The 54,936-nt window shown below is 66.1% G+C and carries 53 protein-coding genes and 1 pseudogene (1 of these 54 only partly in view); 32 read left to right on the top strand and 22 right to left on the bottom strand.

Going from position 1 to position 54,936, the window contains the following annotated elements; genetic code table 11:
- Positions 1 to 115 precede the first annotated feature (115 nt).
- Positions 116 to 694, top strand: a pseudogene (locus C7455_RS11050) (FkbM family methyltransferase); the annotation flags it as partial.
- A 19-nt stretch (positions 695 to 713) separates the two neighbouring features.
- On the opposite strand, the gene C7455_RS11045 reads toward C7455_RS11050, so the two are convergent.
- Positions 714 to 1,358 carry an SDR family oxidoreductase gene (locus tag C7455_RS11045; RefSeq protein ID WP_109668141.1) on the bottom strand — a complete coding sequence of 215 codons (645 nt, stop codon included), beginning with the start codon at positions 1,356 to 1,358 and terminating at the stop codon, positions 714 to 716.
- 99 nt (positions 1,359 to 1,457) lie between these two features.
- Between C7455_RS11045 and C7455_RS11040 the strand changes: the two genes are divergently transcribed.
- Positions 1,458 to 2,429, top strand: coding sequence for a threonine dehydratase (locus C7455_RS11040; protein ID WP_109668222.1), 972 nt, complete (start codon positions 1,458 to 1,460; stop codon positions 2,427 to 2,429).
- 119 nt (positions 2,430 to 2,548) lie between these two features.
- On the opposite strand, the gene C7455_RS11035 is transcribed toward C7455_RS11040, so the two are convergent.
- The 4 genes from C7455_RS11035 to glmU are packed head-to-tail and all read right to left on the bottom strand — an operon-like array spanning position 2,549 to position 7,002.
- Complete coding sequence (locus C7455_RS11035; RefSeq protein ID WP_109668139.1) at positions 2,549 to 3,232, bottom strand: DNA alkylation repair protein; 684 nt, start codon at positions 3,230 to 3,232, stop codon at positions 2,549 to 2,551.
- Complete coding sequence (locus C7455_RS11030; protein WP_109668137.1) at positions 3,229 to 3,825, bottom strand: GNAT family N-acetyltransferase; 597 nt, start codon at positions 3,823 to 3,825, stop codon at positions 3,229 to 3,231. Before C7455_RS11030 ends, C7455_RS11035 begins: the two co-directional genes overlap by 4 nt.
- Positions 3,822 to 5,630, bottom strand: a complete 1,809-nt coding sequence (gene glmS / locus C7455_RS11025; RefSeq protein WP_109668136.1) for a glutamine--fructose-6-phosphate transaminase (isomerizing) — start codon at positions 5,628 to 5,630, stop codon at positions 3,822 to 3,824. Before glmS ends, C7455_RS11030 begins: the two co-directional genes overlap by 4 nt.
- Before the next feature lie 4 nt (positions 5,631 to 5,634).
- Entirely contained in the window at positions 5,635 to 7,002 is a 1,368-nt protein-coding gene (gene glmU / locus C7455_RS11020) for a bifunctional UDP-N-acetylglucosamine diphosphorylase/glucosamine-1-phosphate N-acetyltransferase GlmU (RefSeq protein ID WP_109668134.1), read from the bottom strand.
- Between the two features lie 138 nt (positions 7,003 to 7,140).
- Here glmU and C7455_RS11015 point away from each other — a divergent pair, with 138 nt between their 5' ends.
- From C7455_RS11015 to C7455_RS11005, 3 genes are all read left to right on the top strand, one after another.
- Positions 7,141 to 7,806 (top strand): HAD-IA family hydrolase, encoded by a 666-nt coding sequence (locus C7455_RS11015; protein ID WP_109668132.1) that lies wholly within the window; start codon positions 7,141 to 7,143, stop codon positions 7,804 to 7,806.
- A gap of 42 nt (positions 7,807 to 7,848) precedes the next feature.
- Entirely contained in the window at positions 7,849 to 9,042 is a 1,194-nt protein-coding gene (locus C7455_RS11010) for a DegT/DnrJ/EryC1/StrS family aminotransferase (protein ID WP_109668130.1), read from the top strand.
- Between the two features lie 84 nt (positions 9,043 to 9,126).
- On the top strand, positions 9,127 to 9,576 hold the full coding sequence (locus tag C7455_RS11005; protein ID WP_146199987.1) for a hypothetical protein: 450 nt from the start codon (positions 9,127 to 9,129) through the stop codon (positions 9,574 to 9,576).
- Between the two features lie 3 nt (positions 9,577 to 9,579).
- On the opposite strand, the gene C7455_RS11000 is transcribed toward C7455_RS11005, so the two are convergent.
- Positions 9,580 to 11,223: a CTP synthase gene (locus tag C7455_RS11000; protein ID WP_109668126.1), complete on the bottom strand. Its 1,644-nt coding sequence runs from the start codon at positions 11,221 to 11,223 to the stop codon at positions 9,580 to 9,582.
- A 179-nt stretch (positions 11,224 to 11,402) separates the two neighbouring features.
- A complete protein-coding gene (secG, locus tag C7455_RS10995; RefSeq protein ID WP_109668124.1) occupies positions 11,403 to 11,771 on the bottom strand; it encodes a preprotein translocase subunit SecG in 369 nt (122 codons plus the stop codon).
- Between the two features lie 316 nt (positions 11,772 to 12,087).
- Here secG and C7455_RS10990 point away from each other — a divergent pair, with 316 nt between their 5' ends.
- Together C7455_RS10990 and C7455_RS10985 are read left to right on the top strand one after the other, a co-directional pair.
- Positions 12,088 to 13,383, top strand: coding sequence for an adenylosuccinate synthase (locus C7455_RS10990; protein ID WP_109668122.1), 1,296 nt, complete (start codon positions 12,088 to 12,090; stop codon positions 13,381 to 13,383).
- A 27-nt stretch (positions 13,384 to 13,410) separates the two neighbouring features.
- On the top strand, positions 13,411 to 13,638 hold the full coding sequence (locus tag C7455_RS10985) for a DUF2842 domain-containing protein (RefSeq protein WP_109668120.1): 228 nt from the start codon (positions 13,411 to 13,413) through the stop codon (positions 13,636 to 13,638).
- A gap of 68 nt (positions 13,639 to 13,706) precedes the next feature.
- Here the strand turns inward: C7455_RS10985 and C7455_RS19920 are convergent, their stop codons facing one another.
- Entirely contained in the window at positions 13,707 to 16,037 is a 2,331-nt protein-coding gene (locus tag C7455_RS19920) for a hypothetical protein (protein ID WP_146199986.1), read from the bottom strand.
- A gap of 124 nt (positions 16,038 to 16,161) precedes the next feature.
- On the opposite strand from C7455_RS19920, the gene C7455_RS10975 reads away from it, so the two are divergent.
- The 7 genes from C7455_RS10975 (at position 16,162) to C7455_RS10945 (ending at position 23,375) form a co-directional block, all read left to right on the top strand.
- Positions 16,162 to 16,881: a thiamine diphosphokinase gene (locus tag C7455_RS10975; RefSeq protein WP_109668118.1), complete on the top strand. Its 720-nt coding sequence runs from the start codon at positions 16,162 to 16,164 to the stop codon at positions 16,879 to 16,881.
- Between the two features lie 39 nt (positions 16,882 to 16,920).
- Positions 16,921 to 17,709, top strand: a complete 789-nt coding sequence (gene rpiA / locus C7455_RS10970; RefSeq protein WP_109668116.1) for a ribose-5-phosphate isomerase RpiA — start codon at positions 16,921 to 16,923, stop codon at positions 17,707 to 17,709.
- 92 nt (positions 17,710 to 17,801) lie between these two features.
- Positions 17,802 to 19,238, top strand: a complete 1,437-nt coding sequence (locus C7455_RS10965; RefSeq protein ID WP_109668114.1) for an FAD-dependent oxidoreductase — start codon at positions 17,802 to 17,804, stop codon at positions 19,236 to 19,238.
- A gap of 96 nt (positions 19,239 to 19,334) precedes the next feature.
- Positions 19,335 to 20,501: an FtsH protease activity modulator HflK gene (hflK, locus tag C7455_RS10960; RefSeq protein ID WP_109668112.1), complete on the top strand. Its 1,167-nt coding sequence runs from the start codon at positions 19,335 to 19,337 to the stop codon at positions 20,499 to 20,501.
- On the top strand, positions 20,501 to 21,394 hold the full coding sequence (gene hflC / locus C7455_RS10955; protein WP_109668110.1) for a protease modulator HflC: 894 nt from the start codon (positions 20,501 to 20,503) through the stop codon (positions 21,392 to 21,394). The genes hflK and hflC overlap by 1 nt, the downstream gene beginning before the upstream one ends.
- A gap of 10 nt (positions 21,395 to 21,404) precedes the next feature.
- Positions 21,405 to 21,608, top strand: a complete 204-nt coding sequence (locus tag C7455_RS10950; protein ID WP_109668108.1) for a DUF2065 domain-containing protein — start codon at positions 21,405 to 21,407, stop codon at positions 21,606 to 21,608.
- Between the two features lie 363 nt (positions 21,609 to 21,971).
- Positions 21,972 to 23,375, top strand: coding sequence for a Do family serine endopeptidase (locus C7455_RS10945; protein WP_109668106.1), 1,404 nt, complete (start codon positions 21,972 to 21,974; stop codon positions 23,373 to 23,375).
- A 61-nt stretch (positions 23,376 to 23,436) separates the two neighbouring features.
- Here C7455_RS10945 and C7455_RS10940 read toward each other — a convergent pair whose 3' ends face one another.
- Together C7455_RS10940 and C7455_RS10935 are read right to left on the bottom strand one after the other, a co-directional pair.
- On the bottom strand, positions 23,437 to 23,997 hold the full coding sequence (locus tag C7455_RS10940; RefSeq protein ID WP_245904300.1) for a peptidoglycan-binding domain-containing protein: 561 nt from the start codon (positions 23,995 to 23,997) through the stop codon (positions 23,437 to 23,439).
- Between the two features lie 77 nt (positions 23,998 to 24,074).
- Complete coding sequence (locus C7455_RS10935) at positions 24,075 to 24,455, bottom strand: OB-fold nucleic acid binding domain-containing protein (protein WP_109668105.1); 381 nt, start codon at positions 24,453 to 24,455, stop codon at positions 24,075 to 24,077.
- A 119-nt stretch (positions 24,456 to 24,574) separates the two neighbouring features.
- Between C7455_RS10935 and C7455_RS10930 the strand changes: the two genes are divergently transcribed.
- From C7455_RS10930 to aspS, 3 genes are all read left to right on the top strand, one after another.
- On the top strand, positions 24,575 to 24,898 hold the full coding sequence (locus C7455_RS10930) for a 2Fe-2S iron-sulfur cluster-binding protein (RefSeq protein WP_109668103.1): 324 nt from the start codon (positions 24,575 to 24,577) through the stop codon (positions 24,896 to 24,898).
- A 6-nt stretch (positions 24,899 to 24,904) separates the two neighbouring features.
- A complete protein-coding gene (locus tag C7455_RS10925; RefSeq protein WP_109668101.1) occupies positions 24,905 to 25,678 on the top strand; it encodes an FG-GAP repeat domain-containing protein in 774 nt (257 codons plus the stop codon).
- Positions 25,679 to 25,806: 128 nt separating this feature from the next.
- Positions 25,807 to 27,594, top strand: a complete 1,788-nt coding sequence (aspS, locus tag C7455_RS10920; protein WP_109668218.1) for an aspartate--tRNA ligase — start codon at positions 25,807 to 25,809, stop codon at positions 27,592 to 27,594.
- A gap of 118 nt (positions 27,595 to 27,712) precedes the next feature.
- On the opposite strand, the gene C7455_RS10915 is transcribed toward aspS, so the two are convergent.
- On the bottom strand, positions 27,713 to 28,420 hold the full coding sequence (locus tag C7455_RS10915; protein ID WP_109668099.1) for a response regulator: 708 nt from the start codon (positions 28,418 to 28,420) through the stop codon (positions 27,713 to 27,715).
- Between the two features lie 178 nt (positions 28,421 to 28,598).
- Here C7455_RS10915 and mce point away from each other — a divergent pair, with 178 nt between their 5' ends.
- Both mce and C7455_RS10905 read left to right on the top strand, forming a co-directional pair.
- On the top strand, positions 28,599 to 29,003 hold the full coding sequence (gene mce / locus C7455_RS10910) for a methylmalonyl-CoA epimerase (RefSeq protein ID WP_109668098.1): 405 nt from the start codon (positions 28,599 to 28,601) through the stop codon (positions 29,001 to 29,003).
- Positions 29,003 to 29,284 (top strand): DUF1467 family protein, encoded by a 282-nt coding sequence (locus C7455_RS10905; protein ID WP_109668096.1) that lies wholly within the window; start codon positions 29,003 to 29,005, stop codon positions 29,282 to 29,284. Before mce ends, C7455_RS10905 begins: the two co-directional genes overlap by 1 nt.
- Here the strand turns inward: C7455_RS10905 and C7455_RS10900 are convergent.
- The 6 genes from C7455_RS10900 to tldD form a co-directional block, all read right to left on the bottom strand.
- Entirely contained in the window at positions 29,253 to 29,960 is a 708-nt protein-coding gene (locus tag C7455_RS10900) for an EI24 domain-containing protein (RefSeq protein ID WP_109668094.1), read from the bottom strand. The two genes, C7455_RS10905 and C7455_RS10900, sit on opposite strands and share 32 nt — an antisense overlap.
- On the bottom strand, positions 29,957 to 30,529 hold the full coding sequence (locus C7455_RS10895; RefSeq protein WP_109668217.1) for a nitroreductase family protein: 573 nt from the start codon (positions 30,527 to 30,529) through the stop codon (positions 29,957 to 29,959). Before C7455_RS10895 ends, C7455_RS10900 begins: the two co-directional genes overlap by 4 nt.
- A gap of 122 nt (positions 30,530 to 30,651) precedes the next feature.
- Positions 30,652 to 33,426 (bottom strand): type I DNA topoisomerase, encoded by a 2,775-nt coding sequence (gene topA / locus C7455_RS10890; protein WP_109668092.1) that lies wholly within the window; start codon positions 33,424 to 33,426, stop codon positions 30,652 to 30,654.
- Positions 33,427 to 33,587: 161 nt separating this feature from the next.
- On the bottom strand, positions 33,588 to 34,778 hold the full coding sequence (dprA, locus tag C7455_RS10885; protein WP_109668090.1) for a DNA-processing protein DprA: 1,191 nt from the start codon (positions 34,776 to 34,778) through the stop codon (positions 33,588 to 33,590).
- 90 nt (positions 34,779 to 34,868) lie between these two features.
- On the bottom strand, positions 34,869 to 35,354 hold the full coding sequence (locus C7455_RS10880; protein ID WP_109668088.1) for a hypothetical protein: 486 nt from the start codon (positions 35,352 to 35,354) through the stop codon (positions 34,869 to 34,871).
- Between the two features lie 15 nt (positions 35,355 to 35,369).
- Positions 35,370 to 36,794 (bottom strand): metalloprotease TldD, encoded by a 1,425-nt coding sequence (gene tldD, locus C7455_RS10875; protein WP_109668086.1) that lies wholly within the window; start codon positions 36,792 to 36,794, stop codon positions 35,370 to 35,372.
- 184 nt (positions 36,795 to 36,978) lie between these two features.
- Here tldD and coxB point away from each other — a divergent pair, with 184 nt between their 5' ends.
- The 10 genes from coxB to C7455_RS10825 all read left to right on the top strand — a co-directional run bounded on the left by coxB (position 36,979) and on the right by C7455_RS10825 (position 45,997).
- Positions 36,979 to 37,872, top strand: a complete 894-nt coding sequence (gene coxB / locus C7455_RS10870) for a cytochrome c oxidase subunit II (RefSeq protein ID WP_109668085.1) — start codon at positions 36,979 to 36,981, stop codon at positions 37,870 to 37,872.
- Positions 37,873 to 37,955: 83 nt separating this feature from the next.
- A complete protein-coding gene (gene cyoE, locus C7455_RS10865) occupies positions 37,956 to 38,894 on the top strand; it encodes a heme o synthase (RefSeq protein WP_109668083.1) in 939 nt (312 codons plus the stop codon).
- Complete coding sequence (locus tag C7455_RS10860; RefSeq protein ID WP_109668081.1) at positions 38,894 to 39,088, top strand: hypothetical protein; 195 nt, start codon at positions 38,894 to 38,896, stop codon at positions 39,086 to 39,088. Before cyoE ends, C7455_RS10860 begins: the two co-directional genes overlap by 1 nt.
- Entirely contained in the window at positions 39,085 to 39,666 is a 582-nt protein-coding gene (locus C7455_RS10855; RefSeq protein WP_245904298.1) for a cytochrome c oxidase assembly protein, read from the top strand. Before C7455_RS10860 ends, C7455_RS10855 begins: the two co-directional genes overlap by 4 nt.
- A 28-nt stretch (positions 39,667 to 39,694) precedes the next feature.
- Entirely contained in the window at positions 39,695 to 40,513 is an 819-nt protein-coding gene (locus C7455_RS10850) for a cytochrome c oxidase subunit 3 (protein WP_109668079.1), read from the top strand.
- 143 nt (positions 40,514 to 40,656) lie between these two features.
- Positions 40,657 to 41,331 carry an SURF1 family protein gene (locus C7455_RS10845; RefSeq protein WP_109668078.1) on the top strand — a complete coding sequence of 225 codons (675 nt, stop codon included), beginning with the start codon at positions 40,657 to 40,659 and terminating at the stop codon, positions 41,329 to 41,331.
- 15 nt (positions 41,332 to 41,346) lie between these two features.
- On the top strand, positions 41,347 to 42,732 hold the full coding sequence (thrC, locus tag C7455_RS10840) for a threonine synthase (RefSeq protein ID WP_109668076.1): 1,386 nt from the start codon (positions 41,347 to 41,349) through the stop codon (positions 42,730 to 42,732).
- Positions 42,729 to 43,991, top strand: coding sequence for a M16 family metallopeptidase (locus C7455_RS10835; RefSeq protein WP_109668074.1), 1,263 nt, complete (start codon positions 42,729 to 42,731; stop codon positions 43,989 to 43,991). Before thrC ends, C7455_RS10835 begins: the two co-directional genes overlap by 4 nt.
- The gene (locus C7455_RS10830; protein WP_109668072.1) at positions 43,991 to 44,575 is read left to right on the top strand and encodes a GNAT family N-acetyltransferase; all 585 of its coding nucleotides are present in this window, start codon (positions 43,991 to 43,993) and stop codon (positions 44,573 to 44,575) included. The genes C7455_RS10835 and C7455_RS10830 overlap by 1 nt, the downstream gene beginning before the upstream one ends.
- A gap of 24 nt (positions 44,576 to 44,599) precedes the next feature.
- Positions 44,600 to 45,997 (top strand): FAD-binding oxidoreductase, encoded by a 1,398-nt coding sequence (locus tag C7455_RS10825; protein ID WP_245904297.1) that lies wholly within the window; start codon positions 44,600 to 44,602, stop codon positions 45,995 to 45,997.
- A 368-nt stretch (positions 45,998 to 46,365) separates the two neighbouring features.
- Here C7455_RS10825 and metG read toward each other — a convergent pair whose 3' ends face one another.
- The 4 genes from metG to C7455_RS10805 all read right to left on the bottom strand — a co-directional run bounded on the left by metG (position 46,366) and on the right by C7455_RS10805 (position 50,916).
- On the bottom strand, positions 46,366 to 48,075 hold the full coding sequence (gene metG, locus C7455_RS10820; protein ID WP_109668068.1) for a methionine--tRNA ligase: 1,710 nt from the start codon (positions 48,073 to 48,075) through the stop codon (positions 46,366 to 46,368).
- Between the two features lie 67 nt (positions 48,076 to 48,142).
- A complete protein-coding gene (locus tag C7455_RS10815; protein WP_109668067.1) occupies positions 48,143 to 48,889 on the bottom strand; it encodes an SDR family NAD(P)-dependent oxidoreductase in 747 nt (248 codons plus the stop codon).
- 93 nt (positions 48,890 to 48,982) lie between these two features.
- Positions 48,983 to 50,203 (bottom strand): MFS transporter, encoded by a 1,221-nt coding sequence (locus C7455_RS10810; RefSeq protein ID WP_109668065.1) that lies wholly within the window; start codon positions 50,201 to 50,203, stop codon positions 48,983 to 48,985.
- Positions 50,204 to 50,295: 92 nt separating this feature from the next.
- Positions 50,296 to 50,916, bottom strand: coding sequence for an ImuA family protein (locus tag C7455_RS10805; RefSeq protein WP_109668063.1), 621 nt, complete (start codon positions 50,914 to 50,916; stop codon positions 50,296 to 50,298).
- Between the two features lie 102 nt (positions 50,917 to 51,018).
- On the opposite strand from C7455_RS10805, the gene C7455_RS10800 reads away from it, so the two are divergent.
- Both C7455_RS10800 and C7455_RS10795 read left to right on the top strand, forming a co-directional pair.
- The gene (locus C7455_RS10800; protein ID WP_109668061.1) at positions 51,019 to 52,065 is read left to right on the top strand and encodes an aldo/keto reductase; all 1,047 of its coding nucleotides are present in this window, start codon (positions 51,019 to 51,021) and stop codon (positions 52,063 to 52,065) included.
- A gap of 206 nt (positions 52,066 to 52,271) precedes the next feature.
- The gene (locus C7455_RS10795) at positions 52,272 to 53,381 is read left to right on the top strand and encodes a thioesterase family protein (protein WP_109668059.1); all 1,110 of its coding nucleotides are present in this window, start codon (positions 52,272 to 52,274) and stop codon (positions 53,379 to 53,381) included.
- Here the strand turns inward: C7455_RS10795 and C7455_RS10790 are convergent.
- Positions 53,378 to 54,241, bottom strand: coding sequence for a helix-turn-helix domain-containing protein (locus C7455_RS10790; RefSeq protein WP_109668057.1), 864 nt, complete (start codon positions 54,239 to 54,241; stop codon positions 53,378 to 53,380). The two genes, C7455_RS10795 and C7455_RS10790, sit on opposite strands and share 4 nt — an antisense overlap.
- Before the next feature lie 127 nt (positions 54,242 to 54,368).
- On the opposite strand from C7455_RS10790, the gene C7455_RS10785 reads away from it, so the two are divergent.
- Positions 54,369 to 54,936, top strand: partial view of a fatty acid desaturase gene (locus C7455_RS10785; RefSeq protein ID WP_109668056.1) — the 5' portion only. Its footprint extends 314 nt past the window's final position; the window shows 568 of its 882 coding nt (coding positions 1-568); it begins with the start codon at positions 54,369 to 54,371; its stop codon lies off the right edge, out of view.

Below are 54,936 nucleotides of genomic sequence, written 5' to 3'. Positions count from 1 at the left end.
CCTGCGTTTCGACATATTCTGATCTCCTCGTCTTGGGGATCAGCAGACCTCAGATCGTAGCTTCCGTCACTGTCCAATTTTCGGGGGGTAGCTCAAGGCGTCATTTTCCGCAGAGGTTAAAAGATCCCTACCCTCGACAGCAGTGCATGCTTTCGAAGCGCATCCAAAAGTGTTCGAACAACACGTCGCGCAAGCGCAAAAAGCGGGTGTGGTTTATGAGAATTACGCAATACTCGACCGCGATGGAAAAGCGACATTCAAGGTTCCGATCCGCGAAGATGGTCATGAAATTCGAGTGATGAGCAGCACGCGAGAGTTCGGGGCGCAGAAATTCGTTGAGTACGAGGTAAATGCACTCACATTGGACCAGAAATTCAACAACAACGCCGCTAGTAGTGCGGTGTGGATAGATGTTGAGGGTGCTGCCTTTGAGGTGATTGCTGGCGGGCAAACTTTCTTTAGGTCTTGCAAGATCGCATATCTTGAAGTCGAAGCGCAGCGTAGGTGGGCGGGCCAGCATATTTTCTCTGAACTTGTGCCTATTTTGGCCGAATTCGGCCTTCAACCAGTTATGCGTGACATACAGCGTTCAAAATGGCAGTTTAATGTGATTTTTCTTCACAAGGATCTTTTGACGGTTCCAGCCGTCGAAGACGCCATAGACCGTCATTTTGATCTTCTATTTTCGGCGTGACGACGGTTTAACAATGGGCTCAGAAGGCGTGCGCCCGTCCGTCCCAGGTCTCGAAGGCGCCCGTGCTGTTCGGATCGAGCACGGCGATGCGCGCGACCAGCCCCGACACCGACGCCTCCGTCCCGATCTCGGCTCCGTCGCCACCCATGTCTGTCCGCACCCAGCCGGGATGGTAGATGCCCACCGCGATGCCGCGCGGCTTCAGGTCGGTGGCGAGGTTGCGGCCCAGATTGATCGCGGCCGCCTTGGAGGCGCGGTAGATGTAGCTGCCGCCGGTATTGCGGGTCGAAGACCCCATCTGGCTGGCGATGATCGCGATTTTCGGAGCCTTGGCCCGCGCAAGGTTGGGCAGGAGCGCCTGCACCGTCAGAAACACACCGGTGACATTGACCGCGAAAGTGCTGGCCCAGAGCTCGGGCGCGAAGCCGTCGTCGAGGCTGTGCCCCTTGTCGAGATAGACGCCCGCGTTGCAGATCAGCAGATCGAGCGCCCGGTCACCCAGCTTGTCGGCCAGAACCCGCACCGACATCGGGTCGGTCACGTCGAGCCGCACCAGCCCCGGCGCGTCCCGTGCCGTCACGGTCACCTCCGCGCCCTCGGCCCGATACGCCTTGGCCAGCCCCGCGCCGATGCCCCGGTTCGCGCCAGTGATCAGAACATGCATCCGCTTATCCTCCTGTTGCTCGCCACAGGGGTAGCGGCCGACTGGGGGATTGCAAGCCGGACCGGCGCGCGCCACGCTGCCGCCCGACAGGAGGACCCCATGCGTTTTACCCTCGATGAGTTGCACGCCGCCCATGCGCTGGTCACCCGCCACATGGCGCCCACGCCCCAATACGCCTGGCCGCAACTGGCTGCCCGCACGGGGGCGGAAGTCTGGGTCAAGCACGAGAACCACACAGCGACGGGCGCCTTCAAGCTGCGCGGCGCAATCACCTTCATCGACTGGGTCAAGCGCACCTACCCGGACGCCCGCGGCATCTGCACCGCGACGCGCGGCAATCATGGGCAGGGGCAGGCGCGGCAGGCGGTGGCCGCCGGGCTGATCGCCAAGGTCTATGTGCCCTGCGGCAATTCGGTGGAAAAGAATGCCGCCATGCGGGCCTTTGGGGCCGAGGTGATCGAGCATGGCGATGATTTCGACGCCGCGCGCGAGGAAGCCTACCGCGTGGCCGAGGCCGAGGGGCTGGTGATCGTGCCGCCCTTCCACACGGAGTTGGTGCGCGGCGTGGCGACCTACGGGCTGGAGCTGTTCACCGCCGTGCCCGATCTCGACACGGTCTATGTGCCGATCGGCTGCGGCTCGGGCATCTGCGGCACGATCCTCGCTCGCGACGCGCTGGGGCTGAAGACCGAGGTGGTCGGCGTGGTGAGCGAGAACGCCCCCACCGCCAAGCTGTCGGCCGAGGCCGGGCGTCTGGTCGAGACCGACAGCGCCCGCACCTTTGCCGACGGTATGGCGGTGCGGGTGCCGGTTCAGGCGGCGCTCGACATCTACCGGACAGGTGCGGCGCGTATCGTGACGGTCAGCGACGCAGAAGTGGCCGAGGCGATCCGCATCTATTACCGCGACATCCACAACCTCGCTGAGGGTGCAGGGGCGGCGCCACTGGCCGCGCTGCTGCAGGAGCGGGACAAGATGATGGGAAGGAAAGTCGGCGTGATCTTGTGCGGCGGCAATATCGACACCGACTGGTTCTTGACCGTGATGTCGGGCGGCGTTCCGGCGGTTTAGCTCGGGGCTCTGCCCGAGGTTCTTGATCAGGGGGCTCCGCCCCCGTCGCCTGCGGCGCCCCCCCCCGGGATATTTTTGAAACAGAGAAGCAGGGCGTGCGCGTTACCCTTTACATGGGCTTAACGGTCGAGGTGTTTCGACGCTTCCTTGAGGGCGAAGGGTTTGAGCGTGGCGCCATGGGTGGCAAGCCAGCCCGTGACGCGGTCCGGGTCGCGTTTGGACAGCTCGCGCAGCCACCATGCGATCGCCTTCTGGATGAACCAGTCGCGGTCGGGCGCCAGGGTTTCGCACCAGCCTAGGACGCGGGTGCGCGCATCGGCCTCGGTCGCGCTGGGGTGGCGGGACTTGGTGAAGGGCAGGGTGAAGACCAGCGCGGCGCGGCGGGTCCACATGTGGGGTGCGGCGATCCAGCCTTCGACCTCGGTCAGGCGGGCGGGGTCTTGTTGCAGGCGCTTTTGCCCGCCCATGGCCACGGCATCGGCGATGGCCCAGCTGTCGAAATCGGGCACCAGCCCTGCGATGCAGGCCCAGGCGGCCGTATCCTCGGGGCGGAGGCGGGCCTGCACGAACAGCTTTCCGGCGCAGATCCGCGCCTCGAAGATGTCGCTGGCCCAGAGGCCTTTGGCAAGCAAGACGAGGCTCGGCTGGTCGAGGGATTTCCGCCAGATTTCCGCCAGTTCTCCGGTCAGGGCGTTGGACAGGCCCAGAACCTCGCGCGTCTGCTTGTGATAGGCGCGCATTTCGGCGGCGCGGGTCGGGTCGGCCTGGGCGCGGAGGGTGGCGATTGCGTCCTCGGCTCTCATCGCGGCCGCTCGATTTGCCAGTCGAGATGGGTGCGCACGGTGGGCCAATCGGTCGCGGTGATCGAATAGACCGCCGTGTCGCGGATCGAGCCGTTGGGCATGCGCAGATGGGCGCGCAAGATGCCGTCGAGTTGCGCGCCCAGCCGTTCGATGGCGCGGCGCGATTGCTGATTGAGGCGGTGGGTGCGGAATTCCACCGCAAGGCAGCCCCAGACCTCGAAGGCGTGGCCGAGCATCAGGCGCTTGGCCTCGGTGTTCAGAGGGCCGCGCTGGACCGAGGCGGCAAGCCATGTAGAGCCGATTTCGACACGGGGGGTTGCGTGGTCGATGTGCATGTAGGTTGTCATCCCGACTGGCTGGCTGTTGGCGTCCAGCACGGTGAAGGGGATCAACTCGCCCCGGTCACGCAGGCCAAGGCGGCGGTCGATTTCGGCCGCCATGCCCTCGGGCGGGGGCACGAACGTGTACCACAGCTCATGCAGGCGGCCCGCCGCCACATGTTCGGCCAGCGCGGCTCCATGGGCCTGTTCGAGGGGCAAAAGCCGCACATGGCGGCCCGCAAGCGTCAGGTCCGGTGGCCCTAGCCGGGTCACTCTACCGTCACCGATTTGGCGAGGTTGCGGGGCTGGTCCACATCCGTGCCCTTGGCGATGGCGGTGTGATAGGCCAGAAGCTGCGCGGGGATGGCATAGAGCATAGGCGCGGTCAGGCGGCTGGCCAGCGGCAGGACCAGCACGGCGCGCGTGCCTTCTGACGCAATGGCGGCCCCTGCGCTATCGGTGATCAGCGTGACCGGGCCGCCGCGCGCCATGACTTCTTGCATGTTCGACACGGTCTTGTCGAAGAGCCCGTCATGAGGCGCGATCACCAGCACCGGCAGGCTGCGGTCGATCAGCGCGATGGGGCCGTGTTTCAGCTCGCCCGAGGCATAGGCCTCGGCGTGGATGTAGCTGAGTTCCTTGAGCTTCAGCGCCGCCTCGAGGGCCGTCGCGTACATCACGCCGCGGCCCAGAAAGAGGGCGGATTTCGCTTCGGCCAGACCGCGGGCGATCCGCGCGATCTCGGGTTCCAGTGCCAGCACCTGCCGCATCTGGTCGGGGACATGGCGCAGCGCGTCCAGTTCGGCGGCGATCTGCGGGGCGGTCATTGCGCCGCGCTGGTGGCTCGCATGCAGCGCCAGCATCGCCAGAACGCCCAGCTGATTCACATAGGCCTTGGTCGAGGCGACCGAGACCTCGATCCCCGCAAGGATCGCCAGCGCCACATCGCTTTCGCGTGCGATCGACGAGGTGCCCACGTTCACAAGGCTCGCCACCAGATCGGCGCGGCCGCGCATGTAGCGCAGGGCCGCCAGTGTATCAGCGGTCTCGCCCGATTGGCTGACGAACAAGGCCAGCGTGCGCGGTGCCACCGGCGGTTCGCGGTAGCGGAATTCGGAGGCGACATCGACCTCGCAGGGCAGGCCCGCGACCTGTTCGAACCAGTATTTCGCCGTCAGGCAGGAATAATAGCCGGTGCCGCAGGCTACCAGCACGACCCGGTCGAAACGGGTGAAATCGAGCGCCTCGGGGAACACCGGCAGGTTGCCGGGCGCGTAGCGGGCCATCGCCTCGGCAAAGACCACGGGTTGTTCGTGGATTTCCTTGGCCATGAAATGCTTGTAGCCGGCCTTGTCGATCACGGCCGCGCCGCGTTCGATCCGGGCAAGCGGGCGGGTGACGGCTGTGCCATCGGCGGCGAAAACCTCGGCGCCTGCGCGGGTGACGAAGGCGTAATCGCCCTCGTCGAGATAGGTGATCTTTTCGGTCATGGGCGCAAGCGCGATGGCGTCAGAGCCCACGAACATCTCGCCCTCGCCATGGCCGATGGCCAAGGGCGATCCCTTGCGGGCCGCGATGATCAGATCCTCCTCGCCGTGAAACAAAAAACACAGCGCAAAGGCCCCTTCGAGCCGCGCGATGGTGGCCACGGCGGCCGCGCGCGGGTCCATGCCTTGCGCCATGAAGCGCGCGCAGAGATGGGCGACAGTTTCGGTGTCGGTCTCGCTTTCGAAATTCGAGCCTGACAGTTCCGCGCGCAGACCGCGGTAATTCTCGATGATGCCGTTATGGACCACCGCGACCGGGCCTGTCTGATGGGGATGGGCGTTGGCCTCGGTGGGCGCGCCATGTGTGGCCCAGCGGGTGTGGCCGATGCCGGCCTTGCCGGGCAGGGGCTCATGCACCAGCCGGTCGGACAGGTTGATCAGCTTGCCCACGGCGCGGCGGCGGTCGAGGTGGCCGTCTTGCAGTGTGGCGATGCCCGCACTGTCATAGCCGCGGTATTCCAGCCGTTTCAGCGCCTCGAGGATCAGGGGGGCGACCTCGTGGGTGCCTAGAATTCCGACGATCCCGCACATGGGCCTACCCTTTCCGTGATACTTTGATGGCGCGCAACCGCTCCATCAGCCGGACTGCCAGACCCGGCTTGTTGACCTGTTTCGCCCGGCCCAGCGCCAGCGCGCCGTCGGGGACGTTTTCGGTGATGACCGACCCGCTGGCCGTCATCGCGCGGTCGCCCACCGTGACGGGGGCCACCAGCATCGTGTCAGATCCGATGAAGGCGTGCCGACCGATTGTCGTGCGGTGCTTCATCACCCCGTCATAGTTGCAGGTGATCGTGCCCGCGCCGACATTGGTGCCCTCGCCGATCTCGGCATCGCCGATGTAGCTGAGGTGATTTACCTTGGCGCCTTCGCCGATCAGCGCTTCCTTGACCTCGACGAAATTGCCGATGCGGGCATCGTTCCCGATCTCGGCGCCAGGGCGCAGGCGGGCATAGGGCCCGATGACCGCGCCCGCGCTGACATGGCAGCCTTCGAGATGGGAAAAGGCGCGGATATGGGCACCTGATTCCACCGTGACGCCGGGGCCGAAAACGACATGAGGGTCCACCTCGGCATCGCGGCCGACCCAGGTGTCCAGCGCGAAGATGACCGTGTCGGGGGCCTGCATGGCAACGCCCGTCTCGATCATCTCGGCGCGGCGGGCGGATTGAAAGGCGGTCTCGGCGGCGGCGAGTTCGGCGCGGGAATTGATGCCCAGCGTTTCCCTCTCGGGGCAAAGGATCGCTGTGGCGCTCAGCCCCTCGGCCGTGGCAAGGCCGGGCAGGTCCGTCAGGTAATACTCGCCTGCGGCGTTGTCGTTGGTGACGCGGGCAAGCAGCCGCATCAACACCTGTGCATCGGCGGCCAGCAAGCCGGAATTGCAGGTGGTGACGGCCAGTTCCTCGGACGTGGCGTCCTTGGCTTCCACGATCCGCTCCAGACTGTCGCCGTTCAGGATCAGCCGCCCATAGCGGTCCGGATCGGCGGTGTCGAACCCAAGCACGACGATGTCATGGGTGGTGCGCGCCGCCTGCATCGCGGCAAGCGTTTCCGCCCGGACAAAGGGCGTATCGGCATACATCACAAGCACATCGCCCTCAAAGCCCGCCAGCGCACCCGCCGCCTGCAACACCGCATGTCCGGTGCCAAGCTGTGGGTCCTGCCGCACGCAAATGGCAAATGGCATCAAGTCGTCGACCGCCGCCTCGACCGCCGCCGCGCCGTGGCCGGTGATCACCACGATGCGCGCCGGCTCCAGCGCCGCGCCTGCAAACAGCGCATGGGCGATCAGCGGCATGCCGCCCAGCTTGTGCAGTGGCTTGGGCAGGTCTGAGTTCATCCGCGTGCCTTGCCCCGCGGCAAGCACGATAAGGGCGACGGGCCGGGGGCTGGCAGTTTCGGACATGGGAGCGCCTGCTTTCTTTTGGTTGAGCGTGTTTTACCGCAGGTGGGCCTTGGCGCAAGCGTGGGCTGCTTCACTTTGCCCGACACCCTGTTACAAGCGGGCGCGAAAACCCGCCGAAATCCCACCGAAAGGATGCCGATGCGCTGCGTGATCTTCGACCTTGACGGAACGCTGGCCGATACGGCGGGCGACCTGATCGCAGCTTGCAATGAAGCGTTGGGGGCGATGGGCCATCCGCCGCAACTGGTGATCGGGCAAGACGACGGCACGGCCTTGCGCGGGGGGCGGGCGATGTTGCGGCTGGCGGTCGACCGCTTGGGCGTGGGGCAGGGCGAGGCGCTGGTCGAAACCGGCTACCCGCTGCTGCTGGCCGCCTATGGCGAGGCGATCGACCATCACACCCGGCTCTATCCCGGCGCGATGGAGGCAGTGTTTCGCTTAAAAGACAATGGGGTAGCGGTCGGCATCTGCACCAACAAGCCCGAGGGTCTGGCCGAGACTCTGCTGACACGCCTTGGCATACGGGGCGAGTTTGCAGCGCTGGTGGGGGCCGATACGCTGCCGGTGCGCAAGCCAGACCCCGCGCCCCTGTTCGAGGCCGTGGCGCGGGCCGGCGGCGCGCGGGATCGGTCGATCCTGATCGGCGATACTTTGACCGACCGCGAGACGGCGCGTGCCGCCGGGCGGCCCTGTGCGCTCGTCACCTTCGGGCCGACGGGGCGGGCGGTGGCGGACCTGCAGCCAGAGGCCTTGATCGACCATTACGACGGGCTTGACGCGATCATCGACAGGCTGATTCCGTGAGGGGGCATTGACGAAGGCCGCGCGCCCGCCAATTCTGCGCTCATGGAAAAACCCGTCTTTACCGGCAAGTTCACCCAGCAAGAACCCATCCCCGAAGCCGCGATCGAGGCGGCGGTGGCCGTCCTGCGCTCGGGTCGGCTGCACCGCTACAACCTGATCGGCGACGAGGAGGGGGAGGTTTCCGCGCTGGAGCGGGAGTTTGCGGCCTATACCGGGGCGCGCTACGCGCTTGCTGTCGCATCGGGCGGCTACGCCATGGGCTGCGCGCTGCGCGCCTTGGGCGTGGGTCATGGCGACCGCGTGCTGTCGAACGGCTTCACGCTTGCCCCCGTGCCCGGCGCCATTGCCAGCGTGGGGGCCGAGCCGGTGTTCGTGGAAACGACCGAGGCGCTGACCATCGACATCGATGATCTGGCGCTCAAGGCGCAGACGTCGGGGGCCAAGGTCCTGCTGCTCAGCCACATGCGCGGGCATATCTGCGACATGGACCGGCTGATGGAGGTGGCGCGCGACCACGACCTGCAGGTGGTCGAGGATTGCGCCCATACCATGGGCGCCGCGTGGAAGGGCGTGCCTTCGGGGCGGCACGGGGTGATCGGCTGCTATTCCACCCAGACCTACAAGCACATGAATTCCGGTGAGGGCGGGCTGATCGTGTCGGATGATGCCGACGTCATGGCCCGCGCCATCATGTTGTCGGGTTCCTACATGCTTTTTGGCCGACACTCTGTGGGTCCTTCTGTGGATAGGTTCGAAAAGGTCAAGTACGAGACACCCAATGTCTCGGGCCGGATGGACCATCTTCGCGCCGCGATCCTGCGCCCGCAACTGGCAGACCTGCCCGCGCAGGTGGCGCGCTGGAACGCGCTTTACCGCACCATGGAAGACGGGCTGCGCAACCTGCCGGGCCTCAGGATCATTGAGCGGCCGCCGCAAGAGAGCATCGTCGGCTCGTCCTTTCAGGTCCTGTTGCCCGGCTGGGCGCCCGAGCGGGTGCGCGCGTTGGTCGCCGCCACGGCCCGCCGGGGGGTGGAGCTGAAATGGTTCGGCGCGCCCGAGCCTGTCGCCTTCACCTCGCGCTACGACAGCTGGCGCTACGCCCCGCCGCAGCGCCTGCCGAAAACCGACGCGATCCTTGCCGGGCTGCTCGACATGCGCCTGCCGCTGACCTTTTCGGAGGCTGACGCGCGCCTGATCGCCTCGATCATCCGAGACGAGGTTCTGGCCGCCGCCTGAGACCCGGGTGGGGAAACCCGCCATCGACCCTGGCGGAGGGTGCGCCTATCTCGGGACCACAATTGCCACATGAAGGCGCGCCCGATGACCCACCCCGCGATTCGTCCTGCCCTTGCCGCGACCCTCGCACTTGCGCTTGCAGGCCCTGTCAGCGCCGAATGGCGCAGTGCCGCCGGCCTTGGCGACGCGCCCTATGCCATCGGCGAGGGCAGCAACGATATCGCGCTGGTGTTGGATTGTGGCAACGGTGGCCTGCCCGCGATCTCGGTCGAGGGGCATGCCGCCACGATCCCGGAGGAGCTGTTCGTGATCTCGGTCACCGGCCAGCCCGAGGAATTATGGGGCGCCAGTTGCGACGGCTCAAGCTGCCTGCTCGACCTTGAATCGGTCGAGCGTGCCCGCCGCCTGATCGGCCAGCTGCGCGGGGGGGCGCGGGTCGAGATCGGGCTTTACCGGCGCGGCTTCATCTCGGAGATGTCGCTGCGCGGCTCTGCCCGCGCGATCGACCGCGTCACGCAGGCCTGCCCGATCTGAGGCTCAGACCAGCCGCGAATTTTCCTTGGCCGCGCGCACGAAGTCACGAAACAGCGGGTGCGGGGCGAAGGGCTTGGATTTCAGTTCGGGGTGGAACTGGACGCCAATGAACCACGGGTGATCCTCGACCTCGACGATCTCGGGCAGGCGGCCGTCGGGTGACATGCCCGAGAACTTCAGCCCCTGAGCCTCAAGCGCCTCGCGGTACTTGATATCGACCTCGTAGCGGTGGCGGTGGCGTTCCTCGATGGCAAGGCTGCCGTAAACCTCGGCCACCTTGGACCCGGCCTTGAGCACCGCGTCATAGGCGCCCAGCCGCATCGTGCCGCCCTTGGCATCGGTCAGCTTGCGGCTGACCTTGTGGTTGCCCTGCACCCATTCCTTGAGGTGGTAGACCACGGGTGTGAAACGCTTTTTCCCAGCCTCATGGTCAAACTCCTCGGAGCCTGCATCGCCCAGATCGGCCAGATTGCGCGCCGCCTCGATCACCGCCATCTGCATGCCCAGACAGATGCCCAGATAGGGCACCTTGCGGGTGCGCGCGAACTCGGCCGCCTTGATCTTGCCTTCGGTGCCGCGCTCGCCAAAGCCGCCGGGCACGAGGATCGCGTCAAACCCTTCCAGATAGGGCGCGGGGTCTTCACGCTCGAAAATCTCGGCGTCGATCCATTCGGCGCGCACCTTGACGCGGTTGGCCATGCCGCCATGGGTCAGCGCCTCGGCGATGGATTTGTAGGCGTCTTCCAGCTGCGTGTATTTGCCCACGACGGCCACGCGCACCTCGCCTTCGGGGTTGTGGATACGGTCGGCGACATCCTCCCAAATCGACAGGTCGGGACGCGGCGCGGGGCTTATCTGGAAGGCGTCAAGCACCGCCTGATCCATCCCCTCGCGGTGATAGGCCAAGGGCGCGTCGTAGATCGACGAAAGATCTTGCGCCGCGATCACCGCATCGGGGCGCACGTTGCAAAACAGCGCCAGCTTTTCGCGTTCCTTTTGCGGGATCGGCCCCTCGGACCGGCAGACAAGGATATCGGGCGCGATCCCGATGGAGCGCAATTCCTTGACCGAATGCTGCGTCGGCTTGGTCTTCAGCTCGCCCGAGGCGCGCATATAGGGCAACAGCGTCAGGTGCATGAAGATGCACTGGCCGCGCGGCTTGTCTTGGCTGAACTGTCGGATCGCCTCGAAGAAGGGCAGGCCCTCGATGTCGCCCACTGTGCCGCCGATCTCGCACAGCATGAAATCGACCTCATCCTCGCCGATGCGGATGAAATCCTTGATCTCGTTGGTGACGTGGGGAATCACCTGGATCGTCTTGCCGAGGTAGTCGCCGCGGCGCTCCTTCTCCAGCACGTTGGAATAGATGCGGCCCGAGGAAACGCTGTCGGTCATTCGCGCCGCCACGCCGGTAAAGCGCTCGTAATGGCCAAGGTCGAGGTCGGTTTCGGCCCCGTCGTCGGTGACGAAGACCTCACCATGCTCGAAAGGCGACATCGTGCCCGGATCGACGTTCAAGTAGGGGTCGAGTTTGCGCAGCCTTACGGTGAAGCCGCGCGCCTGAAGCAACGCGCCCAGAGCGGCCGAGGCCAGCCCCTTGCCAAGGGAGGAGACCACACCGCCGGTGATGAAGATAAAGCGCGCCATGTCAGACAGTCTCCCGTGTCGGGTGTATCGCGGTGCTTCCGCGAGCCAGTCCCATTCCCAGTACCACGGGATTTGATGGTAACAGGATTCGGCCAAGGCCCGCAAGCCGAACCGCTATATCCTGTTGAGCTCTGAGGCCAAGGCCCCAGATGTGCTTTGAATTTCTGGCTCGCTTCGACTCAGTCGGCGCGCGGCGGCAGGGCGGGCGCGTCACCCGTGACCGGCGGCAGCAGGTCGCCGGCGGACGGCAGCGCAGGTGCAGAGGCATCGGGCAGAAGTTCGGAGGCGGGCGCGTTGCCGATCCGGTCCAGCACCGAACCGCCTGAGGAATTCTGGGCCGCAAGGATTGTCAAGGTGATCGAGGTGGCCAGAAATGCGATGGCGAACGCCCATGTCAGCTTGCCCAGCGCGGTCGCGGCCTGTCGGCCGGTCATCACGCCGCCACCGCCGCCCATGCCCAGGCCGCCGCCCTCCGAGCGCTGCAACAGCACCACTCCGATCAAGCAGATCGCGAGGATCAGATGGACGACGAGGATCACATTTTCCATGGGCGGGGTCCCTTTGCGAGGCCGGGCTCGTAATTTCGCGTCTCTCTATGGGATGCGGCATGCCGCCGCAAGTCCCACACTGACAACCATAGCGCGAGTTACGGATCGTTGCGCAAGTGTTTTGTTTCATGTGAAGCGAAAGACAACTTCGTGTGCAAAAGTATACCGCGCGGGCCCTCTGACCGCGTTTTCCGACCAACTGCGGCAGCATGTCGCACCTCGGAGGGTGTGTGGGCGTCTTTGGGCGAGACTCCGCTTTCCACCCGGGCCGCGCCCCGGTATAGCCGCCCGGGGCCGCAGAACCGGAGGATCCGCCATGGCTAATGTCGTCGTCGTTGGTGCCCAGTGGGGCGATGAAGGCAAGGGCAAGATCGTTGACTGGCTGTCGGAGCGCGCCGACGTAATCGCGCGCTTCCAAGGCGGCCACAACGCCGGCCACACGCTGGTGATCGACGGCAAGGTCTACAAGCTGAACGCGCTGCCCTCGGGCGTGGTGCGGGGTGGCAAGCTCAGCGTGATCGGCAATGGCGTCGTGCTGGACCCCTGGCATCTGGTGGGCGAGATCGCGGCGATCCGCGGGCAGGGCGTCGAGATCACGCCCGAGACGCTGATGATCGCGGAAAACACGCCATTGATCCTGCCGATCCATGGCGAATTGGACCGCGCCCGCGAGGAAGCGGCAAGTGCGGGCACCAAGATCGGCACGACGGGGCGCGGCATAGGGCCCGCCTATGAGGACAAGGTTGGCCGCCGGTCGGTGCGCGTGGCCGATCTGGCCGATGACGCGACGCTGGTCGCCCGCGTCGACCGCGCGCTGCAGCACCACAACCCGCTGCGGCGCGGTCTTGGCATCAGTGAGGTCGACCGCGACGCATTGCTGGACCAATTGCGCGCCATCGCGCCCGAGATCTTGCCCTATGCCGCCCCTGTCTGGAAAGTGCTCAACGACAAGCGCAAGGCCGGCAAGCGCATCTTGTTCGAGGGCGCGCAAGGCGCGCTGCTGGATATCGATTTCGGCACCTATCCCTTCGTCACATCGTCCAACGTGATCGCGGGGCAGGCCGCCACCGGCGTCGGCGTAGGCCCGACCGCCATCGACTATGTGCTGGGCATCGTGAAGGCCTACACCACCCGCGTGGGCGGCGGCCCGTTCCCGACCGAACTGATGGACGCTGATGGTGATCGTCTGGGCGAGCGGGGCCGCGAATTCGGAACCGTGACCGGTCGCAAGCGGCGCTGCGGCTGGTTCGATGCCTGTCTCGTGCGCCAGACCTGCGCCACCTCGGGCGTCAAGGGTATCGCGCTGACCAAGCTCGACGTGCTGGACGGGTTCGAGACGCTGAAGATCTGTATCGGCTACGATCTGGATGGCCAGCGCCTCGACTATCTGCCCACTGCCGCCAATGCGCAGGCGCGCTGCACGCCCATCTACGAGGAAATGCCCGGCTGGTCCGCCTCGACCGAGGGGGCGCGCAGCTGGGCCGACCTGCCGGGCGAGGCGGTGAAATACGTCCGTCGCATCGAAGAGTTGATCGACTGCCCGGTGGCCCTACTCTCCACCTCTCCCGAACGTGACGACACGATCCTTGTGACCGACCCGTTCGTGGACTGACCTGACGACGAACCCGGAGGGAGCACCATGGCGCTCAGCTACAAGAGCCGGCGGCGCCTGTCGCTGCTCATTCTGTTCTTCGGCCTGCCGGCCTATATCGCGCTGGCATGGTGGATCGTGAGCCTGTTCGAGCGGCCCTCACTCTGGATCGAACTGGCAATCTACATTGGTCTGGGCGTGATCTGGGCGATCCCCCTCAAGGCGGTGTTCAAGGGCGTGGGGCAGGCCGATCCGGACGCACCGCGCGACGAATGACACCGCTGTAATGCAAAGCGCCCGCTGCAGGGTCCTGCGGCGGGCGCTTGCGCGTCTTGGCAAGGGGATCAACCGTCGTTGCGCGGCTCCACGAGGCGGAAGGCACCGCGCGCCACGCGTTCGACCCGGCCACGGCGCATCAGGCTGCCAAAGGCATGCAGCATGTCTTCGCGGCTGATCGAGTTGTCCGTCGCCTCCGAGATCATCCGGAACAGGTCGGGGCGGTCGAAGGTGCTGGTGCCAAATTCCTCATCAGCGTAGCAGGCGGCCAGTTCGACAACCTCGTCGATTTCGACCGCATCGCTGGCCTCGAGCCGGAGCGCAAAGCGCTCGCTGTGGGTCAGGGCGATTTCGGCGTAGTTGACGGTGTCCTCTTCGATCTGCGCGGCGGTCTCGGCCGTGTTAGCCGTGGCGGTGGCAGAGATCGGCGCGGGCGCAGGCTGCTCTGGCGCGATGGCCGGCGTCGGGCGCGGCTGCGGCGCGGGGGCGGCACGCAAGCTTGGCGCCGGCGCAATCTCGGCTTCGGCTTCGGTGTGGAAGGCTTCGGCGGCATTGCCGGCGCGGCCAAGGCTCATGATCATGCCGGCGCGCTGGGCCAGTTGGGCAAGGCTGTTGGCCATCTGGCGCGGCTTGGGCATGGCGGACTCGGGCGCGGTCTCGGCAAGACGCAGCGGGCTGGCCATCTCACCGGTGCTGACGCGGCGGGGGCGCACGGGCTCGCCGCGGGCCGCGCCAGGCTCTTCGGCATCGACACGAAGTTCCGACACCAGCACCAGCGGTGCCGGGCGGCTTGTCTCGCCACGGCGGCGAGTGACATCGACGCGCACCCGGCGGGGACGCATCGCATGGGCCAGATCCTCACGGTAGTCGCCAGTGCCGTCATCCTCGGTTTCCGGACCGTCGGGGGCAAGCTGCTGATCGGCGCTGCGCGCGGCAACGGCGGCCTTGAGATGCTCGATATTGGCACGGCGGCGCGTTGTGTCGGCATCCGACAGGCGGGCATCGGTTGCGTCGAACAGGCGATCGGCGTCGGGTTCGTCTGCCAGCATCCGCAGGTCATGTGCGGTGGCTTCGGCGTGCTCGGCCGAGATCTGCGGCGCGGTCACATCGGCCGATGTTGCCTCGTCGGCGCGCAGCGTGGCGCTGATGGCGGCGAGCGCCGCATCGTCGTCAAGAGCGGCACGAAGCGGTTCCGGATCGGTTTCTGGGGGGCGCACGGCCTCCCGGGCGGCCGGGATCGCGGCGGCGACCGTCGTTGTGGCCGTGGCCGTGGCTGCGGCGATGGCTGCGGCGATGGCGGCATCGTCGTCGGTGGGGGCGTTGTCATTCTCGAAGCCGGTGTCGGCGTCGTCATAGGCACCCAGATCACCGTCTTCCGCCGTCAGGCCCATATCATCGCCATGGCCTGCATAGATGTCGGCCGCGAGTTCCGCATCCTCGATCTCTGCCATGCTGGTCGCGGCGCGGCGGATGCTGGCAAGCCGTTCGGCGACCGACGCGCCGTCCAGCAGTGCGGCATCCGCGAAGAAGCCGTCATCCTCGAGGTCGGTGGCATTCTCGCCGTCGACCGCGCCGAACAGGTTGTCGTCCTCGGCCAGATCTTCGGCGGCGTCCTCGTCGTCCTCATCTTGGTCGAACATGTCGTCGGCCATGGCGGCGGCGACGGCTGCAAGCGTGTCGATGCCGACAGGGGCCTCGGGCATGCTCTGCAAGGCATCCTCCGCCTCGGCGGTCGCGTCCTCGGCAAGAGCCACAGGCAGGCTGTCATCGGCGAGGGCGCTTTCGTCGGCGTCATCGTCCTGCGCCTCGACGTCGAGTTCTGCGACAATCTCGGCGTCTTCATCCTCTTCGACGTCGTCTGGGATCTCTGCAGGCGCGGCCGGGATCTCTTGCGCAATCACGGCAAGGTCTTCGGCGGCCTCATGCGCCTCGATCACGGGCTGGGCCTGTGCGTCGGAGGTCTGATCCTCGGGGGCGATTTCATCCTCGTCCGCCTCTGCGACGGACGGTGCGTCGGTTGCGGCGGTTTCGGTCGTCTCGGGCTCGGCCTCGGCCTCGGACTTCGGCACCGGGGCGGCGGCGGCCATCACGGCTGCGGCTTGTGCCACGGGGGCGGGGGCGGGCGCCGGTGTTGCGGGGGCCTCGTCGTGCTGGCGCAGCAACAGACCGCTTTCCATCATCCGCGCCTCGACCCGGCGCTGGATTGCAGCCTCGGTGATGCGGTGCAGCATCTCCGTGTCCGGGGTGGGCGGCTCTGCGCCGAAATACCTGTCTTCGGCGGCAAGGTCGCGGAAGTATTCCGCAATCGCCTTCATCGCATGGAACGGTTCGTCGAACCCTTCCAGGGTGCAGGAGAAGGTGCCATAGGACACCGTGAGGATCTTGTTCGCGTCACTCATAGGTCTCAACCATTCTGCTCGACCGGACGAGGCCGGATTTTCTTACCTGTTGTTTCTTGGCTACCAAAGTGATTCCCCACAAAGGCGACAGGAATGGGGCCTTTCAAAGGAGATTATTCCGAATATGGGCAACAATGTGCCATCGGATGCGCCGCTGTTTTGGTCCGACACGGGTGTGACGCTGCTTGGCGGCGGGCATTTGGGGCCGGGGGATCTGGCCGCGGCACTGGCCCTTGCGCCGCGTCTGGTGGCGGCCGATGGCGGGGCCGCCGCGGCGCTGGACGAGGGGCGCATCCCCGAGGCCGTCTACGGCGACATGGACAGTCTGGCGCAAGAGGCGCGCGCCCGCCTGTCGCCGGGCACCGTTCACGCGATCCTTGAGCAAGACAGCACCGATTTCGACAAGGCGCTGCGCCATATCCGGGCACCCGTGGTGCTGGCCGCCGGGTTCACCGGCGACAGGGTCGATCATGAACTGGCTGTCTATCATGGGCTTGTGGCGCGACCCGAGGCGCGCTGCATCGTGATCGGCGCGCGCGATCTGGTGCTGCATGCGCCGCCCGAGTTGGTCCTCGACCTGCCGGAAGGCACGCGTCTGTCGCTTTTCCCGATGGCCCGGGTGACGGGCCGCGACAGCGGGCTCGAATGGCCCATCGCGAATGTCGTCTTCGATCCGGCCCGCCGTATCGGCACCTCGAACCGCATCAAGCGCGCGCCGCTGCAGCTTGTCTTCGACACGCCCGGCATGCTGGTGATCGTGCCGCGGGACCATCTGGGCGCCGTCACGGCCGCCGTAGCGGCCGCGTCAGTTTGGTCTCGCACCAAGGACGCAGGTTGGGTATGAAAGATGCGTGACAGACCCCGGCACAGGACCCGTCAGCCCATGACCGCAGCGCTTTCGCCCATAGACAAGGCCAAATACATCGCCGCCCGCCGCGCGGTGGAATTCGTGGAGGACGGGATGCGCGTGGGCCTTGGCACGGGCTCGACCGCCGCATGGATGGTGCGCTGTCTGGGCGAATTGATCCGCGACGAAGGGATGAAGATCACCGGCGTCGCCACCTCGGCCCGCACGGCGGAGCTGGCGCGCGAGGTCGGTGTGCCGGTCAAGACGCTGGACGAGGTGCGCTGGCTCGATCTGACGATCGACGGGGCGGATGAATACGACCCCAACCTCAACCTCATCAAGGGTGGCGGCGGCGCGCTGCTGCACGAGAAGATCGTGGCGACGGCGTCCGACCAGATGGTGGTGATCGCGGACCTGTCGAAACAGGTCGACACGCTGGGCGCCTTTCCCCTGCCGGTCGAGGTCATCCCCTTTGGCTGGCAGACAACCAAGGCGCTGATCGAGGAAATGCTGTCGAATGTCGATGTGCTGGGCCGCTCGGCCAGCCTGCGGCTGAACGGGGCCGAACCCTATTGCAGCGACCAGGGGAACTTCATCCTCGATCTGCATCTGCGCCGCATCGCCAACCCCGCGCAATTGTCGCTGGTGCTCAACCAGATCCCCGGTGTGGTGGAAAACGGGCTGTTCCTCGATATCTGCGACGTGCTTGTGATCGGCAATGCCGACGGCACGGTGGAGGTGCGCGACATCAACAACGGCACGGTTGAGCATGAGCGCATCGATATCACCGACACCGAGAACCTGTTCGTCGACAGCGCGGAATAGACGCGGTCGACAGCGACCCCGTCAGGCTGGCATCGGGCGCGCGTCCGTGAAATACCCTGACCGCGACGAATGGCAGGAACGGCAAGACCCTCATGACGGTATTTGACTATGACCTTTTCGTGATCGGCGGCGGTTCGGGCGGCGTCCGCGCGGCCCGTGTGGCGGCGGCGACCGGCGCGCGCGTGGCGCTGGCCGAAGACAGCCGCATGGGCGGCACCTGCGTGATCCGCGGTTGCGTGCCGAAAAAGCTGATGGTCTTTGCAAGCGAATACCGCGAGATCTTCGCCGACGCCCGCGCCTATGGCTGGGATGTGCAGGACGGCGAATTCGACTGGGCGCGGTTTTCCGGCCATCTGAATTCCGAACTGGACCGGCTCGAAGGCGTCTACCGCAAGCTGCTGGAAGGGTCGGGAGTGCAAATCTTCGACAGCCGTGCGCGCCTCGCGGATCCGCATACCGTCGCGCTGGCGGACGGCGGCACGAAGACCGCCAAGCATATCTTGATAGCGACCGGCGGCCGCCCGCAGCGCCCGGACATGCCCAATGCCCATCTTGGAATGGTCTCGGACGACCTGTTCCAGATGGAAAGCCTGCCCAAGTCCATCTTGATCGTCGGCGGCGGCTATATCGCCTGCGAGTTTGCCTGCATCCTCAACGGCCTCGGCGTCGAGGTCACGCAATTTTACCGCGGCGCCCAGATCCTGCGCGGCTTCGACGAGGAGGCGCGCGGCCTGATCGCCGACCAGATGCAGGCAAACGGAATCGCGCTGCATCTTGGTACCAATATCGTCGAGATGGCGCTGGCCGATGCCGAAGGCCCCAGCGACCCGCACGGCATGGGCGCGCCGATGGCCGAACCTGACCAGACGCCCAAGGGCGGCACGCGTGGAGAGGTCCGGGTCAAGGGATCCAACGGGCTGGAACGCCGCTACGACGCCGTCCTCTTCGCCACCGGCCGCACACCCAACACCGCCGAGATGGGGCTGGAGGAGGCGGGCGTGCAGATCGGCCGCCGCGGCGAGATCGTGGTGGACGACTTCAGCCAGACCGCCGTGCCCTCGGTCTACGCCATCGGCGATGTCACCAACCGGGTGAATCTGACGCCCGTTGCGATCCGCGAGGCCATGGCTTTCGTCGAAACGGTGTTCAAGGGCAACCCCACGCCGGTCGATCATGACCTGATCCCGTCGGCAGTCTTTACCCAGCCCGAGTTCGGCACCATCGGCCTGACCGAGGAGGAGGCGCGCGACATCGAGCCGGTCGAGATCTACTGCACGTCCTTCCGGCCGATGCGCACGGCCTTTGCCGGACGGCCCGATAGGGTGCTGATGAAGCTCGTGGTGTCCAAGGCGACGCGCAAGGTTCTGGGCTGTCATATCGTCGCGCCCAATGCGGGCGAGATGATCCAGCTGGCGGGCATCGCGGTCAAGATGGGTGCCACAAAAGAGGATTTCGACCGCACGGTTGCGGTTCATCCGACGATGGCCGAAGAATTGGTGACGATGAAAACGCCGGTGCGTACGGGTTGAATTGACCACAAAAACGCACAGCTTGCGGTGCAATCCGGGGCAGATGCCCCATATACACGACAATGACGGCGAGAGATGTGAGGGGAACGACGATCGATGGCTGGCAATAATGGCGGACCTTGGGGCGGCGGTGGCGGCTCCGGCGGCGGCGGCGGTGACCGCGGCAACAACGGCTCTGGCGGTCCGGGCGGTCGGCGTCCCGGTGGCTCCGAGCCGCAGATCCCGGAACTCGACGAGATCGTCCGCAAGGGTCAGGAACAGTTGCGCGTCCTGATGGGCGGGCGCGGAGGCCGGACCGGAGGCGGCGGCGGCGGTGGGGACAACCCGATCAGCCCGCGCACGATCTGGATCGCAGGGCTTGTTGCGGCGGTCGGGTTCTGGCTGTTCAACTCGGTCTACACGGTTCGCCCCGAAGAACAGTCGGTGGAACTTCTGTTCGGCGAATTCTATGCCGTCGGCGAGCCCGGCCTGAATTTCGCACCCTGGCCGGTCATCACCGCCGAGGTCGTCAACGTCACCTCCGAACGGACCGAATCCATCGGCGCCAGCCGTCAGGGATCGGGCGACGATGGATTGATGCTGACCACCGACGAGAACGTCGTCGACATCGACTTCCAGGTGGTCTGGAACATCACCGACCCGTCCCTGTTCCTGTTCAACCTGCGCGATCCGGAAATGACCATCCGCGCCGTCGGGGAGGCCGCGATGCGCGAAGTCATCGCCGCGTCGCAACTGGCGCCAATCCTGAACCGCGACCGTGGCATCATTGCCGACACTGTTCTGACCCTTATTCAACAGACGCTGGACAGCTACGACAGCGGCGTGAACATTGTCCGCCTCAACCTCGACCGCGCCGATCCGCCGGTCGAAGTGATCGACGCGTTCCGGGACGTGCAGGCCGCCGAACAGGATCGCGACCAGCTCGAGCGTCGTGCAGACGCCTATGCCAACCAGGTTCTGGCGGGCGCGCGCGGTGAAGCAGCCCAGATCCTCGAACAGGCCGAAGGCTACCGCGCCCAGGTCGTGAACGAGGCGCAAGGTGAAGCGTCGCGCTTTCTTGCGGTTCTGACCGAATATCGCCAAGCGCCCGAAGTGACGCGCCGCCGCCTCTATCTCGAAACGATGGAGCGGGTGCTGGGCGATGTTGATCTGGTCATTCTCGACCAGGCTGGCGACGGCGCCAACGGGGTCGTCCCGTACCTGCCGCTTGACCAGTTGCGCCGGAACCCTGGCACCACCACCACGACGGGGAGCTCGAACTGATGCGCCGTATAACCTATATCATTCCCGTCATCGTGCTGGCGGCCGTCGTCTTGCTGAGCTCGGTCTTCGTGGTCGATGAGCGCCAGCGCGCGCTTGTCCTGCAATTCGGCCAGATCCGTCAGGTGATCGAGGAGCCGGGCCTGAACTTCAAGATCCCGTTCATTCAGGAAGTGGTCTATTATGACGACCGCATCCTGTCGATCGACACCGCCACCATCGAGGTCACTCCGTCGGATGACCGGCGTCTGGTGGTCGACGCCTTCGCCCGGTTCCGCATCAATGACGTCGTGCAGTTCCGGCAAGCTGTCGGTGCCGGCGGCATCCGTGCTGGTGAGGAACGGCTCGAGGGGATCATCAATCCCACGATCCGGGCTGTCCTCGGTGCCGATGGGGTGACCTCGAATACGATCCTGTCCTCGGAACGCTCGCGGCTGATGGATGAGATCACCACCTCCACGCGGCTCCGCGCAGCGTCGCTCGGGCTCGAGGTGCTCGACGTGCGGCTTAAGCAGACCAACCTGCCGGTCCAGAACCTCGAGGCGACCTTTGCCCGAATGCGTGCCGAACGTGAACGCGAGGCGACCGACGAACGCGCCCGCGGTGAAGAGGCCGCGCTGCGTGTCCGCGCCCAGGCGGACCGGACCGTGGTTGAACTGATTTCGGACGCGCGCCGCGAATCCGAGATCATCCGCGGTGAGGCCGACGCCGAACGCAATGCGATCTTCGCCAACGCCTTCAACCAGGATCGGGAGTTCTTTGAATTCTACCGCTCGATGACAGCGTATGAACGCGCGTTGATGCAGCGCAACTCGACCATGGTGATTTCGCCGGACAGCGAGTTCTTCGAATATCTGAGCGGCTCCGGCGTTGCGGTGCCCGCGCCCTTCCAGTAACGCCGCCGAAATGCTGCTCTGGGCGTTCATACTGGGGCTTGGCATGGTGCTTGTGATCGAGGGGCTGGTGTTCGCACTGGCCCCTTCGCGTCTTGAGGACCTGTTGCGCGCCCTTGCGGCGATCCCGGTGGAAACCCGGCGCATCATCGGTCTGGCCGCTATGACGCTGGGCGCGGTGCTGGTATCGTGGGCCCTGAGCTCGGGGCTGCTGTGACCACCCTCCGGTCAGCGACCCACTGCCGGGTAGGCAAATCCACCTTTGCGCAAATCCAAACGCCGTGACACGATCCCGGAAATGGCCTGTCTGCGGGTCGGATCAGAGATGCTCACGCCGACGTGACGGATGTGTCACCGGCAATTTGAGGCCGGGGATTGAACCCGGCGATTTCCGACCGAATATCAGAGGGGTCCGGGGGCAGGTGACGTGCCCGCCCCGGCATGGCTGACAGGAGGGAAGTTCGTGACGATCCAACAGTCCCAAGACCCGCGGCAAGCGCCCCGTGCCCGCGCGATTGCCGCCCCACGCGATGCGGGTCAGACGCTATACCGTCGCGCCCTCTTGGCACTGATCGCCGCAATGATCGTGCTGGCGGCGATTGTGGCCAGCGGGCCTGCGCGGGCACAATCTGCCCCGCCCGCCACGTTCGCCGATCTGGTCGATCAGGTTGGCGATGCGGTCGTCAACATCACGACCTCGGCCGTGGTCGCCGGTCGGCAAGGCCCTGGCCCGATGGTGCCCGAGGGCTCGCCGCTTGAGGATTTCTTTAACGACTTTCTCGATCGGCGAAACCCCGAACAGGGCCCTCGTCGCAGCCAGGCGCTGGGCTCGGGCTTCGTGATTTCCGAGGACGGCTATATCGTCACGAACAACCACGTCATCGAGGGTGCCGACGAGATCTTGATCGAGTTCCGTGGCGGCTTCACGCTTGAGGCTGCGCTGATCGGCACCGACCCCAACACCGACATCGCGCTTCTCAAGGTCGAGGCAGATGCGCCGCTGCCGTTCGTGCCCTTCGGCGACAGCGACGCGATGCGCGTGGGCGATTGGGTCATGGCCATGGGCAACCCGCTGGGGCAGGGCTTTTCTGTGTCGGTCGGCATCGTCTCGGCCTCGGGCCGGGCACTGTCGGGCACCTATGACGACTACATCCAGACCGATGCTGCCATCAACCGAGGCAACTCGGGCGGGCCGCTCTTCAACCTTGACGGCGAGGTGATCGGGGTCAATACCGCGATCCTGTCGCCCACCGGCGGGTCCATCGGCATCGGATTTGCGATGTCCTCGGACGTGGTGACCAATGTGGTGGCGCAACTGCGCGAGTTCGGCGAGACGCGGCGCGGATGGCTGGGGGTCCGCATTCAGGACGTCAGCGCCGACATCGCCGAAAGCATGGGCCTTGAACAGGCACGTGGCGCACTTGTCACCGACGTACCCGAGGGTCCGGCGCGGGCAGGCGGGATCGCCGTAGGCGACGTCATCCTCAGCCTCGACGGGCAGGACATCGTAGACACCCGCGCCCTTGTCCGCATGGTCGGCGAAAGCGCCGAGGGTCAGACTGTGCGCATCATCGTGGTGCGCGATGGCGCGACAGAGACGCTGAACGTGACGCTTGGCCGCCGCGAAACGGCCGAAGGTGCCGCGACACCCACCGCACCCGATGGCACGCCCATTCCGACCCCCTCTGCCGAGGTTCTGGGGATGGAACTGGTTCCGTTGACCGACGAGCTGCGGCAGCGTCTGGGCGCGCAAGGCGTGTCGGGCGGTCTTGTGGTCGAGGCGGTGGACCCTGCCTCGGACGCCAGCGCCAAGGGGCTGGAACCCGGCGACATCATCACCGAGGTGGCGCAGCAGCCCGTGACCACCGTTGCCGATTTTGCGGCGCGGGTAGAGACAGCGGTCGATAACGGGCAGAAGTCCATCCTGCTGCTGATCCGCCGCGCCGGAAACCCGCGCTTCGTGGCGATCAGCCTCGAGAACTGACGCGGGCCATGTCCCAAGGCAAGGGCTCTGGCGCGATGCAAGGGCCCTTGTCGCGAAAACCTCAGCCCTGCCCGCCGCCCGCGGCCAGTTCCGGGTTCCATAGCGACAGGCCCAATTGCTGCGCCGCGGCCAGCGACAGGATCGTGCTGTCCAGCCCCTGTGGCTCTTGATAGGCGCGGATTGCGCGCTCCGTCCGGCGGGTCATCTCGCCCGTAACGGGACCCTGATACAACCCGCGCGCGGCCAACGCGCGTTGCAGCGAGGCGATGAACTCGGGATCGCCCACCTGCATCTCGCAGGGGATCTGGAACCACAGCTCGCGCCGTTCACGGATGATGCGCTGCTGACTCTCGCTGACGAAGACGCCGGGTTCCAGCACACGTCCGTCGCTGGCGATCTGCGGCGGTTGGATCATCACCTGTTCGGTCACCGTCTCGATCACCGCCGGCGTCGATTCATTGGCGTAGCACGCGCTCGGGTCGGCATCGGGCGGGCCTGCACCACGCATGACCTCGATGGCGCCTTCGCCTGCACTCAGAGGTTGGGAAAAGGCGCTGCGGTCGCCTGCGGGCATGCAGGCGGTCAGGGCCAAAAGCCCGGGCAGAAGGAGGCTGTGGCGCATAGGGAGGACTGCTCGCCGCGTTTTATTCTTGGTTCCACGATACCCTGTTTCGCCCCGCCGCGAAAGCGCCCTGTCGCTCAAGGCTGGTCGGCGGCGCGGGTCGGCTCGTGCAGGCGCACCAGATCGTCGAGCAGCGCCGAGATATCCTCCACCTCCTCTGCCACCACATGGGTCACGCCCGACTGCCGCTGCACCCGTCCCGTGACCCTGAGCAGCCGCCCCGCAATCACCGCGCGGCGGAAGCGTTGGTAGATCTTTTGCCAGACCACCACGTTGCAGACCCCGAACTCATCCTCCAGCGTGACAAAGATCACCCCTTTGGCCGTGCCCGGCCGCTGCCGCACCAGCACAAGCCCCGCCACCGCCACCCGCGCGCCCTCGGGCGGCAGATGCAGCAGGTGGTGCGGCAGGCAGACCGGCGCGCGCGGCCAGTCGGGGGGGGACAGTAGGGGCTCCATTAAGAACAAATGTAGAACATTCAGCCCGTGGCGCAACCCGTCCAATTCGGGCTGGAAAGCGCGCGTCCCGCGTATTACGTCACGACCGACCCATTCAGACCGCCAGAGCAGGGAACCCCATGGCCAGGATCACCTATATCGAGCATAACGGAACCGAACATGTCGTGGACGTGCCCAACGGCCTGACCGTCATGGAAGGCGCGCGCGACAACAACATCCCCGGCATCGAGGCCGATTGCGGCGGCGCCTGCGCCTGTTCCACCTGCCATGTCTATGTCCACCCCGATTGGGTCGCCAAGCTGCCCGAGATCGACCCGATGGAAGAGGACATGCTGGAGTTTGCCTACCAGCCCGACACCACCCGCTCGCGCCTGACCTGCCAGCTCAAGGTCTCGGACGCGCTGGACGGTCTCGTGGTACAGATGCCTGAAAAGCAGATCTGAACGGCTGTGGCGGCGCCGCGACAGCCCACCCGCTCGTGGCGCGATCCTGCCCGCGGCGCAGGGCTGGCGGCAGGCCTGTGGCTGGCGGCGACCGGCCCGGCCCTTGCGCAGACCGGCTACGCCGCCGCCTACGAGGGGCCGACGACGCGCTACCCGCACGGCGTTCTGGGTGATGATGTCGAATATACCATCCTTGCGGTGACCCTGCCCGATGGCCGCACCCTGCGCAGCGCATGGGATGCGCCCGTGGTCTTCGAGGATCTTGCCCCGCGCCTTGCCGATCTGGACGGCGACGGGCGCCCCGAGATCGTGACAGTCGAATCCCACGAGGAACATGGCGCACGGCTTGCGATCTGGCGCATCGGCGCCGATGCGCTGCACCCCCTTGCCAGCACACCGTGGATCGGCCAGCGTTTTCGGTGGCTTGCGCCGGTCGCCGCAGCCGATCTCGACGGCGACGGTGCCATGGAACTGGCCTATATCGACCGCCCACATCTGGCCCGAACCCTTCGCGTCTGGCGCATCGTCTTCGACGGCTCTGACAGCGCCACCCTGACCGAAGTCGCGGCCCTGCCCGGCCTCACCAACCACCGCATCGGCGAGGCCTTCATCACCGGCGGCCTGCGCGACTGCGGCAACGGCCCCGAGATGTTGACCGCCAACAGCGACTGGTCGCGCGTGAGGGCCACCGTCCTTCTGCCCTCAGGCGATCTGGTCAGCCGCGACATCGCCCCTTTCTCGCCCTCCGCGATGGCCGAGACACTCGCCTGCCGCGACTGAGGCCTGCCGCTTCATCTTTCCCCAAATATGCAAGCCCGGCCCGCCATCCCGCACCCCCGCCGGGGTTGACTTCACCGCGCACCGGCGGTCTATCGGCGCGACGCCAGATCCGCCCGAAGGGACCCATGATGCACGCCTATCGCAGCCACACCTGCGCCGCCCTGACCGCCGCCGATGCCGGTCAGACCGTCCGCCTTTCGGGCTGGGTGCATCGCCGGCGCGACCATGGCGGGGTCATCTTCATCGACCTGCGCGACCATTACGGGATCACGCAGGTGCTCTGCGATCCCGACAGCCCGGTCTTCGCGCAGATGGAAAAGCTGCGCGCCGAATTCTGCATCCGCATCGACGGCGTGGTGAAGGCGCGTGATGCGGCGCTGGTGAACCCCAAACTCCCCACCGGCGAGATCGAGGTCTATGTCCGCGATCTCGAGGTATTGGGGGCCGTCACCGGCGATCTGCCGCTGCAGGTCTTCGGCGATCAGGACTACCCCGAGGAAACCCGGCTGAAATACCGCTACCTCGACCTGCGCCGCGAGGCGATGCAGGCCAACATGGTGCTGCGTTCCGACGTTGTTTCCTCGATCCGGCGGCGCATGTGGGATCTGGGCTTCCGCGAATACCAGACGCCGATCATCACCGCATCCTCCCCTGAAGGCGCGCGCGATTTCCTCGTGCCGTCGCGGCTCCACCCCGGCAAGTTCTACGCCCTGCCGCAGGCCCCCCAGCAGTTCAAGCAGCTCCTCATGGTCTCGGGCTTCGACCGCTATTTCCAGATCGCGCCCTGTTTCCGCGACGAGGATCCGCGCGCCGACCGTTCGCCCACGGATTTCTACCAGCTCGACATGGAAATGTCGTTTGTCGAACAAGAGGATGTGTTCGGCACCGTCGGCCCGGTGCTGCAAGGCGTGTTCGAGGAATTCGGCGGCGACCGCCGCGTCGATCCTGCCGCCCAATGGCCGCGCATCTCCTACGCCGAGGCGGCGCTGAAATACGGCACCGACAAGCCCGACCTCCGCAACCCGATCGAGATGCAGGTGGTGTCCGAGCATTTCGCGGGCTCGGGCTTTGCGATTTTTGCGAAGATCCTCGAGCAAGACGGCACGCAAATCCGCGCCATCCCCGCGCCCACGGGCGGCTCGCGCAAGTTTTGCGACCGCATGAACGCTTGGGCGCAGGGGCAGGGGCTGCCGGGAATGGGCTACATCTTTTGGCGCGACGCGGAGGATGGGTCGCTTGAGGCCGCAGGCCCCTTGGCCAAGAACATCGGCCCCGAGCGGACCGAGGCGATCCGCGCCCAGCTTGGCCTCAAGGCAGGCGATGCCGCCTTCTTCCTCGCCGGCAAACCGTCGGAATTCGAGGCCATCGCGGGACGTGCCCGCACCGCCATCGGCGAGGAACTGGGCCTGATCGACCAGACCCGCTTCGCCTTTGCCTGGATCGTCGATTTCCCGATGTACGAAAAGGACGAGACGACCGGCAAGATCGACTTTTCCCACAACCCGTTCTCGATGCCGCAAGGCGGGCTCGACGCGTTGTCGGGCGATCCGCTGGGCGTCTTGGGCTACCAGTACGACCTTGCCTGCAACGGCTACGAGGTCATCTCGGGCGCGATCCGCAACCACAAGCCCGAGATCATGTTCAAGGCCTTCGAGCTGGCGGGTTACGGCGCGGATGAGGTGCGCAAGCGTTTCGGTGGCATGGTCAATGCCTTCCAGTTCGGCGCGCCGCCCCATGGGGGATGTGCGGCTGGCATCGACCGGTTGGTGATGATCCTTGCAGGCACCTCGAACATCCGCGAGGTCATCTTGTTCCCGATGAACCAGCGCGCCGAGGACCTGATGATGAACGCGCCCTCAGATCCGACCAGCGACCAGCTGATGGAGTTGGGGCTTAGGGTCATTCCGCGGGATTGATCCACAGCTTATCCACAGAGTGTTGGATTTGTGCTAGTTTTGGTAAAAAATGGCCTGATCTATCTACCTTTTGATCGGATTAATTCGCGGTCTAAGGCCGGCACACTGGGCGCAAACTTCACATCGCCATCGGCAAACCCTGTATCCGGCTCGACAGCGCGTGGCGCAGGGTGCTGCGCCCGTCTTGATCTAGCGCTGGAGTCATGCCGTTGGCGCAATCCTCCAGCCCGTCGTCGCGGGCCGTGCGCGCCACGCCCAGCAGGAACCGCCGCAGGTAGCCCACCGGCGGATCGTCCAGCGCCAGCAGCTCCATCGCATGGGTCAGATCCTCGCGGTAGGCGATGAGGTCGGGCGTGACGGCGCCCGGCTCCACCAGACGCGGCAGGCGCGGGCGCATCGCCTCGGGCATATGCTCGAGGATGGCGGCCTGAAACAGCGCCAGCGCCTCGACCGGTTTGGGCAAGAAGCCGTCGGCGCCAGCCGCGCGCGCCTCGGCCTCGGCGGTGTCGCGGTCGGCGCCAGAGGTGCCCAGCAAGATCGGGACACGCGGCCGCATCGCGTGGATGCGCGCGATCAGGTCATGGCCCGACCCGTCGGGCAGCCCCAGATCGACGATGGCAACCGATGGGCGGTAGACATTGAGGTGCCGCTCGGCGGATGCGATACAATCTGCGCGCCGGATGCGCGCGCCCGAGCGCAGGCACAAGAGCCGCATCGCCTCGGACGCGAAGCGGCTGTCCTCCACCACCAGTATGGTCAGGCCGAGAAGGGGCCGTTCGGGCGTGGGCCGCGGGCGAAAATCCATATGTGTCAGGTCGTCATCCATGTGTCGTCCCCTGTCCGATGCATGCCAAGCGACGCCAGCGCGCCGAATCTCCGTCACCGTCCCAGTAAAGCCGCTCAAGGTTGACCCCCGGTTAATGCGGCCGCCTGCGGCGCTTCACCCCTTGGCTTGCGGGGCCATGCGGGCCATATCTCGCCCACGCCAAGCAGGAGATACCCCCATGATCGGCCGCCTGAACCATGTCGCCATCGCCGTCCCGGACCTAGAGGCCGCCTCCGCGCAATACCGCGACACGCTGGGTGCCAAGGTGAACCCGCCACAAGACGAGCCCGACCATGGCGTGACCGTCGTGTTCATCGAACTGCCCAATACCAAGATCGAGCTTTTGTATCCCCTGGGCGAAAACTCTCCGATCCAGGGGTTTCTCGACAAGAACCCTTCGGGCGGCATCCACCATGTCTGCTACGAGGTCGACGACATCCTCGCCGCACGCGACCGCCTTCAGGCTGCAGGCGCGCGGGTGCTGGGCACCGGCGAGCCCAAGATCGGGGCGCATGGCAAGCCCGTGCTGTTCTTGCATCCCAAGGATTTCAACGGGACGCTTGTGGAACTGGAGCAGGTCTGATGGGCGTTGTCACCGGCATCGTGCTTTACGCAATCATCTGGTTCATGACGCTGTTCGTCGTGTTGCAGGTGGGTGTGACCAGCCAATCCGACACCGGCGAGCGGGTCATGGGCACCCATGGCTCGGCCCCGGTGAACCCTCAACTCAAGCGCCGTTTCTTGGTGACCTCGGGCGTGGCGGCGGGGATCTGGGCCGTGATCGCAGGCGTCATCTTGTCGGGCGCCGTCACCATCGACGACATTGACCTGTTCACGCGCTTCGGGATGGGGCAACCCGATTGAGCATGTGATAGAGGTGGGTAAAGGTCGCAGCCCCAAGGATCGGGACCAGCAGGTTGACCACCGGGATCGTCAGCGGCACCGCCATCAAGACGCCCGCCGCAAACAGCGTGCCTGAATTGCGCCGCCGGAATGCCCGCGCGCCCGCCGCATCCGTCCGACGCAGGGCGACAAGCTGGCCGTATTCCCGGCCAAGCAGGAAGCCGTTCACGACCCAGAACAGCAGCGGCGCAATCGGCGCGAAAAGCAGGTAGCCGACCAGCGCCACGAGGTTCACGCCGATCACCACGCCAAGGAACCGCGCGGCATCCCCCATCCCTTCGAGAATGCCGACGCTGCGCGCTTGGGGAAGGTCGGGGTAATGCACATCCTCGACCGCATCGGCCACCTGTTCGAGGAATATCCCCATGAAGGCCGAGGCGACGGGCACCATCAAAAAGACCGACACCAGCAAGAAGAGCGGCACCGCCGCCCAGCTGATCGCGGTCTCGGCCCAGGTGATCTCGCCGATCCAAGGCAGGTTGAAGGTGTCGGGCATGATGAGGCCCACCAAGGTGACGAAGCCGATGTAGAAGCCGATGAGCAGCACGAGCGTCAGGCCGACGCCAAGGCCCAGCACCATGAGGAACCGGCGGTCGGACAACTGGCCGAGGGATTTGAGAAAGGCCTGCAGGATCATGTGTCGATCCACTCGGTGATCGCGTCGAGATCGGGCCGGGGCCGGTCGGCGGGTTGACCCTTGGGCGTGCCAAGATGCACAAAGCCCGCCACGGATTGCGGCGCCTCAATCCCAAAGGCCACGCGCAGGAAATCGGGGTCGCGCGCCATCCAGCCGGTCAGCCAATGGCCCGAGAACCCTGCCGCCTCGGCCGCGTTCACAAGGCTTAGGCAGGCCAGCGCCGCGGTCTGTTCCTGTTCAATAACCGGAATGGGGGTGCCTTCGCGCGGCGTGCAGATCACCGCGACCGTCATCGGCGCATCGTCGAAGGCCGCGGCTTGTTTTGCCAGCTTGTCGGGATCGCGCCCCTGATCTGTTCCAACCTCGCGCGTGATCCGGGCCAGCCGGTCCACGGCGGGCTTGCGCAGAACGGCGAAGCGGAAGGGCACGAGCTTGCCGTGATCGGGCACGCGGGCGGCGGCGGTCAGCAGGCGCGTAAGCGTCGCGTCGTCGGGAGTGGGGGCCGACAGCATCCGTACGGGAACCGAGCGGCGGGTCAGCAGGAAATCGAGGGGGGTGCGTGTATCCATGCCGCTCATGTCATGGCTCGAGCCTGGTCGATCAAGGGGAAATGTGGACGTTGCCCGCGGCGACCGGAGAACCGGGGTTTTCCGGCCCGAAAAACGCGTTTTCCGGGCGCCCCGCCCAGCCGTCAGGCCGTTTTCGGGGCGGCCTTGGCCTTGGGCTTTGCCGCAGCCTTGGATTTGGCGGCAGCCTTTGGCTTTGCGGCGGCTTTCGGTTTCGCCGCGGCCTTGGCTTTGGCGGGCGTCTTGGCTTTCGCCTTGCCCTTGCCGCCCTTGGATGCCTTTTCGGCGATCAGCTCCACCGCCTGTTCCATGCTCAGCGCCTCGGGCTCCACATCCTTGGGCAAGGTCGCATTCACCTTGTCCCATTTGACGTAAGGCCCGTAGCGCCCGGCCATTACCTGAACGGGACCGCCATGTTCGGGATGCTCACCCAATTCCTTGAGCGGGGCCGCAGCTGACCCGCGCCCGCTGCGCCCTGCAGCCTTGGCCGCCAGCAATTCCACCGCCCGGTTCATGCCGATGGTCCAGACCTCGTCGACCTCGGGCAGATTGGCGTAAAGCGGCTTGGCGGCCTCCTTGGCCTTGTAGCTCACATAGGGGCCGAAGCGCCCGATCGCGGCCTCGACCGGCCCACCATCCTCGGGGTGCGCGCCCACCATGCGCGGCAGCGTGAGCAGTTTCAGCGCCTGTTCGAAATCCATCGCCTCGGCCGACCAACCCTTGGGCAGCGAGGCGCGCTTGGGCTTGGGATTATCCTCGGTCGCCTCGCCCAGTTGCACATAAGGGCCAAAGCGGCCGTCACGCAGCGTCACGGGTTCCGAGGTGTCGGGGTCCACGCCCAGCATCTTGCCGTCCAGCCCGATGCCGGTGCCATCCTCGCCCTCGGGATTGGGGGGGCCGAAGGGGCGGGTGTAGCGGCATTCGGGGTAGTTCGAGCAGCCGATGAAGGCCCCGCCCGAGCGCGCCGTGCGCATGGACAGACGGCCCACGCCGCAGACCGGGCAGCCGCGCGGATCCGACCCGTCGGGGCGCGGCGGAAAGAGGTGAGGCGCCAGCACGTCGTTGATCTTTTCCAGCACATCGGTGATGCGCAATTCCGCCGTTTCCGACAGCGCGGCCGAGAAATCGCGCCAGAAGGCATCGAGCACGTCCTTGTAGGCCCGGTCGCCCGCGCTGACCTCGTCAAGCTGGTTTTCCAGATCGGCGGTGAAGTCGTATTCGACATATTTGCCGAAATAATTGCCCAGAAAGGCCGTGACCAGCCGCCCCTTGTCCTCGGGGATCAGGCGGTTCTTGTCCTTGCGCACATAGCCGCGCGCCACGATCGTGTCGAGGATGGAGGCATAGGTCGAGGGGCGCCCGATGCCCAGCTCCTCCATCCGCTTGACCAGCGTGGCCTCGGTGTAGCGCGGCGGGGGCTGGGTGAAATGCTGCTGGCCCAAGACCGCGCCATCGGCGGACAAAAGCGCCGCGTCGGCCTTGCGCAGATCGCCCTTGGGCTCTGCGTCGATCACGGCGTCATCCTGGGCCGCCAGTTTGGACCATTCGCCTGCAAGCGCGCCCTTGGCAGGGGTCAGCTTGTCGCCCTTGGACACCTGCGGCAGGCGGCGGCTGTCCTCGTCGGCCTCGTCGTCGCGGCCTTCCTCATAGACCTTGAGGAAGCCGTCGAAGAGCACGACCTGACCGGTCGCACGCAATTCGACTTGCGCGTCGGCGCTGGCGACCGTGACGGTCGTGCGTTCCATCCGGGCGGCTTCCATCTGGCTGGCGATGGTGCGTTTCCAGACGAGCTCGTAGAGCTTGCGCTGGTCATCTTCCGACAGGCGAATGTCGCCCGGGGCCTTGGCCATGTCGGTGGGCCGAATGCATTCATGCGCTTCTTGCGCGTTCTTGGCCTTGTTCTTGTACATCCGGGGCGCGGAGGGGACGTATTCGGCGCCATAGCGGTCCTTGATCGCGTCGCGCGCTGCATGAACCGCCTCGGGCGCCATGTCGATGCCGTCGGTCCGCATGTAGGTGATGTGGCCCGCCTCATAAAGACGCTGCGCCGCGCTCATCGTCTGGCGCGCGCCCATGCCGAACTTGCGGCTGGCCTCTTGCTGCAGGGTCGAGGTCATGAAGGGCGGGGCGGGGTTGCGGCTGGCCGGTTTCGCCTCGACATCCGTCACGGCCAATGCGCGCGAGGATACCGCCTGCACCGCCAGCCCCGCCTCGGCGGCGGTGGCAAGATCGTAGCGGTCGAGCTTTTTGCCCCTCAGATGGGTGAGCCGTAGCTCCAGGCTCTGGCCGCGCGGCGTGTCGAGCATGGCGCGGACCGACCAGTATTCGCGGGCGCGGAACGCCTCGATCTCCATCTCGCGGTCGGTGATGATGCGCAAGGCCACCGATTGGACCCGGCCCGCCGATTTCGCGCCTGGCAGCTTGCGCCAGAGGACCGGGGAAAGGTTGAAGCCCACGAGATAGTCGAGCGCGCGGCGTGCCAGATAGGCCTCGACCAGTTCCATGTCGACTTGCCGGGGGTTCTTCATCGCCTCGGTCACGGCCGTCTTGGTGATCGCGTTGAACACCACCCGGCTGACCGGCATGCCCGCCTTGATCGCCTTGCGCTGTGTCAGTGCCTCTTGCAGGTGCCAGCTGATCGCCTCGCCCTCGCGGTCGGGGTCGGTCGCGAGGATCAGGATGGGGTCGTCCTTGAGCGCGTCGGCGATGGCCTTTACGTGTTTCTTGCTATCGGTCGCGATCTCCCACTCCATCGCGAATCCCTGGTCGGGGTCGACCGACCCATCCTTGGAGGGCAGGTCGCGGACATGGCCATAGGACGCGAGAACCGTGTAATCCTTGCCCAGATAACCATTGATTGTCTTGGCCTTGGCGGGCGATTCGACGACGACGACGGGCATGCAAAACTTCCTGTTTGGCCGGGGGGCCGTGTGGCGGCGGACCATGTGGGGTCAGGCCCCGGCTTGTCAATGCGGCAGGGGATGGGGGCAAAACCCCTCATTTACAATGAGGAATTTTCCGGCTGCCGCGCGGCAGAGGCGGTGTCGGGCCAGGATCCTCGTCAGGTTCGGGCGACAAGGCCGCCTGCGCTGCGGGTGATCCGGCCTGCCATTTCGAGGATCGCCAGCGCCTGAGCGACCGCGCGGGGCGGGTGGCCCAGATCGCGGATCAGCTGATCCTCGGCGACCGGGGTCTCGCCCAGCGTGGCAAGTATCGCACCCTCGACGCCGCCCTCGGGGGCCTTTGGCGCGGGCGTGGGGGACGGCGTCGCCGCGCTGTGTCTGACAGGTGGCGAAACCGCCCCCCCCAGCGCCTCGATCACATCCTCGGCGCTGCGCACCAGAACGGCGCCATCGCGGATCAGCAGGTTGCCGCCGCCTGCGCGGCTGTCCATCGGGTGGCCGGGCACGGCCATCACCTCGCGCCCTTGTTCCAGCGCCATCCGCGCCGTGATGAGCGAGCCGGACCGCACCGCTGCCTCGACCACGATCACCGCGCGCGACAGCCCCGCCACGATCCGGTTGCGGCGCGGGAAATGGCGCGCCTGCGGCTCAAGGCCAAAGGGCATTTCGCTCAGTGACAGCCCCTTGGCCCCGATGTCGCGGGCCAGATCGGTGTTCTCGGCCGGGTAGATCACGTCAAGGCCGCCGGCCATCACCGCGATGGTCCCGGTTTCCAGCGCGGCGCGATGGGCCAGCGCATCGATGCCGCGCGCCAGACCGGAGACCACCACGAAGCCAGCGGCGCCCAGTTCGGCCGCAAGGCTGCGCGCCATCCGCGTGCCGAGCGCCGAGGCGTTGCGCGTGCCGACCAGCGCCAGCATCGGGCGGCAGAGCAACTCGGTTCGTCCCTTGGCCCAAAGCACGGGCGGCGCATCGGCGATCCCGGCAAGGTCCTCCGGGTAATCCGGGTCGCCAAGGCAGAGCATCCGCGCGCCCGCCCGTTTCGCGGCCTTGAGTTCGGCCAGCGCCACGGGTTCGGGGCAGGGGGTGTAGCCATCCACGCCGGCCGCGCGCGCGATCTCGGGCAGGGCCTGCAAGGCGGCCGTCGCCGCGCCATGTTCGCCCATCAGCCGCAGATAGGTGGCCGGTCCGACGCGGCGTGACCGGATCAGCCGCAGACGGGCAAGGCGTTCACCATCGCTGCCCGCAGGGGCGGGCACGTAGGTGCCCGGCGCGTCATGAAACGCGTCATCACTCCAGTCGGTGGCGCCGGAGGGGCGGGGCAGCAGGGAATCGGTCAAGGTCCACATCGCTGCAGGGTTGCGCGAACGGGTTAACGGAACCTTACCAGCGAAGCGCGACCGCATTGAAACTGCACTTTGACTGCGCGCAGATCCCTGTCAGGCGCCCTCCGCCGGTGGGATCAAGGCGTCCGGGCACAGCCACCGCGTGGCTGACCACAAGACCAGCACGTGCAGGACAATCACCGGGGTCAGCGCAATCACCGCCATGACGGCCGCGGCGGTCTGGTCGCTCCAGTCGATCAGCCCCGCAACCGCCAGCGGTACGCCCGTTCCGGCGATCAGGGCGCTTGCCCACCCCGCAACGCCCAGACGCAGCGCCCACATCCCGACGACCAGCGCTGCAGGAACGACAAATATTCCGACAAAGGGCGCCAGCACCAGCATTCCGCCATAAGCGCCGATCACCCCGGCCACAGGCTCGGGCGATGTGGTCATACCAAGCACCGTGATCAGCAGGATCATCGATCCGCCGACCAAGGCCGGGGCAAGCCATGTGATCAGCCCGATCAGCACGATCTGCCCGCCCCCAAGCAGGCGGTCGCCATCGCGTCGGCTCCGAAACAGCGGTGTGAAAAACGCCATCGATGCCGCGCGCGATCAGGCGGCCGACCCGCCGACGGTCAGCCCGCCGATCATCAGCGTCGGCTGGCCCACGCCCACCGGCACCCATTGACCGGCCTTGCCGCAATTGCCCATGCCGGGGTCCAGCGCCATGTCATTGCCGATCGCCCGGATCTGCTGCAGCGCGGTCGCGCCATCCCCGATCAGGGTCGCGCCTTTCACGGGCGCGCCGACCACGCCGTTCTTCACCCGGTAGGCTTCGGTGCAACTGAACACGAACTTGCCGTTTGTGATGTCGACCTGACCGCCGCCAAAGCCTACCGCATAGATCCCGTCCTTGAGGTCGGCCAGAATTCCCGCCGGGTCCGCGTCGCCGCCCAGCATGTAGGTGTTGGTCATCCGCGCCATCGGCGCGTGGGCATAGCTTTCGCGCCGCCCGTTGCCGGTGGGGGCCACACCCATCAGCCGGGCCGATTGCCGATCCTGCATGTAACCCACGAGGATGCCGTCCTCGATCAGCACGTTCCTGGCCGACGGCGTGCCCTCGTCATCCACGCTGATCGAGCCGCGCCGGTCAGGGATGGTGCCATCGTCCAGAACGGTGACGCCGGGGGCGGCTACGCGTTGGCCCATCAGACCGGCAAAAGCCGATTGCTTCTTGCGGTTGAAATCCCCCTCGAGGCCATGACCCACCGCCTCATGGAGCAAGATGCCGGGCCAGCCGGGGCCAAGCACCACATCCATCACGCCCGCGGGCGCGGGCACGGCGGACAGGTTCACCACCGCGATGCGCAATGCCTCGCGCGCGATCCCCTCCCAATGGGCGCGACCCATCAGGCGCGCCAAACCGATGCGCCCGCCGCCGCCCGCGCTACCCGATTCGCGCCGGCCGTTTTCCTCGACGATGATCGACACGTTGAGCCGCACCATCGGGCGCACGTCGCGCACCCGGCCGCCTTCGGGGCGCAAGATCTCCACCTCCTGATGGGATGCCGCCATCGAGGCCGAGACCTGCACCACCCGGGGATCGAGCGCGCGGGCATAGGCGTCGATCTCGGCCAGCGTGTCGAGCTTCACGCCAAACTCCGCCCCCGCCATCGGGTCGGCATCGGTGTAGAGCCGCGCATTGGTGCCCTTGGGGGCCGCGGCCATCATGCCGCCGCCCGCGCCGATCGCCAGCCGCGCGGTCTCCGACGCGCGCCGCAAGGCCGCTTCGGAAATCTCGGTGGAATGGGCATAACCGGCCACTTCGCCCTTCACCGCGCGCAAGCCAAAGCCTTCGGCGGCGTCATAGCTGGCGGTCCTGACCCGGCCGTCATCGAACAGCAGCATCTCGGACCGGCGGCGTTCGAGGAACAATTCGCCATCCTCCGCGCCCTCCGTCGCGGCCCGCAGGATCGACAGGGCCGCGCCCTCGTCCAGATGGGTCTCGAAGGGGCGGAACGGGGTGGGGTCGGACATCGGGCCTCCGGGGGTGTTTGCTGCAATTGCAAAATGATTTGGATCAAGTTTGCCGGGGGTGAGACATTTAGACCAAATGCCTTGGCCCGCCCACAGCTATATGGTCCTGCTCAGACAGAACGCAACGGTATGCCGACCGCGACCACAACAGGGCGGCACATCGGGAACGACAGGACAGACCGACATGACGCTTCGCAAGACGCTGACCGGCCTATGGGCCGGTATTGGTGCAACCCTGACCGCCGGCGCGGCAGCAGCGCAGACCGCCGGTCTGCGCGAGGGGCTCGAAATCATCGGCGCGCCGACGCCGGGCGCCATGGGCTTTCAGCCCGGGGTGACGGAACTGGCTCGCGATATCCGCGCGCTCGATACCTTCTTGCTGGTCATCATGGCGGTGATCGTGCTTTTCGTGACCGCGCTGCTCTTGTGGTCGATCTTTCGCCACAACGAACGGGCCAATCCCGTGCCCGCGACCTTCACCCACAACACCAAGATCGAGGTGACATGGACGGTCGTGCCGCTGGTCATCCTGGTCGTCATCGGCGCCTTCTCGCTGCCGGTTCTGTTCAAGCAACAGACCATTCCCGAGGCCGATGTGGTGGTCAAGGCGACGGGCTACCAGTGGTATTGGGGCTATGAATACCCCGAGCATGGCATCGTCTACGACAGCTTCATGCTGCAAGAACACGAGCTTGCGGAATTCGGCTATGGCCGCGACGAATACCTTCTGGCCACCGACACAGCCATGGTGGTGCCAACGGGTGCGACCGTCGTGGTGCAGGTGACTGCCGCAGACGTGATCCATTCCTGGGCCATGCCAGCCTTTGGTGTGAAGCAGGACGGCGTTCCGGGCCGTCTGGCGGAACTGTGGTTCGAGGTCGATGTCGGGCAGGAGGGCGTGTATTTCGGCCAATGCTCCGAACTGTGTGGCGTGAACCATGCCTATATGCCGATCACAGTGTTTGCCGTGACACAGGCCGAATATGACGCATGGATCGCGGGTGAGGCGCAGGCGTTCAACAGCATCGGCGACATGCGCGCGCCAATTGGCACCATCGAGCTGGCCTCGGCCGAATGATGCGATCGGCCGGGCGTCCTGCCCGGCCTGTCCTGCCGGCCGGCACAGACCTCCGGCCCACCCAGAAAGATCAAAGACCCTAAATGACCGACCTGACCACAAACACCACCGCGAAAGCAGCCGAAGGCGAGGCCGGTTTCGGCGACTACATCGCGCTTCTCAAACCGCGGGTGATGTCGCTGGTCGTGTTCACGGCGCTGGTGGGCCTCTTGGTCGCGCCTGTGCAGGTCGACCCGATGATCGCGTTCACGGCGATTCTCTTCATCGCCTTGGGCGGCGGGGCCTCGGGTGCGCTGAACATGTGGTATGACGCCGATATCGACGCCGTGATGCGCCGCACCGCGCGCCGCCCCGTGCCTTCGGGAAAGGTCACGGCGGGCGAGGCGCTGTCGCTGGGGCTGTGGCTTTCGGCGATTTCGGTGGCGATGCTGGGGCTGGCGACCAACTGGCTGGCAGCGGGCATTCTGGCCTTCACCATCTTTTTCTACGCGGTCGTCTACACGATGTGGCTCAAGCGGGCGACGCCGCAAAACATCGTCATCGGCGGCGCGGCGGGTGCCTTTCCTCCGATGATCGGCTGGGCGGCCGCGACGGGAACTGTCAGCGTCGAGGCCGTGCTGATGTTCGCGCTGATCTTCATCTGGACGCCGCCGCATTTCTGGGCACTCGCGCTGTTCATGAAATCGGATTACCATGAGGCCAAGGTGCCCATGCTGACCGTGACCCATGGCCGGGCCGAGACGCGGCGCCAGATCCTGATCTACACCTTCGCCCTTGTGCCCGTGGCGTTGGGCCTCGGGCTGACCTCGGTCGCGGGGCCGGTCTATCTGGCGGCGGCACTGGTGCTGAACCTCATCTTCCTCAAAGGTGCCGTGGCCATCTGGCGCCGTGCCGAGGCGCAGGCCGAGGCCGATGCCTATGCCGTCGAAAAGCGATTCTTCCGCTTTTCTCTCTATTACCTTTTCCTGCACTTCGGCGCGCTTCTGGCCGATGCCGGTCTGCGAACCTGGGGGCTTGCCTGATGCCGATCACCGAGACCCATGACCTGCACAAGCGGCGGTTTGGTCGCAACTTGGGCGTTGCGCTCAGCCTTGTGGGCTTTGCCGCCATCGTCTTCGGGTTGACCGTCGCCAAGATCCGCGAAGGCGCCTCGATGGAGGCCTTCGACCACACGCCCCGGGTCTCGATCACGCCGCCGGTGGAGACCGGCCAATGAGCGCGCCCGCCAAGATGTCGAACGCAGCGATCGTCACCCGTCTTTTGGGCGTGGTGGTCCTGATGTCGGGCCTCGCCTGGGCGTCCGTGCCCTTCTACGACTGGTTTTGCCGCGTGACGGGCTTTGGCGGCACCACGCAGGTGGCCGATCAGGGCAGCGACCTGATCCTCGACCAGACGATCCGGGTGCGCTTCGACGCGTCGCGCGCGCGAGACATGCCGTGGGAATTCCGCGCGATGCAGCCGCATATGGACATCCGCATCGGCGAGACGGGGCTTGCCTTCTACGAAGCCTACAACCCGACCGACCAGCCCATCGCAGGCACCGCCAGCTTCAACGTCGCACCATTCGAGACGGGCGGCTATTTCGTAAAGATCGCCTGCTTCTGCTTTGAATTGCAGGTTCTGCAGCCCGGTGAACGCGTCGAGATGCCGGTGACCTTTTTCGTCGACCCCGCCATCCTCGATGACCCCGAGGCGCGGGGTACGCCCGCCATAACGCTGTCCTACACGTTCCATGTGACGGACATGCCCGAAGATTATGCCGCGCTCGCCACACCGGCGCCCGTGGCCAACTAGAGACAAAACCGGACCGAGGACGACACCCATGGCCCACGCCAAGAACCACGACTACCATATCATCAACCCCTCGATCTGGCCGCTGATGGCCGCGGTCGCCGCCTTCATCATGCTCTTCGGGGCGGTGAACTGGATGCATGGCGGCGCGCCGTGGATGTTCGCGATGGGGTTCGTGGCCACGCTTTACGTGATGTTCGGCTGGTGGGCCGATGTGGTGGCCGAAAGCAGCGCGGGCGACCACACGCCCGTCGTGCGCATCGGCCTGCGCTACGGCTTCATCATGTTCATCATGTCCGAGGTGATGTTCTTCGTCGCCTGGTTCTGGGCCTTCTTCAAGCATGCGCTCTACCCGATGAACAGCTATGAGGCGTCGCAATACATCCCGCCCGAGATCTACGCTGTCGACCCGTTCCACCTGCCGCTGATCAACACGCTGATATTGCTCTTGTCGGGCTGCGCCGTGACATGGTCGCATCACGCGCTGGTGCATGGCGGGTCGCGCAAGGATGTCGCCAACGGGCTGATCATCGGCGTCGTTCTTGGTCTGGTGTTCACCGGCTTGCAGGCCTTTGAATACTACGAGCTGATCGCGCATTACGGTTGGAACTTCAGCGGCGACAAGTTCTTTGCGACCTTCTTCCTCGCCACCGGTTTCCACGGGATGCATGTGGTCATCGGCACGATCTTCCTGTTCATCTGCTGGCTGCGGGTGCTCAAGGGGCATTTCACCCCCGAAAAGCACATCGGCTTTGAGGCGGCGGCCTGGTACTGGCACTTCGTCGACGTGGTCTGGCTGTTCTTGTTCCTGGCCGTCTATATCTGGGGTCAGGCGGTTGTGATCGGCTGAGGCAAAGCTGGGGGCGCTGCCCCCCGCCGCGCCTTGCGCGTCTCCCCCCGGGATTTTTGGAAAACGAAGAAGGCGCGCGTTAACCTTGATGAAACGTGAAGGCCTGCCCCAAGCGGCGGGCCTTTTCCTTGGAAGGCAGGACCATGGGGCGTGTGATCAGTGTGCTGGTGTTCGGCGCGGTGGGGGTCGCCATCCTCGTGTCGCTGGGAATCTGGCAGATGCAGCGGCTGGCGTGGAAAGAGGCCGTGCTGGCCGATATCGAGGCGCGCATCGCGGCCGCTCCGGTAGCCATGCCCGACGCGCCCGACCCCGAGGCGGAGCGTTATCTGCCGGTGCGCGCCACGGGCGTGATCGGGGAGGCGACCGTCCGCATTCTGGTCAGCCAGCGGCGCATCGGGGCGGGCTATCGCCTGATCTCGGCCTTGGAAACCGCCGAGGGGCGGCGCGTGCTGGTCGACAGGGGCGTGCTGCCGGTCGCCGAGGCCCTGCCGCCCGTCCCCGAGGGTGCTGTGACCGTTACCGGCAACCTGCATTGGCCCGTCGAGCGCGACGGCTTCACCCCGGAAAATGACCTTGCCGAAAACATCTGGTTCGCCCGCGACGTCGCCGCGTTGGCAGATCATCTGGGAACCGAGCCGCTGCTGCTCATCGCCCGTGAGATATCGCCGTCTGAGCCGTCGGTCACGCCCTTGCCTGTCACCATCGAGAATATCCCCAACGATCACCTCAACTACGCCATCACCTGGTTTTTGCTGGCGCTGGTGTGGTTGGGGATGACACTGTTTCTGCTCTGGCGTATCAGGCAGCGACCAGACTGAGGGACACCTGCGCCCATGCGCTACATCTCGACCCGGGGGCAGGCCCCGGCGCTCACCTTTGAAGAGACAATGCTGACCGGGCTTGCGCGCGACGGGGGCCTTTATGTGCCCGAGACGCTGCCGCGCATGACCCCTGCGGAGATCGCCGCGCTGGCCGGCCTATCCTATGAGGAGGTCGCCTTTCGCGTGATGCGGCCCTTCCTCGGGGACAGTTTCACCGACGCGGAATTCGGCGAGTGCATTACGCGGGCCTATGCGGGCTTTGGCCACGCGGCGCGCGCACCGCTCAAGCAGTTGCAGGACAACCATTTCCTGCTGGAACTGTTCCACGGTCCGACGCTGGCGTTCAAGGATTTCGCGATGCAGCTGATCGGCCAGCTGTTCCAGACCGCGCTGGCGCGCTCAGGCGAGCGGGTCACCATCGTGGGTGCGACATCCGGCGACACCGGCAGCGCGGCGATGGAGGCGTTTCGCGGGCTTTCCAACGTGGACGTCTTCATCCTCTACCCCCATGGCCGGGTGTCGGATGTGCAGCGCCGCCAGATGACCACGGTGGCCGAGGCCAATGCCCATGCGCTGGCCATCGACGGGACCTTTGATGACGCGCAAGCGCGGCTCAAGGACATGTTCAACGATTTCACCTTCCGTGACGAGGTGCGGTTGGCAGGCGTGAACTCGATCAATTTCGCCCGAGTTCTGGCGCAGGTGGTCTATTACTTCACGGCCGCCGTGGCGCTGGGAGCGCCGCATCGCAAGGTCAGCTTTACCGTGCCGACGGGCAATTTCGGCGACATCTTCGCAGGCTACCTCGCCAAGCGAATGGGTCTGCCGATCGAGCGGCTGGTGGTGGCGACCAACCACAACGACATCTTGCACCGCGCGCTGAGCTCGGGCGATTACGTCACCCATGGCGTGACGCCCTCGATCAGCCCGTCAATGGACATTCAGGTCTCGTCCAATTTCGAGCGTGTGCTCTTCGATGCCTATGGCCGGGATGGCGTGGCGGTGGCGCAGTTGATGGACGAGCTCAGGCGTGGCGGTTTCCACATCAGCCAAGGCGCGCTGGAAACCTTGCGCGCCGATTTCGCCAGCGGTCGCGCCTCGGAGGCGCAGACCAGCGCCATGATCGCCCGCGCGCGCGCCGAGATGGGCGAGCTTTTGTGCCCCCATTCCGCCGTCGGCGTGCATGTCGCGCAAGACTTCCTCGGGACCACGCCGATGGTGACGCTTGCCACCGCGCATCCGGCGAAATTCCCCGATGCGGTCGAGGCGGCCACCGGCCTGCGCCCGGCATTGCCGCCGCGCATGGCCGACCTGTTCGAGCGGCCCGAGCGGATGACGCGCGTGCCCGATGACCTGACCCAGATCGAAACCCTGATCCGCGAGGCATTGGCCAAGTGACTGTAGAACTTCACACGCTCAGCAATGGCCTCAGGATCGTGACCGAGCATATGCCGGGGCTTGAATCGGCGGCCATCGGTGTCTGGGTCTCGGCGGGGGGGCGACACGAGGCGGCCGATCAGAACGGCGTGGCCCATTTCCTTGAACACATGGCCTTCAAGGGCACGGCGCGGCGCAGCGCGCTGCAGATCGCCGAAGAGATCGAGGATGTGGGCGGCTACATCAACGCCTACACGTCGCGCGAGGTGACGGCCTATTACGCCCGCGTGCTGCGCGAGGATGTTCCCCTCGCCCTCGATCTGATCGCCGACATCGTGCTGAACCCCGTCTTCGACCCGCGCGAGATCGAGGTGGAGCGCGGCGTGATCTTGCAAGAGATTGGTCAGGCCGCCGACACGCCCGACGACATCATCTTCGATTGGCTGCAAGAAGAGGCCTATCCGGGCCAGCCGTTGGGGCGCACCATTCTTGGCCCCGCTGAACGCGTCCGTGCCTTTGAGCGCGCCGATTTCGATCGTTTCGTGGCCCAGCATTACGGGCCGGGCCAATTGATCTTGTCGGCGGCGGGCGCGGTGGACCATGACCAGATCGTGCGGCTGGCCGAGGCGGCCTTTGGCCATCTGCCACCGTCGAGCCCGATGGTCCCACTTCCCGGCCAGTTCGCAGGCGGCGAGCGGCGCAAGGTCAAGAAACTGGAACAGGCCCATTTCACCCTCGCTCTCGAGGCGCCGGGGTATCGGTCCGACGACATCTACACCGCGCAGATCTACGCCAGCGCGCTGGGCGGCGGCATGTCCTCACGCCTGTTTCAGGAGATCCGCGAGAAACGCGGGCTGTGCTACACGATCTATGCGCAGGTCGGCAGCTACGACGACACCGGCATGCTCACGATCTACGCCGGCACCTCGGCCGAGGACTTGCCCGAACTGGTGGGGCTGACCATCGACGAATTGCGCCGCTCGGCCGAAGATATGACCGAGGCGGAACTGGCGCGCGCGCGGGCACAGATGAAGGCGGGACTGCTGATGGGTCTGGAAAGCCCGTCATCGCGGGCCGAACGGCTTGCGCGGCTGGTGGCGATCTGGAACCGGGTGCCGCCGCTTGAGGAAACCGTTGTCTCCATCGATGGCGTGACGCTCGCGGGCCTGCGCGATCACGCGGCTGCGCTGGTCAGCTCAAACCGTGCGGCGATGGCGCTTTACGGTCCGGTCGCCAAGGCACCCGAGCTTGCGCAGGTCGTGGGGCGACTGGCCGCCTGATGCTGTCTCGAAAACGGCATCTCAGACTGGACACCGAGCGTCTGACGCTGCGCCTGCCGCGTCATGCCGATTATCGCCCTTGGGCTGCGCTGCGCGAGGCGTCGCGCGATTTCCTTGCGCCCTGGGAACCGACATGGGCCACGGACCATCTGAGCCGCAAGAGCTTTACCGGGCGCGTCTACTGGGCGCAGCGCGCGGTGAGCCAGGGCAATGCCGTGCCGCTTTTCATCTTCCGCCGCGAGGATGAGGCCCTGCTGGGGGCGATCACGCTCGACAACATCCGGCGCGGCCCGGCGCAATCGGCCACGTTGGGCTACTGGATCGGGGCAACCCATGCGCGCCAAGGTTACATGCGCGAGGCGATCGAGGCGGTGGTCCACTATGCCTTCCGCACGCAGGACCTGAGCCGGGTGGAAGCCGCCTGCCTGCCCGAAAATGCCGCCTCACGCGGTGTGCTGGAAAAGGCCGGGTTCAAATACGAAGGTGTTGCGCAAAGCTACCTTCAGATCAGCGGGCGCTGGCGCAATCACGTGCTATATGCCCATCTGCGCCACGACCGGCGCGGGCGCACCGGCACCGGCTAAGCCCTTCCGAGCACAGGAGAGATGATGTCCGAGATTGCCACCCGTCTGGCCCAGATCCTGCCCGCCGTCGCTCTGCGCGATCCCGCCCCCGCCTATCTGGAGGAACCGCGCGGCCGCTGGCAGGGACAGGCCGCCGCGATCGTGGCGCCCGGGTCAGTGGCCGAGGTCGCCGCTGTCTTGCGGCTGTGCAACGATCTGGGTGCTCCGGTGATCCCCTATGGTGGCGGCACGGGTCTGGTGGGCGGGCAACTGGCCGACGAGGGCACGCCGCCGGTGATCTTGACGCTGGAACGGATGCGCGCGGTGCGCGGCTTCGACGCCGAGGCCGGAACCATGACGGTCGAGGCCGGCGCGATCCTGTCCGACATCCACGCCACCGCCGAGGCGGAGGGCTGGATCTTTCCGCTGACGCTCGCAAGCCAGGGGTCTGCCCGGTTGGGCGGTCTGCTCGCTACCAATGCGGGCGGCGTCAACGTCATCCGCTACGGCAATGCGCGCGATCTGGTTTTGGGGGTGGAGGCGGTGCTGGCCGATGGCACCGTGGTCAACACGCTCTCGCCCTTGCGCAAGGACAACACCGGCTACGACATCCGCCACCTGCTGATCGGCTCCGAAGGCACGCTGGGCGTGATCACCGCGGCCTCGCTGCGGCTCTTCCCCAAGCCAGCCGCGACGGGGGCGGCCATGATGGTGGTGCCCTCGCCCGAGGCGGCGCTGGGGCTCTTGAAACTGGCTCAGGCGCAGGTCGGGTCGGCCCTTTCCGCCTTCGAGTTGATCGGGCGCGAGGGGCTCTTGTTTCTCGATCACGTCGGCCCCGAGACGCGCCAGCCCTTCGACCCGCGCCCTGACTGGATCTGTCTGATCGATCTGGGCATGGGGGCAGGGGCGAGCCCCGAGGATGCGCTCGAGACGCTGTTTGCGGAAGCCTTCGAGCAGGGTCTGGTCAGCGACGGTGTCATCGCGCAATCCGAGGCGCAGCGCGCGGAGTTCTGGGCGCTCCGGGAAAACATCCCCGCCGCCAACCGTCGCATCGGCGCGGTGTCCTCGCATGACATCTCGGTGCCTGTCGCGGCCATCCCCCGCTTCATCGCCGAGGTCCCGGCCCGGATCGGGGCGGTGGGCGAGTTCCGGCTGAACTGCTTTGGCCACATGGGCGACGGCAACCTTCATTACAACGTCTTTCCGATGCCCGGCAAGTCCCGCGCCGATCACGAGAACCAGCGCGGCGCGATCAAGCGGGCGGTACATGACCTTGTTCATGAGCTTGGCGGCTCGGTTTCGGCCGAACACGGGGTCGGCCGGCTCAAGGTCGACGATCTGGAGCGCTACGGCGACCCGGGGAAACTGGTCGCCATGCGGGCGATCAAGGCAGCGCTCGATCCCAAGGGCATTCTCAATCCCGGCGCGGTGCTGCGGGCCTGACGGGGTGTCGGGGCCTGGCGGCCCCGACCCGAGGGCGCGCGGCCTCGGGCCCCTTTGGGGCCGCTCGGACGCGCGCTTGGGTGCGATGGGGGCGTGGGTGCCTTGTGCCGGGCCGCGCAGTGATGGCAAATGCGGGAGCCTCCGGCGGGGATATTTTGGAAACAGAGAAGGTGGTTACGTTTACCCCGACCGGTTGTTCAACCAGCCGGGGCTTCTCCGTTTACGATCATCGGCGTCCCCGCCTGTACCGCGCCGTCAATCTGGAGGCGGCATGGTTAAGAAAGCGTGAAGAGCCTTCTCTGTTTCAGAAATATCCCGGGGGGAGTCGCGGAACGCGACGGGGGGCTGGCCCCCCTCCGCCCTTTCCGTCAGGTTCGGACGCCTGAGAAGCGCGCCGCCCAGTCCGTCCGTGTCTCGTCGTCGATCTTGGCGAACATGACCTCGGGCACGGTGAAGCCATGACCCGGCGCGAGGGTGGACAGCGCCGCCTCCGCGCTCTCGGGCCATGTCGGTTCCACCCCCATCGCATCTGCCATGGTCGCAGCGGCGTCCGGGATGAAGGGGGCCGAAAGCCCCGCGTAGAACGGGATCAGATTCAGCGCGAAGCGCGTGATCGCCGCCGCCCGCTCCGGGTCATCCTTGAACACGGTCCAGGGACCGGCCGATTGCAGGTATTCGTTGCCCGCCACCCAGATCGCGCGCAGTTCGGCGGCGGCCTTGCGGATCTCGATGGCGTCCATATGCATCTCGTAGCGCTCCATCCGGGCCTGCAGGTCGTCGATCAGGGCCTGTTCCTGCGGGCCGTAGGCACCGCCTTCGGGCACCGTCTCGCCGAATTTCGACCGGCAGAATTTCGTGATGCGGCTGACGAAATTGCCAAGCACATCTGCCAGATCCTTGTTCACATCCTGCTGGAATGCCTCCCAGGTAAATTCCGTGTCCGAGCTTTCGGGCACATGGCTCAAGAGCCACCAGCGCCAGTAGTCCGCCGGCAAGATCTCCAGCGCTTGATCCATGAACACGCCGCGACCCTGGCTGGTGGAGAATTGGCCGCCGTCATAATTAAGATAATTGAAGGACTTGATGTAATCGACCAGCTTCCACGGCTCGCCCGAGCCGAGGATCGTCGCGGGAAAGCTCAGCGTGTGGAAGGGTACGTTGTCCTTTCCCATGAACTGGACATAGCGCACGTCGTCCGCGCCCTTGTCGGTGCGCCACCAGCGTTCCCAATCCGTACCTTTCCCCGCCTCGACCCATTCGGCGGCGCAGGCGATGTACTCGATGGGCGCGTCGAACCAGACGTAGAAGACCTTGCCCTCCATTCCCGGCCAATCCTCTGTCCCGCGCTTGACCGGGATGCCCCAATCGAGGTCGCGGGTGATGCCGCGGTCTTGCAACCCGTCGCCATCGTCGAGCCATTTGCGCGCGATCGACGTGGTCAGGATCGGCCAGTCGAGTTTCGAGTCGATCCACGCGCGCAGCTCGCCCCGCATGGCGGATTGGCGCAGGTAAAGGTGTTTGGTCTCGCGCACCTCCAGATCCATCGAGCCCGAGATCGCCGAGCGCGGGTTGATAAGGTCGGTGGGGTCAAGCTGCTTTGTGCAGTTCTCGCACTGGTCGCCGCGCGCGCGGTCATAGCCGCAGTTGGGGCAGGTGCCCTCGATGTAGCGGTCGGGCAGGAAGCGGCCGTCGGCGATGGAATAGACCTGTTTCTCGCTGACCTCGCGGATTAGCCCGGCCTTGGCCAGTTGCCCTGCGAAATGCTGGGTCAGGCGGTGGTTCTGCGGGCTGGAGGACCGCCCGAAATGATCGAAGGACAAACGGAACCCGCGCCCCAGCGCGTCCTGCACCGACCACATCTCGGCGCAATACTCCGCTACAGGCTTGCCGGCCTTGGCGGCGGCCAGTTCGGCCGGCGTGCCATGCTCATCCGTGGCGCACAGGAACAGAACCTCGTCGCCCCGCGCGCGCTTGTAGCGGGCGTATAGATCGGCCGGCAGCTGGCTGCCCACCAGATTGCCCAGGTGCTTGATCCCGTTGATATAGGGGATCGCCGAGGTGATGAGGATGCGTGCCATCTTGGCCTCCGGTCTGCGCTGACGCCCCGTTTAGCGCCGCGCGGGGCCGGAGGCCAGAGGGCAGGCGCTATTGCGCCGTGTAGCCGCCATCGACCAGATGATAGGACCCGGTGACAAAGGATGCACGGTCCGACAGCAGGTAGCACACCAGCGACGACACCTCCTCGGGCGTGCCCATGCGCTTGAGCGTGTGCATCCCTTCCAGCGCCTTGAGCGTGTCGCCGTCGAGCGCCGCTTCGACCATCGGCGTGTGGATGAAGGCCGGCCCGACCGCGTTGAAGCGGATGTTGTCGGCGGAATGATCAAGTGCGGCCGCTTTCGTCAGGCCCAGAAGCGCATGTTTCGTGGCCACATAGGCCCCCGCGCCGCCAAAGCCCACGGATCCGAGGATGGAAGAGATGTTGACGACCGCGCCCCCGCCCGCCGCCTTCATCGCCGGGATGGCGTAGCGCATCCCGTAAAAGACCCCGTTCAGGTTTACATCGATGACCTTGTGCCAGCCATCAAGTGGGTAGTTGCCCAAAGGTTCCAGTGGGCCGCCGATGCCGGCATTGTTGACCAAAAGGTGCAGCGCGCCGGTCTCGCGTACCGCGAAATCGACCATCTTTTCGACCTGCGCGGCAGAGGCCACGTCGGTCGCGATGGCCAGCGCCCCATGCCCGACCGCCTTTGCGGCATCGCGGGTCTTGCCTTCCTCGAGGTCGGCGAGGATCACGCGTGCGCCGCTTTGGGCCAGATCATGGGCGATGGCCAGCCCGATCCCCGAGGCGGCGCCGGTAACGATGGCGGTTTTCCCGTCGAAACGAATATCCATGTGGATGTCTCCCTTTTCCCTCTGTCGTCAGTCTGACGACGCCAGACTGGCACAGGGCAAGACGCGCGGCCTTGCCCTCGATCAAGACCGGGGTCAGTCCTTGCCGGTCCGGCGGAAGATGCGGCCCACGAGGAAGGATGTGCGCGGAATCCAGACATAGGGCCCGCGCGGCTGCGCGCTTGGGCGGCGGCGCATGCGGATGATGCCGAAGATCACAAGGCCCACATGCGCCACCGCGATCAAGGCGAAGAGCGCGCCCGGTCCATAGGCCGCGATCAGCCAAGCCGTGACCAGGGGCGCGGCGGTCGCGCCGATGGCGTAGAAGAACATGAGCGCCGCAGACAATTCCACGCGCTGGTCATCTTCGGCCCAGTCATGGGCATGGGCGGCCGAGATCGAATAGATCGGAAAGGTCGCCGCGCCAAAGACGAGTGCTGCGACAAAGATCGCGGCGACGCCAAGGCCCGAGAACACGACCGTGACGCCGCAGGCCGCGATGGAGCCGACCGAAAACCAGATCAGCACATGGCGCCGGTCATGCCGGTCGGCGGCCCAGCCCGCGGGCCATTGCGCGAATGCGCCCCCCAGCACATAGGCGGCAAGGAAGAACCCGATCTGGTCCGCCGTCAGCCCGACCTGTGCGCCGTAGAGCGGCCCGACCATGCGGAAGGCCGCGCCCGACACGCCCGAGACTATCACGCCGGCGACGGCCAGGGGCGAGAGCCGCCAGGCCAGCCCGGGGCGCAGGCGCGGGGCCTCGCCGGTGTCGGGCTGCGTGGCCCGGCTGAGCGTGAGGGGCAGCAGCGCCGCGATGCACAAGATGCCAAGCAGGTTGTAGGAGACGTATGAGGCCGGCGCGAGCACCCCGATCATCAATTGCGCGACAAGGCTGCCTGCGGTGTCGACCATGCGGTAGGTGCCCATGGTCCGGCCCCGGTTGGCGTTGTCGGTCTTGGCCTGCAGCCAGGCCTCGATCACCGTGTAGCAGCCCGCCACGCAAAACCCCGTCGCCGCCCGCATCAAGGCCCATGCATAGGGGTCGATGACCATCATGTGCGCCAGCAATCCGATGGCGCCCGCCGCGGTGAAGGCCGCGAAGGCGCGGGAATGCCCCACCTGTCCCATCACCCGCGGCGCCCACCAGCAGCCGACGAAGAAGCCCAGGAAATGCGCCGAACCCAACAGGCCGATCTGCCCGTTGGTGAAGCCCAGTTCCGTGCCTGACAGCACGTCGAGCGGCCCCACCCCGCCCGAGGAGAGCTGCAACAGCAGCACCGAGAGAAACAGCGCGGCGAAGGAGACGATCAGGCGCATCCGGGGCAGGCCTTGGGGTGGTTTCCCTTTGCGTAGCCGGGCAGGGCGGGGGATGCACGCGGGATTTCGCCCGCTGCAGTCGGTTTCGGGGATCAGGCCGGTTCGCGCACCTCGGGCACGACGATCCGCGCCCGACCGTCAGCCCCGCGCGTCACGGACCATTCCCCCGGCGGTGCGTCGCGCCCCCTCAGCCGTGCCAGCCGCCAGCCCGTCGCCTCGGCTCCATGCGCGGGGTCGAGCCGCCAGCGGCTTTCCACCCCTGCAGCCCCCCCGTCGCCCGGCGTCACGATCAGGCCCAGAGCCGTGCCGCCCCGCGCCTCCAGCCCCGCCTCGGCGGCCAGATGCAACCGGCGCACCGGCGTCAGGCCGGGGGGATCGGGCAGGTCCGCCACGACCAAGGGCACGACGCCCGCGCGCAACGCCTCCTCCATCGACCACAAGATATCCTCGGGCCGGTCGGGTTCGACGAAGATCAGGCGGCCGGGGTCGATCTCGGCCCGCACGCCCGCCATGTGCAACCGGTCGGGGTGCCAGGCGGGCCGGATCCACAGCACCGGCCCCGTGGTTTGTGCCGCCAGCCACAAGGCCAGCCGCCGCCGCGCGGGCCCGCAGACCTCATGCGCGCGCGCGCCCGCCAGCCGGAACCGGCCCAGAAGCGGTACGCCGGGGCGGTCGTGGCGATGGGATTGGCGGGTCAGTTTCGTCAGGTCCATGGGAGTGAGTATATATGTTCGCTAAATGTTCTCAAGCCCCGCCCTTGCACATCCCCGCCCGCTGGCTAGGGTCCGCCCCGAACAGGACAAGGGGACAAGACCATGCGCCAGATCGCTCTCGGCACGACCGACACGATGATCACCGATTACTGCCTGGGTACGATGACATGGGGCAACCAGACGCCCGAGGATGATGCGCACCGGCAGATGGACATGGCGCTGGATGCCGGCATCACCATCGTCGACACCGCCGAGATGTATCCGGTCAACCCCGTGCGCGCCGAAACCGTGGGCGTGACCGAGGAAATCCTCGGCAACTGGAACGCGGCCAACCCGGGCCGCCGCGGGGATTACGTGCTGGCGACCAAGATCACCGGCAAGAACGCGGCTTTCGTGCGGCCGGGCGAGGATATCACCGGCGCAACCTTTGCCGCCGCCATCGACGCCTCGCTTGCGCGTCTCAAGACCGATGTGATCGACATCTACCAGATGCACTGGCCCAACCGGGGCAGCTACCATTTCCGCCAATACTGGCGCTTCGATCCCTCGAAACAGGATCGCGCCACGACGCTCGCGCATATGGAAGAGGTGCTGGAGGCCGCGGATCAGGCCGTGAAGGCCGGCAAGATCCGCCATTTCGCCCTGTCCAACGACAGCGCATGGGGCACGGCGCAATGGCTGCGGCTGGCACAAGATCGCGGATTGCCGCGCGTGCAGTCGATCCAGAACGAATATTCGCTGCTGTGCCGTCTCTACGACACCGACATGGGCGAGTTGGCGGTGAACGAGCAGGTGACGCTCTTGGCCTATTCGCCTTTGGGTGCTGGCCTTCTGACCGGGAAATACCAAAACGGCGCGATCCCCGAGGGGAGCCGGATGGCCGGCAACGGGGACTTGGGCGGGCGCAAGACCGACCGCGCCTTTGACGCCGTCGACGCCTATCTGGCGCTGGCCGAAAAGCACGGGCTCGACCCGGTTCATATGGCACTGGCCTTTACCGTCCAGCGGCCTTTCCCGGTTTCGACGATCTTCGGGGCGACGACGTCGGAGCAACTGTCCCGTATCCTGTCAGGACTGGATGTCACCCTCTCGCCCGAGCTGCTGGAAGAGATCGACGCGACCTACAAGGCGCACCCGATGCCGTTCTGACGGGTCTGTGGATAAATTTGTGGATTTATCCGCTTTATGGAAAAAAATAGCGTAAATAGGTCCGAAAATACCTGTTTGAGTTAGAAAAGTGATGGTTGGATTTCATCTGTTCCCCGATCGCGCTCCGCTGTTCGGCGAAATCCGCGTGACAGCCCGCCCCCGCCGCGCAAGACTGCGGCGGGGCAATCAGCAAGAAGGGTCCAGCGATGCCGGTCGTGCTATGCTATGGCGACAGCAACACCCATGGCACCACGCCGATCAGCCGGATCGGCCAGCTTGACCGCCACCCGCCCGGCACGCGCTGGCCCGATGTGATGGCCGCGGCCCTTGATCCTGAGGCGCAGGTTATCGCCGAGGGCCTGCCGGGCCGCACCACTGTCCATGACGACCCGGTGGAAGGCGGCTGTCGCAACGGCATCGCCGTCCTGCCTGCGGTTCTGCACAGCCACCGGCCCATCGACCTGATGATCGTCATGCTTGGCACCAATGACCTCAAGCCGCGTTTTTCTGTCGGGGCGTTCGATATCGCCCGGTCGGTCGAACGGCTCTGCCTTGCCGCCCGGGCCGAGGGTGTGGTGACCGATCTGCTGATCGTGGCCCCCGTTCCCGTGGTCGAAACCGGCGCATTGGCCGAGGCTTTCGCGGGTGCCGAGGCGCGGCAGGCAGGGCTTGCCGCCCATCTGGCCGCCGTCGCTGACCGGATCGGCGCGGGCTTCGTCGAGGCGGGCGCACATGTCGCTGTCTCGCCCGTCGACGGCATCCATTGGGACGCGGCGTCGCACCAAGCTTTCGGCGCGGTCATGGCGGAGGCTGTGGCGGCCCGCCTGTCCCCGCCCGTGCCGGACCCGGCCACGCCCTTGGCCCCGGTGACGCTCGACCGCGCGGTTCCCGCCGCTTGGGCCGATTACAATGGCCACATGAACGAGGCGCATTTCGTCAGCGCGTTTTCCGCCGCCGCCGACCGCTTGCTGCTTTGGGCGGGGATGGATGCGGCGGCCATCGCGGCGGGGCACTCGGTCTTTACCGTCGAAACCCATGTCCGCTATCTGGCCGAGGTGCAGATCGGCGACCGCATCCGGGTCACCACCCGCGTGCTGCAGGGCGGCACGCGCAAGTTCCACATCTGGCACGAGCTGTTCGTGGGCGAGACGCTCTGCGCTACCGGCGAGCAATTGCTGCTGCATGTCGATCTTGCCACCCGGCGCCCGGCCAACCCACCGCAAGCCATGGCTGCATGGCTGACGCGCATCGCACGCGCCCATGCCGCGCTGCCCTTGCCCGAAGGCTTGGGCCGTCACGTAGGCCAGCCGCGCTAACGCACCAGTGCGCGCAACCCCTCCAGATGGCGGGGGATGTCCCGCGATGACACCTGCGCCTCGCGCACCAGCCAGTCGAAATGGCGCGTCACCGTGCGCACCCGGTCGCGGTCGCGAAAGGCGATGTAGTGCCGCCCAAGGTAGATCACCGCCATCTTCGGCCCGAACACAGTGACCGGCGCCGACCAGACGCGGCGCGCGTCATAAAGAAAGATCCGCAAGGATGGGTAGAACTGGTCATAGACCTCGGACAGCCAGTCGATCTGGGCGCGGCGCACCTCGACCTCCAGCCCGCTGTAATAGCCCTCGCCGCGGGCGAAGCTCTCCATCTCGTGGACGGCCATGGCCATTTCGTAATCGCCCTCGGTCAGACGCATCCAGTCGAGCCGTTCGGCCGCCGCGTCGATGGCGGCATCGGGACGACGATGGGTCAGCGGCGCATATTCCCACCTGAGCAGCGCGTTGGTCTTGAGCATGTCGGGCAGGGTCGCGGGCACATGGCGGATCTTGTAGCCCTCGGCCTCCCGGTGCCAGGCGAAGATCTGGTCATCAAGTCCGGTCGCGCGCCCCGTCTCGGAAATCGACAGCGAACTGTCCAAGAGCGCGCCTGCCTGTTCCGGCCGGTCGGTCAGCCCCAAAAGCCAATCGGCCGAGACATCCAGCGCCTGCGCGCAAGCCGCGACCACATGGCCGCCTGGCATGCGCGTGTCGTCCGGCGCCAGCATCTGCGTGACGCTGGAGCGATCGATGCCTATGGCGCGCGCCAGCGCGGCCCGGCTGAGGCCCGAGATCGCCAGCGCCGCCGCCAGCCGGTCGCGGAACGTGGCGGCAACACTGCGTTTGTCCGATTTATCAAACATTGTAGTGTTTCCAAAACGCCGTTGAGTTTAAGGTGAGAAAACCCCGACTGCCTGCAAAGCGCAAGGTCACATATCCGTTACACCTGAAAGGGTCGGCAAGGCCCGCTGCAGGGGATACGGGCAAATCATGCGGATCGAATGGCCGACGCTGGCGCTGATTGTGGCCAGCTATGTCGGGCTGTGGCTGGGGGTCTTTGTCCTGCCGGGCGTGAGCATGGCGCTGGCCCTCGCTGTCTTGATCCCGGTAATTGCGCTGCAATCCTCGCTGCAACATGAGGTGATCCATGGCCATCCCTTTGCCGAACGCCGTCTGGGCGAGGCGCTGGTCTTCCCCTCCTTCAACCTTGCCATCCCCTATCTGCGGTTCCGCGACACGCATCTGGCGCACCACATGGATGCGACCCTGACCGACCCTTATGACGACCCGGAAACGAACTACCTCGACCCGGCCGTCTGGCGGACGCTGCCGCGTGCGCAGCAACGCCTGTTGAACGCCAACAACACGCTTGCGGGTCGCATGATCCTTGGGCCGCTGATCGGTCAGGTGAGTTTCATGGCCGCCGACTGGCGCGCGATCCGGGCGGGGGATCGTGCCGTGCTGGCGGCTTGGGCGTGGCACCTGCCGTCAACCGTGGCGCTGGTGGCGCTTGTCGCGGCCTCCCCCCTGCCGCTCTGGGCCTACCTGCTTGCCTGCT

Origin of the sequence: Roseicyclus mahoneyensis (assembly GCF_003148775.1) — a bacterium.
Classification (GTDB): Bacteria; Pseudomonadota; Alphaproteobacteria; order Rhodobacterales; family Rhodobacteraceae; genus Roseicyclus; species Roseicyclus mahoneyensis.
Note: the sequence above shows the minus strand (reverse complement) of the source record. Positions and strands in the feature narration are given on the sequence as shown.

Bases quoted from the DNA above. Each gene is read 5' to 3' on its own strand.
- C7455_RS11045 (WP_109668141.1), bottom strand. From the start codon at position 1,358: ATGCATGTTCTGATCACTGGCGCGAACCGGGGCATCGGCGCGGGGCTG.
- C7455_RS11040 (WP_109668222.1), top strand. From the start codon at position 1,458: ATGCGTTTTACCCTCGATGAGTTGCACGCCGCCCATGCGCTGGTCACC.
- C7455_RS11035 (WP_109668139.1), bottom strand. From the start codon at position 3,232: ATGAGAGCCGAGGACGCAATCGCCACCCTCCGCGCCCAGGCCGACCCG.
- glmS (WP_109668136.1), bottom strand. From the start codon at position 5,630: ATGTGCGGGATCGTCGGAATTCTAGGCACCCACGAGGTCGCCCCCCTG.
- glmU (WP_109668134.1), bottom strand. From the start codon at position 7,002: ATGTCCGAAACTGCCAGCCCCCGGCCCGTCGCCCTTATCGTGCTTGCC.
- C7455_RS11015 (WP_109668132.1), top strand. From the start codon at position 7,141: ATGCGCTGCGTGATCTTCGACCTTGACGGAACGCTGGCCGATACGGCG.
- C7455_RS11010 (WP_109668130.1), top strand. From the start codon at position 7,849: ATGGAAAAACCCGTCTTTACCGGCAAGTTCACCCAGCAAGAACCCATC.
- C7455_RS11005 (WP_146199987.1), top strand. From the start codon at position 9,127: ATGACCCACCCCGCGATTCGTCCTGCCCTTGCCGCGACCCTCGCACTT.
- C7455_RS11000 (WP_109668126.1), bottom strand. From the start codon at position 11,223: ATGGCGCGCTTTATCTTCATCACCGGCGGTGTGGTCTCCTCCCTTGGC.
- secG (WP_109668124.1), bottom strand. From the start codon at position 11,771: ATGGAAAATGTGATCCTCGTCGTCCATCTGATCCTCGCGATCTGCTTG.
- C7455_RS10990 (WP_109668122.1), top strand. From the start codon at position 12,088: ATGGCTAATGTCGTCGTCGTTGGTGCCCAGTGGGGCGATGAAGGCAAG.
- C7455_RS10985 (WP_109668120.1), top strand. From the start codon at position 13,411: ATGGCGCTCAGCTACAAGAGCCGGCGGCGCCTGTCGCTGCTCATTCTG.
- C7455_RS19920 (WP_146199986.1), bottom strand. From the start codon at position 16,037: ATGAGTGACGCGAACAAGATCCTCACGGTGTCCTATGGCACCTTCTCC.
- C7455_RS10975 (WP_109668118.1), top strand. From the start codon at position 16,162: ATGGGCAACAATGTGCCATCGGATGCGCCGCTGTTTTGGTCCGACACG.
- rpiA (WP_109668116.1), top strand. From the start codon at position 16,921: ATGACCGCAGCGCTTTCGCCCATAGACAAGGCCAAATACATCGCCGCC.
- C7455_RS10965 (WP_109668114.1), top strand. From the start codon at position 17,802: ATGACGGTATTTGACTATGACCTTTTCGTGATCGGCGGCGGTTCGGGC.
- hflK (WP_109668112.1), top strand. From the start codon at position 19,335: ATGGCTGGCAATAATGGCGGACCTTGGGGCGGCGGTGGCGGCTCCGGC.
- hflC (WP_109668110.1), top strand. From the start codon at position 20,501: ATGCGCCGTATAACCTATATCATTCCCGTCATCGTGCTGGCGGCCGTC.
- C7455_RS10950 (WP_109668108.1), top strand. From the start codon at position 21,405: ATGCTGCTCTGGGCGTTCATACTGGGGCTTGGCATGGTGCTTGTGATC.
- C7455_RS10945 (WP_109668106.1), top strand. From the start codon at position 21,972: ATGATCGTGCTGGCGGCGATTGTGGCCAGCGGGCCTGCGCGGGCACAA.
- C7455_RS10940 (WP_245904300.1), bottom strand. From the start codon at position 23,997: ATGCGCCACAGCCTCCTTCTGCCCGGGCTTTTGGCCCTGACCGCCTGC.
- C7455_RS10935 (WP_109668105.1), bottom strand. From the start codon at position 24,455: ATGGAGCCCCTACTGTCCCCCCCCGACTGGCCGCGCGCGCCGGTCTGC.
- C7455_RS10930 (WP_109668103.1), top strand. From the start codon at position 24,575: ATGGCCAGGATCACCTATATCGAGCATAACGGAACCGAACATGTCGTG.
- aspS (WP_109668218.1), top strand. From the start codon at position 25,807: ATGCACGCCTATCGCAGCCACACCTGCGCCGCCCTGACCGCCGCCGAT.
- C7455_RS10915 (WP_109668099.1), bottom strand. From the start codon at position 28,420: ATGGATGACGACCTGACACATATGGATTTTCGCCCGCGGCCCACGCCC.
- mce (WP_109668098.1), top strand. From the start codon at position 28,599: ATGATCGGCCGCCTGAACCATGTCGCCATCGCCGTCCCGGACCTAGAG.
- C7455_RS10905 (WP_109668096.1), top strand. From the start codon at position 29,003: ATGGGCGTTGTCACCGGCATCGTGCTTTACGCAATCATCTGGTTCATG.
- C7455_RS10900 (WP_109668094.1), bottom strand. From the start codon at position 29,960: ATGATCCTGCAGGCCTTTCTCAAATCCCTCGGCCAGTTGTCCGACCGC.
- C7455_RS10895 (WP_109668217.1), bottom strand. From the start codon at position 30,529: ATGGATACACGCACCCCCCTCGATTTCCTGCTGACCCGCCGCTCGGTT.
- topA (WP_109668092.1), bottom strand. From the start codon at position 33,426: ATGCCCGTCGTCGTCGTCGAATCGCCCGCCAAGGCCAAGACAATCAAT.
- dprA (WP_109668090.1), bottom strand. From the start codon at position 34,778: ATGTGGACCTTGACCGATTCCCTGCTGCCCCGCCCCTCCGGCGCCACC.
- C7455_RS10880 (WP_109668088.1), bottom strand. From the start codon at position 35,354: ATGGCGTTTTTCACACCGCTGTTTCGGAGCCGACGCGATGGCGACCGC.
- tldD (WP_109668086.1), bottom strand. From the start codon at position 36,794: ATGTCCGACCCCACCCCGTTCCGCCCCTTCGAGACCCATCTGGACGAG.
- coxB (WP_109668085.1), top strand. From the start codon at position 36,979: ATGACGCTTCGCAAGACGCTGACCGGCCTATGGGCCGGTATTGGTGCA.
- cyoE (WP_109668083.1), top strand. From the start codon at position 37,956: ATGACCGACCTGACCACAAACACCACCGCGAAAGCAGCCGAAGGCGAG.
- C7455_RS10860 (WP_109668081.1), top strand. From the start codon at position 38,894: ATGCCGATCACCGAGACCCATGACCTGCACAAGCGGCGGTTTGGTCGC.
- C7455_RS10855 (WP_245904298.1), top strand. From the start codon at position 39,085: ATGAGCGCGCCCGCCAAGATGTCGAACGCAGCGATCGTCACCCGTCTT.
- C7455_RS10850 (WP_109668079.1), top strand. From the start codon at position 39,695: ATGGCCCACGCCAAGAACCACGACTACCATATCATCAACCCCTCGATC.
- C7455_RS10845 (WP_109668078.1), top strand. From the start codon at position 40,657: ATGGGGCGTGTGATCAGTGTGCTGGTGTTCGGCGCGGTGGGGGTCGCC.
- thrC (WP_109668076.1), top strand. From the start codon at position 41,347: ATGCGCTACATCTCGACCCGGGGGCAGGCCCCGGCGCTCACCTTTGAA.
- C7455_RS10830 (WP_109668072.1), top strand. From the start codon at position 43,991: ATGCTGTCTCGAAAACGGCATCTCAGACTGGACACCGAGCGTCTGACG.
- C7455_RS10825 (WP_245904297.1), top strand. From the start codon at position 44,600: ATGTCCGAGATTGCCACCCGTCTGGCCCAGATCCTGCCCGCCGTCGCT.
- metG (WP_109668068.1), bottom strand. From the start codon at position 48,075: ATGGCACGCATCCTCATCACCTCGGCGATCCCCTATATCAACGGGATC.
- C7455_RS10815 (WP_109668067.1), bottom strand. From the start codon at position 48,889: ATGGATATTCGTTTCGACGGGAAAACCGCCATCGTTACCGGCGCCGCC.
- C7455_RS10810 (WP_109668065.1), bottom strand. From the start codon at position 50,203: ATGCGCCTGATCGTCTCCTTCGCCGCGCTGTTTCTCTCGGTGCTGCTG.
- C7455_RS10805 (WP_109668063.1), bottom strand. From the start codon at position 50,916: ATGGACCTGACGAAACTGACCCGCCAATCCCATCGCCACGACCGCCCC.
- C7455_RS10800 (WP_109668061.1), top strand. From the start codon at position 51,019: ATGCGCCAGATCGCTCTCGGCACGACCGACACGATGATCACCGATTAC.
- C7455_RS10795 (WP_109668059.1), top strand. From the start codon at position 52,272: ATGCCGGTCGTGCTATGCTATGGCGACAGCAACACCCATGGCACCACG.
- C7455_RS10790 (WP_109668057.1), bottom strand. From the start codon at position 54,241: ATGTTTGATAAATCGGACAAACGCAGTGTTGCCGCCACGTTCCGCGAC.